At 38.5% G+C, this 44,386-nt stretch carries 33 protein-coding genes, 1 tRNA gene and 1 pseudogene; 23 read left to right on the plus strand and 12 right to left on the minus strand.

The features are described 5' to 3' along the window. A partial coding sequence (locus DO88_RS19190; RefSeq protein ID WP_332248950.1) for a group II intron maturase-specific domain-containing protein occupies positions 1 to 160 on the minus strand: 160 nt, incomplete at its 3' end. Between DO88_RS19190 and DO88_RS19220 the strand changes: the two are divergent. The 4 genes and pseudogenes from DO88_RS19220 to DO88_RS19040 form a co-directional block, all read left to right on the plus strand. Continuing rightward, positions 134 to 267, plus strand: a pseudogene (locus DO88_RS19220) (transposase); the annotation flags it as partial. The gene DO88_RS19190 and the pseudogene DO88_RS19220 sit on opposite strands and share 27 nt — an antisense overlap. A gap of 220 nt (positions 268 to 487) precedes the next feature. Continuing rightward, positions 488 to 1,177 carry an SLATT domain-containing protein gene (locus tag DO88_RS15985; protein WP_050482417.1) on the plus strand — a complete coding sequence of 230 codons (690 nt, stop codon included), beginning with the start codon at positions 488 to 490 and terminating at the stop codon, positions 1,175 to 1,177. 437 nt (positions 1,178 to 1,614) lie between these two features. Continuing rightward, a complete protein-coding gene (locus DO88_RS0118160) occupies positions 1,615 to 2,901 on the plus strand; it encodes a formylglycine-generating enzyme family protein (protein WP_232224774.1) in 1,287 nt (428 codons plus the stop codon). Continuing rightward, positions 2,902 to 3,279 (plus strand): carbohydrate-binding protein, encoded by a 378-nt coding sequence (locus tag DO88_RS19040; RefSeq protein WP_232224775.1) that lies wholly within the window; start codon positions 2,902 to 2,904, stop codon positions 3,277 to 3,279. It begins immediately after the preceding gene. A gap of 73 nt (positions 3,280 to 3,352) precedes the next feature. On the opposite strand, the gene DO88_RS15980 is transcribed toward DO88_RS19040, so the two are convergent. Together DO88_RS15980 and DO88_RS15975 are read right to left on the minus strand one after the other, a co-directional pair. Further along, positions 3,353 to 5,173 (minus strand): winged helix-turn-helix domain-containing protein, encoded by a 1,821-nt coding sequence (locus DO88_RS15980; protein WP_033038039.1) that lies wholly within the window; start codon positions 5,171 to 5,173, stop codon positions 3,353 to 3,355. A 212-nt stretch (positions 5,174 to 5,385) separates the two neighbouring features. Further along, positions 5,386 to 7,452 (minus strand): winged helix-turn-helix domain-containing protein, encoded by a 2,067-nt coding sequence (locus DO88_RS15975; RefSeq protein WP_033038041.1) that lies wholly within the window; start codon positions 7,450 to 7,452, stop codon positions 5,386 to 5,388. Between the two features lie 159 nt (positions 7,453 to 7,611). Here DO88_RS15975 and DO88_RS15970 point away from each other — a divergent pair, with 159 nt between their 5' ends. The 4 genes from DO88_RS15970 to DO88_RS15955 all read left to right on the plus strand — a co-directional run bounded on the left by DO88_RS15970 (position 7,612) and on the right by DO88_RS15955 (position 12,573). Further along, positions 7,612 to 9,042: a serine hydrolase domain-containing protein gene (locus tag DO88_RS15970; RefSeq protein ID WP_033038043.1), complete on the plus strand. Its 1,431-nt coding sequence runs from the start codon at positions 7,612 to 7,614 to the stop codon at positions 9,040 to 9,042. Between the two features lie 350 nt (positions 9,043 to 9,392). After that, on the plus strand, positions 9,393 to 10,094 hold the full coding sequence (locus DO88_RS15965; protein WP_033038045.1) for a DUF3581 domain-containing protein: 702 nt from the start codon (positions 9,393 to 9,395) through the stop codon (positions 10,092 to 10,094). 189 nt (positions 10,095 to 10,283) lie between these two features. Further along, positions 10,284 to 11,531 carry a DEAD/DEAH box helicase gene (locus DO88_RS15960; protein WP_033038047.1) on the plus strand — a complete coding sequence of 416 codons (1,248 nt, stop codon included), beginning with the start codon at positions 10,284 to 10,286 and terminating at the stop codon, positions 11,529 to 11,531. Between the two features lie 58 nt (positions 11,532 to 11,589). Beyond that, positions 11,590 to 12,573 carry a sensor domain-containing diguanylate cyclase gene (locus DO88_RS15955; protein ID WP_007377824.1) on the plus strand — a complete coding sequence of 328 codons (984 nt, stop codon included), beginning with the start codon at positions 11,590 to 11,592 and terminating at the stop codon, positions 12,571 to 12,573. 318 nt (positions 12,574 to 12,891) lie between these two features. Here DO88_RS15955 and DO88_RS15950 read toward each other — a convergent pair whose 3' ends face one another. Further along, on the minus strand, positions 12,892 to 13,848 hold the full coding sequence (locus DO88_RS15950; RefSeq protein ID WP_033038048.1) for a methylenetetrahydrofolate reductase: 957 nt from the start codon (positions 13,846 to 13,848) through the stop codon (positions 12,892 to 12,894). A 259-nt stretch (positions 13,849 to 14,107) separates the two neighbouring features. On the opposite strand from DO88_RS15950, the gene DO88_RS15945 reads away from it, so the two are divergent. From DO88_RS15945 to DO88_RS15935, 3 genes are all read left to right on the plus strand, one after another. Continuing rightward, complete coding sequence (locus DO88_RS15945; protein ID WP_033038050.1) at positions 14,108 to 16,990, plus strand: M16 family metallopeptidase; 2,883 nt, start codon at positions 14,108 to 14,110, stop codon at positions 16,988 to 16,990. 350 nt (positions 16,991 to 17,340) lie between these two features. Continuing rightward, the gene (gene cysE / locus DO88_RS15940) at positions 17,341 to 18,159 is read left to right on the plus strand and encodes a serine O-acetyltransferase (RefSeq protein WP_033038052.1); all 819 of its coding nucleotides are present in this window, start codon (positions 17,341 to 17,343) and stop codon (positions 18,157 to 18,159) included. Positions 18,160 to 18,175: 16 nt separating this feature from the next. After that, the gene (locus tag DO88_RS15935) at positions 18,176 to 18,820 is read left to right on the plus strand and encodes a hypothetical protein (protein WP_033038054.1); all 645 of its coding nucleotides are present in this window, start codon (positions 18,176 to 18,178) and stop codon (positions 18,818 to 18,820) included. 15 nt (positions 18,821 to 18,835) lie between these two features. Here DO88_RS15935 and xseA read toward each other — a convergent pair whose 3' ends face one another. Then, positions 18,836 to 20,179 (minus strand): exodeoxyribonuclease VII large subunit, encoded by a 1,344-nt coding sequence (xseA, locus tag DO88_RS15930; RefSeq protein WP_033038056.1) that lies wholly within the window; start codon positions 20,177 to 20,179, stop codon positions 18,836 to 18,838. Positions 20,180 to 20,326: 147 nt separating this feature from the next. Between xseA and guaB the strand changes: the two genes are divergently transcribed. The 5 genes from guaB (at position 20,327) to rimI (ending at position 24,760) form a co-directional block, all read left to right on the plus strand. Continuing rightward, complete coding sequence (gene guaB, locus DO88_RS15925) at positions 20,327 to 21,796, plus strand: IMP dehydrogenase (protein ID WP_033038058.1); 1,470 nt, start codon at positions 20,327 to 20,329, stop codon at positions 21,794 to 21,796. 270 nt (positions 21,797 to 22,066) lie between these two features. Then, positions 22,067 to 23,644, plus strand: a complete 1,578-nt coding sequence (guaA, locus tag DO88_RS15920; RefSeq protein ID WP_033038060.1) for a glutamine-hydrolyzing GMP synthase — start codon at positions 22,067 to 22,069, stop codon at positions 23,642 to 23,644. 154 nt (positions 23,645 to 23,798) lie between these two features. Next, positions 23,799 to 23,875 (plus strand) — tRNA-Trp (locus DO88_RS15915). Between the two features lie 65 nt (positions 23,876 to 23,940). Continuing rightward, on the plus strand, positions 23,941 to 24,306 hold the full coding sequence (locus tag DO88_RS15910) for a hypothetical protein (RefSeq protein ID WP_033038062.1): 366 nt from the start codon (positions 23,941 to 23,943) through the stop codon (positions 24,304 to 24,306). Continuing rightward, positions 24,293 to 24,760 carry a ribosomal protein S18-alanine N-acetyltransferase gene (gene rimI / locus DO88_RS15905; protein ID WP_007377815.1) on the plus strand — a complete coding sequence of 156 codons (468 nt, stop codon included), beginning with the start codon at positions 24,293 to 24,295 and terminating at the stop codon, positions 24,758 to 24,760. The genes DO88_RS15910 and rimI overlap by 14 nt, the downstream gene beginning before the upstream one ends. Positions 24,761 to 24,777: 17 nt before the next feature. Here the strand turns inward: rimI and DO88_RS15900 are convergent, their stop codons facing one another. Beyond that, positions 24,778 to 27,444, minus strand: a complete 2,667-nt coding sequence (locus tag DO88_RS15900; protein WP_007377814.1) for a hybrid sensor histidine kinase/response regulator — start codon at positions 27,442 to 27,444, stop codon at positions 24,778 to 24,780. 559 nt (positions 27,445 to 28,003) lie between these two features. On the opposite strand from DO88_RS15900, the gene prfC reads away from it, so the two are divergent. The 4 genes from prfC to DO88_RS15880 all read left to right on the plus strand — a co-directional run bounded on the left by prfC (position 28,004) and on the right by DO88_RS15880 (position 33,325). Next, on the plus strand, positions 28,004 to 29,593 hold the full coding sequence (gene prfC, locus DO88_RS15895) for a peptide chain release factor 3 (RefSeq protein WP_007377813.1): 1,590 nt from the start codon (positions 28,004 to 28,006) through the stop codon (positions 29,591 to 29,593). A 60-nt stretch (positions 29,594 to 29,653) separates the two neighbouring features. Continuing rightward, on the plus strand, positions 29,654 to 31,396 hold the full coding sequence (gene argS / locus DO88_RS15890; protein WP_007377812.1) for an arginine--tRNA ligase: 1,743 nt from the start codon (positions 29,654 to 29,656) through the stop codon (positions 31,394 to 31,396). Between the two features lie 501 nt (positions 31,397 to 31,897). Continuing rightward, complete coding sequence (pdxH, locus tag DO88_RS15885) at positions 31,898 to 32,536, plus strand: pyridoxamine 5'-phosphate oxidase (RefSeq protein ID WP_033028926.1); 639 nt, start codon at positions 31,898 to 31,900, stop codon at positions 32,534 to 32,536. A gap of 21 nt (positions 32,537 to 32,557) precedes the next feature. After that, complete coding sequence (locus tag DO88_RS15880) at positions 32,558 to 33,325, plus strand: TatD family hydrolase (RefSeq protein ID WP_033038064.1); 768 nt, start codon at positions 32,558 to 32,560, stop codon at positions 33,323 to 33,325. On the opposite strand, the gene DO88_RS15875 is transcribed toward DO88_RS15880, so the two are convergent. Continuing rightward, positions 33,292 to 33,912, minus strand: a complete 621-nt coding sequence (locus DO88_RS15875) for an AhpA/YtjB family protein (protein ID WP_008137440.1) — start codon at positions 33,910 to 33,912, stop codon at positions 33,292 to 33,294. The genes DO88_RS15880 and DO88_RS15875 overlap by 34 nt on opposite strands. A 148-nt stretch (positions 33,913 to 34,060) precedes the next feature. On the opposite strand from DO88_RS15875, the gene serB reads away from it, so the two are divergent. Further along, a complete protein-coding gene (gene serB, locus DO88_RS15870) occupies positions 34,061 to 35,089 on the plus strand; it encodes a phosphoserine phosphatase SerB (protein ID WP_008137438.1) in 1,029 nt (342 codons plus the stop codon). Between the two features lie 19 nt (positions 35,090 to 35,108). Here serB and DO88_RS15865 read toward each other — a convergent pair whose 3' ends face one another. Next, on the minus strand, positions 35,109 to 37,586 hold the full coding sequence (locus tag DO88_RS15865) for a PilZ domain-containing protein (protein ID WP_033038066.1): 2,478 nt from the start codon (positions 37,584 to 37,586) through the stop codon (positions 35,109 to 35,111). Between the two features lie 356 nt (positions 37,587 to 37,942). On the opposite strand from DO88_RS15865, the gene radA reads away from it, so the two are divergent. Next, positions 37,943 to 39,328, plus strand: a complete 1,386-nt coding sequence (gene radA / locus DO88_RS15860; RefSeq protein ID WP_008137434.1) for a DNA repair protein RadA — start codon at positions 37,943 to 37,945, stop codon at positions 39,326 to 39,328. A gap of 87 nt (positions 39,329 to 39,415) precedes the next feature. After that, a complete protein-coding gene (locus DO88_RS15855) occupies positions 39,416 to 40,348 on the plus strand; it encodes a hypothetical protein (protein ID WP_008137433.1) in 933 nt (310 codons plus the stop codon). 699 nt (positions 40,349 to 41,047) lie between these two features. On the opposite strand, the gene serA is transcribed toward DO88_RS15855, so the two are convergent. The 4 genes from serA to DO88_RS15835 are packed head-to-tail and all read right to left on the minus strand — an operon-like array spanning position 41,048 to position 44,162. Continuing rightward, entirely contained in the window at positions 41,048 to 42,277 is a 1,230-nt protein-coding gene (serA, locus tag DO88_RS15850) for a phosphoglycerate dehydrogenase (protein WP_007377804.1), read from the minus strand. Positions 42,278 to 42,286: 9 nt separating this feature from the next. After that, on the minus strand, positions 42,287 to 42,940 hold the full coding sequence (gene rpiA, locus DO88_RS15845; protein ID WP_008134524.1) for a ribose-5-phosphate isomerase RpiA: 654 nt from the start codon (positions 42,938 to 42,940) through the stop codon (positions 42,287 to 42,289). A gap of 53 nt (positions 42,941 to 42,993) precedes the next feature. After that, complete coding sequence (locus DO88_RS15840) at positions 42,994 to 43,590, minus strand: 5-formyltetrahydrofolate cyclo-ligase (RefSeq protein ID WP_033038069.1); 597 nt, start codon at positions 43,588 to 43,590, stop codon at positions 42,994 to 42,996. A 20-nt stretch (positions 43,591 to 43,610) separates the two neighbouring features. Further along, positions 43,611 to 44,162 (minus strand): hypothetical protein, encoded by a 552-nt coding sequence (locus DO88_RS15835; protein WP_007377801.1) that lies wholly within the window; start codon positions 44,160 to 44,162, stop codon positions 43,611 to 43,613. Positions 44,163 to 44,386: the final 224 nt, after the last annotated feature.

A 44,386-nucleotide genomic window follows, 5' to 3' on the forward strand; every position in this document is an offset into this window, starting at 1 on the left:
ATTTTTCGGGGGGATTACCATAGTGTCCCCAGCCACGTAAATACTGCGTGAGTTTATGAATTTGTAGGGTCATTGAGATCCCCCAGTTGCGGTTAGTGAGCTCTCTTACATTTGCTTTAAATTTCTTTAGCGGAATATTACAGTAAATAAAGGCATGAATAAATTGACCTTACGGAGCCAAGCGAAAGTGGATACCCTTAGTTTACGCTGCGGCAACTGTATTGCCTTGTTCATAATATAGAAAAGCTGCAAAACACGATGCATTAAAAAGGGGAAGCCCTTTTAAGCCAAAATAAAGCTACTGAAACACCCGTAATTCCTTCCAAAACGCCAATTAAAACAATACCAAACCAGCTTTTTATATTCTATGAAAAATACAGTAATCAATTGAACCAAAATAGGAACTCAGCTATGGTTGATTCATCAATAAAAATAAATAAAAAACGAGTTAATCTACAGGCTCGTTAGCCTTTTTCAAGGAGCAAGGATGAATTTTAAAAGTGTGGTTAAGTGGTTTTTGGGAGAAGATGGATACAAAAAGAGGGATTTAACGGCAATAGAAGAGTTAAATCGCTCTTTTATGATGGCTGCTAAATGCAGATACCTGGCTTCAGCAAGACTAAAGCACTTAGGAGAAGTCGCATCCCATACAACAACCTTATTATCTATGCTTCTAATTTTTATGCCTCTAATGCAGATTGCGGGATTAGAGTTTTCTTTTCCTACGGTTTTGATGAATGTAATTCAAGTCTTTTTGGCTGTTTCTGTTTTAGTGTTTTCTGTAATAAACACCAAAGCACGGTATAGTTTGAGAGCTGAGAAGTTAAATCAATGTGGAGATAAAATTAAAGAATTACAAAGACAGCTAAGCTTTGATCTAAATAATAATAAATCACCATGTTATCAAGACTTTCATAACCGTTATTTAGATATTGAAGTCGACTCAGAAAATCATGCTCGAGTTGATTATTGTTTTGCGCGTTTGCACCTTTCCACTATTTATAATTTGAATGGAGTTAAGAGGTTAGTTGTCATTATTAATGCGTACCTGAGAAAGTGGTTTACATTTATTGGCCCTGTTTTTATGTTTTTAATGGCTTCGTTAATAATCTTAGATATGCTAAAAATCATATCTGTTCTTAGTGATATATTGGTTCCGCTATTACCAAAAGGCTAACAACACGCCCTGAGGTGGACGGCAAGCGCTAAAGCTCACTTTCCATCGCAAATTTTAACAGCGGTGATCCCTTACTTTTCAATGCAGTTAAGTAAGTTGATTCATCGTAAAATAATTAAACTAGACACCTACTCTAACTCGTTTACGTGTAGCACTTACTCATTTAGGTATTTCTAAAAAGCAGGCTAAAAATATAGAGCGCGCATACCGCGAATACCCAAGCGTATAATATTTAATAATAACGGCTCAATAGTCTGTTTTTAAAGGTATTAAAAGCCGAACTTAGTAAAATAAGCTCGGCTTTTTTGTGTCAGGTTGTTTTGTGATTAGGGTTTGTTTATCTATATTTTTTCTATTTTTATAAGTGTTTAGGTTTTTCATAAGATTTATTTTGCTTATTTTTTCATGATGGTACTTTCATTAAGAAGGAAAGGTAAATGAAACTAAACAAACTAATAATCCCCCTATTTTTATCAGTAAATAGCGCTGTAATTTATGCTAATCAAAATGCCAGTGAGCTAATTGAGCCCATTATGGTAACTATCCCTGCTGGTAGTTTTCAAATGGGTAACACCGAAGACGAAGATGCTCAACCTATTCATAAAGTGACACTAACTGAGTTTAGTTTAGGGAAATATGAAGTAACCGTAAGAGAGTTTCGGCAGTTTGTTGAAGAAACTGATTATGAAATGCCAACCAAGTGCATTCATCAGTTAAATGGTTGGTTTAATTATGGAGAAACCAATGGTTCATGGGAGAATAACTCTCTCAATACTAGTGATTTTCAACCAGTAAATTGCACTGGTTGGCTCGCAGCCAACGCTTATACTCAGTGGCTAGCAAAAAAAACTGGCCGTCCTTATCGTTTACCGAGTGAAGCAGAGTGGGAATATGCGGCGAGGGCTGGTACAACTAGTAAGTATTACTTTGGTGACGATCTTGAACAAGCCTTAGTTTGTGAATACGAAAACACCGCCGACTTAACCGGTGAGAATATTTTACAACGGGACTCGAGTACGAGTTATGTCAATTTTTTTAATGGCAAATCGAACTGTGTTGATCACGCGGCTTATGCAAGCATCGTTGGAATGTACAAACCTAATCCTTTTGGATTGCACGATATCGTTAGTAATGTGGTTGAGTTCATTACTGATTGTTATAAAGATAATTATAAAAACGCGCACAATAATGGTCAGGCTTGGATAGATAATGATTGTAAATACAGGGTAGCACGAGGAGGTAGTTGGCATTGGAATACTTTTCCCGTAAGCCAGAGGGGCGTTGTGGGTGAGGATTTTGTAGGGGCGGTAGAGGGGTTTCGAATTGCACTAGATGGAGCTGCTCCAGCTATACCTAGCAACACTGTAAAATTTATCAAAGCGCTCAAAACAGCTCAACGCAGTGAACAATTAAGGCGTGATGCTGTTTTACCTTACCCTGCCACTGTAACAAACTTAAAACTAGATAAAGAAGCGGGTATTATTACCTTAAAGTGGGATAAAAGTTCCCAAAGTGATATTGAAAGTTATCGAATCTATAGAAATGCAGCTACTGGCGGCGTGTTTAAACTATTGGCTGCAAATATAATTGAAACTACATTTAAAGATGCCAATATAGATAACCATCAATATGAATATACTGTTGTTGCGGTAAGGCATAACCAACAAGGTGATTACAGTAATGTCGTAAAAACGCCGACATCATGGGTGCATGCACCTGGCTGAGTGGAAGCAGAATCTGCCATTAAGTTCAGTAACGCTAGCATAGGAAGAACCTCTGATATTGATGGTAAATTTAATTTAACTGGAGGGGAGGGAATTAGTGATAATGCGATAATAAACTATCAGCTTGAAGTTGCACACTCAGGAAATTATAACCTTAGCTACCGTGTAGCGGCTCCTAGAGATACAAAAGGTTTTGCAGTTGTAATCAATGGTAAGGAATTAGCAGTAGAAAAAATAACGAGTACAGGTGGTTATAAAAAATGGCAAACACAAAGAGGATCCACTTATTTTTATCTGAAACAAGGTGAAAATAAGCTGACCCTAAAATCACTTGATAAAAACTGGAAATTAAATTGGGTAAGCTTTAACCCAAATTAGTTTCTGTAAAGTATAAAATAAGAGGCCGTGGTATTGCTGTCTCTTACTATTTTAAATCCAGTTTTGGATAACATTATAAATTTAATGCTAACAGTTTTTTTTCATTATTACGTCGCCAGTAGTCAGTCCCTTTTTTATCAATATATTGAGAATAAAAATCATAATTATCTTGCATACTTTGGGAGCTACAAATTAGTAACGCCATATCTAAGCTGAGATAAAGATCACCCGCCAACTCAGCTTGCTCAAAAGTGCGCTGTGCATGAGTTGTAAATGCATCATCATTTTTCAGTGCTTGAGCTAACAATGTTTTTAAGTAGGAGTTCTTGGCATTATCCGTAGTAATACCATTAATAAGATTTTGTGCTTCTGCCAGATTATTTTGATTTATATAATATTCCATCAATTGCTGACGACTGCTTTGTGCAGCCCAAAAATCAGGTGTTAATTTAGCAAGCTCTAGTACTTGTTTTAAATGAGGCTCTTTATCTTGTGGGCTTTTAGCAAAAATAGCATAGTGATACGGTACTATAGCAAAGTGATAGTTAGGTATTTGATAATCCTTCATTTTATTTTCTGCTTGTTGTAAATAAAGGTATTTATCATCCTCTTGCTGATGCTTATGGGCTAATACAGATAGATAAGTTAAGGCGCTTAGCTCTCGTCGTTTATCTTGTGCATCAAAAGCTAATTGCACTGAATTAAGTAGGCTTTGTTTAATTGCTTGGTAATTGCCTTGGTTATGGTCTATCCAAGATTGCGTAAACCACGCGTCTGCTTGTCTGTGTAAATCATTAATACTTTGATACTGCTTAATAGCATTACTGAGCTTATATTTACTTAAATCAAATAGCTCTTTACGGATTAATACCTCACTTTGAAAGAGCAAAGCATTACCTACATGGTGTGTCTTATTTTGTGAAATAGCTATTTTTTCTAGTTTATTTGCCATCACCATCGCTTTATCAAGTTCTCCCATCATTATATAAGTATTAGCTAGATGACCAAGAATAATGAGATCATGTGGTGCTTGCTGATGAGCAATGGATAAATTTGCTTGCTTGAGTTCGAGTGTTTGGGCTTTATTAAGTAATTTTAAAATAACTGGCTGCTGTAAATGTTGTTGTAACTGATTTAAAGCGGCTTGTTGATTTACTCCAGATAATTGCCCTTGCCAATCTGCAAACGGGCCTTTTAATATAAAATCAATATATGTCAAATTATGATGTGTGCGAATAGTGCCAGATAAAATCAATGGGTGTTCTTTTGCTAAAAGCGGGTATTCAAACTCCGATGAAACCTGAAAATGTGCCGTATTTAGCTGAGGTAATTCGGTAAAGTTAAAGAGTTCAGTATCATTGAGTTTAAAGGTTTCCGTCCCTCGTTGATTGCTTATTGCTATATAAGAAATATTAATAACTGAGCTCTCATCTGTTTGAGGTTGGTCAGTACTGTTATTAATGATAGTAAATACAAGAAGGGCAATACCGGTAAGTGCAATGGTTATCCAATGGTTTCGGCTTTTTGGTTTTGATAAAGTATTTGCATGCTGCAGTGGTTTATTTTGACTGATGTTGCAGTGTGCCTCAATATCAGAATGTTTAGAATCAATTTGGAGTTGCCACTGATAACCTCGTTTTGAAAAGGTTTTAATTGCGTGGTTACCCAACAGTCTCCTTAGATTGCTAATACTTTGAAAAACAGCTTGTTCCGATACAACTTTATTTTGCCAGACATGAGATAAAATATCTTCTTTGCTAAAGACTTGATTCGAATGCTCTAGCAATAGTTTTAGTACTTTGGCTTCATTGTGTCGAATGGCTAAGTCATCACCATTTTTTTTTAGTACACAGCTTGTACTATCAAATTCAAAATTATTAAATTTATAACGCATTGTTTTTATAAAAATGGATCATTTGGTTATTTATTTCACTCATCTTAACTTATTAGCTGATAAAGAGTATAAGTTTGTTAATCATATATTAAAAATACTATGGCCCTGTATCCTGTGCAGCTAAAGGGGGCAATCCATGCTTGTCGCAAATAATTGTGAGTCCAGTGGGCGAGGGCAACACAATCCCCGATTGAGGATTGGTTGCTATGAAACTATAAACTCCCCCTCACTTTTGTGCTTTTTGAAGTAATATCTAAAACCAAAATGTCTGCCGATTTATGTTTGCTTTTGAGTAAGGTTATATTGTCACTTACTGCGGTTATTTGATCACAAAATTTCGCACAAAACTCTTCGGTTTTACTACTTAAATTTTGTACACCTAACTCGTAATCATAATAGTTTATTAATGGCTTGCCATTTTGTGTGTATTGATAATAAAAACCATTTTTTTCGGGATATATTTGAGTAAATAAATAGGGACTTTTGAGTAAAGTGTTATCTGAATCATGAGGTATAACTTGACCTTTTACAAAGCTCAGTAGTTCGTCTTTATGGTTTAAAAAGAATGTATCATGTGCTCGTTTTATTTTTAATGTCGTTCTTTCATCAGTTGTAAAATTAAACTTTACTAGTTCATCATTGTGAGTTTTTTTATCAACATACAATATAGCGTCAGATTTGTTGTACCAAGCTATAGGCTCACCAATAATCACGTTTAGCCATTTTATCGAGAATAGGTTTGACTCCAACTCAATAATAAACGGTTTGTTATTTACACTGCTCGCTATACGCTTTCCTGACCAGTGCCAAACTGGTTTGGTTAAAGCAAGTTCTTGCTTTAAATTTTCGAATAACATTCGTTCTTTGCCTGTCTCAAGATGTTTGACAAAAATCTGAGGATAGCCATTTTTTGTTGATATATAGGCTATGTGTTTTTCATCTGCTGAAAGCGCTGCAGCTTTATCAATTGTATTTGAGTTTATTATTTTTTGGGGAGGTGAAAGCTGTTTTAATTTACTCAGTAAAATGTCTTGATCTGATTTAGCTTCAATAAAGTACACTTTATCTTTAATAATTTGCGGATAAACTAAAAAGTTATAACTTTTGTAGTTAAGCGTTGTGAGGTCACCATTTAATGAGAGTTGCTTTAATTCACTGCCATTACTAAGCAATAAAGATTCACTGTTTTCAAACCAAGTTAAGAAGTACCAGTTATGATCTATTTGTCTGATTGAGACAACATCATTACTATCTAAGTTTAACAACTTTACTTCTGATAATGCTTGTTTATTAAAACCGACTAACGCTAATTGTGTTTGAGACGGAGACAAAGCAAGCTTATAAGGCTTAAAGTAGTCATTTGGTTTAAGTAGTTTTTCAGTTTGTCCTGACTCCAAATTATGCCGATATAAACTAACGTTTCGGCTATGCTCAGAACTGTTTTGATTGGCCAAATAATAAAGTTGTTGGCGCTTATCTATAAAAAATAAACTATTCCAAGTTATATCGCTACGCGAAAAAAGTAGCTCTTCACTTACTACTTTTAATTGTGCGTCGAGTAGCAAGCGATTAAATGAAATACCTTTCTCACCTTGGCATGAATACACCAAGGCATTTTTGTGAGAATCCCATGCAAGGTAGGTATATGCGTTTAAAGTATCCTTTAAGGGCCAACTTGAGCCAGTTACTAGATCTTTAATTAATATTTTTCTCTTGTTTGGTTGATTGGAATTTTGAATATACGCCATAAATCGTCCATCAGGACTGATTTGCATATAGCGCTCTTGTTCATTGCTTGCAGTTATTGGTTTTAGGTTTAACAAAGAAACCTGTTTGCTTGTATCTGATAAATTAAAAAATACGCTAATTAGGATGAAAACAGGAATGAGGAGTAAAGATAATTTTAAATACTTTATAAGGGGGCTTTTTCTTGATGATGCCTTTGCTTTTTTTTCTGGAAAGCTAACTTCGGAGTCTAGGCTGTAGCCTCGTTTAGGATGTGTTTTAATAATGCGTTTGTTGTCATCAGATAACGCTTGCCTTAACAAGGCTATATTTCTACGAACTGAGTTTGGACTGTAAATTGCCTGAGGCCAAACAATTTCAAAAAGCGTTTCAGCTGCAATAACTTTTTTGGGGTTTTGTGCCAACGCCTTCAAAAGCGCCATTACTTTTGGTTCAATTACCTGAGATTTTTCTTTATATATAATCTCACCGGTTTTGATATTAATTAAAAAATCATCAATATAAAATTTATTTGGTAGTTCGTTTACGCTCAAACCTTTCCCATCCCACTGTTATTAATAGATATATATCCCTTAAGCTTTTCTTAACGTTTTCTTAATTACTAATTCATCGCTTTCTCTTGGTAACAACAGTTAAAAAGGAATCGAAAGGTCAGCGCCATATTAATAAATAAATTACAAAAGGAATACATTATGAAGCGATATTTAGTAACACTATTATTTTTAATAACAATTATCTGCAATCAAGCGCTAGCAGCAGATAAGCTAAACTACAATAAGCTAGCTGATGAGTTTATATCTGTTTTAAACAGCAAAGATTTAAAACAGGTCGAAGATTTTATTGTAAAAAACTTTTCGCCGGATGCACTTTCTCGCTGGGATAATACAGGAAAAGATCGTTATGTTGGTTATTCGATGAACGTAGCACTTTTTCATGGGTCATTAAGCCTACTTTCAACGGAGCTTGATACTTCCAATAACCGCATACAGCACATTAGTAAAGTGTATTCAAAAAATACCGACATGCAGTACGAAATAGTTATCGATTTTAACGAAGAACAAGCCGTTACGGGCTGGTTTGTTGGAGAAAATCCCAAAAGCCTTGATATGATTTCTTTAACTGAGTCACAATTAGTTAATGAGGTAAAAAATTATAGCAATCTACTTGCTATAAATGGCATTTTTTCAGGAACAATACTGCTTGCCAAAGGTAACAAAGTTTTATTTACTAAAGCGCATGGCTTAGCCTCTCGACGCTATGACGTTAAAAATAATTTAGATACTAAATTTCAAATAGGTTCGATGAATAAGATGTTTACTAGCGTCGCTATTTTGCAACTTGTTGAAGCAGGAAAAGTATTGCTTGATGATCCGATTACTAAGTTCATTGATAAAACCCTTTTAGGTAAGGGAGACTTTGATAAAATCCAGATTCACCACTTACTAAGTCATACATCAGGTATTAGTAATATAGCTGGGTTTGACGAAATACAGCATAAAGTACGTTCACTTGAAGATATTCAACACTTATACAGCTCCATTGAAACAACGTTTAAACCAGGCTCTCAATGGCGATATAGTAATACAGGTATGTTATTACTTGGTCAGGTGATTGAATCTGTTACTAAGGAAAGTTATTTTAAATACATTGATAAAAACATCTATCAGAAAGCTAATATGCAACATAGTGGTAGTTTTGATTTGGATGTGCCTATAAAGAACACTGCGCGTAACTATTGGTTTTCAGTAGAAACTGGAGAAATTACTGAAAACTTAATGTTTCAATCAGTTAAAGGGGGTCCCGCTGGAGGTGGGTATTCGACAGTAGGCGATTTACATAAGTTCGCTTTAGCAATGCAAAATGGAACTTTAATTAGTCGTAAACTTTCCCAAGAAGCTCTTACTTCTAAGCCCGAACTTGGTGCAGAAAACTGGGGGTATGGATTTTCAGTGAGAGGCGCTGATAATAACAAAATAGTGGGTCATAATGGTGCTCATTTAGGTATGACTGCCAGACTAAATATGTATCAAGACAAAGGTTACATTTTAGTGGTATTAGGTAACTTTCAATCTTCAGCATGGCCTATTGTAGCAAAAGTAGATCAGTTGATAGAGCGTTTGTAATAAATACGTTCTAAGGAAATAAGTTGACGGGATTGGTCTTTTCTCCAGTCCCTTTTTAAATATTAGCAGGTGCCTACTTTTATATTTTTCGCACAATCGTTAGGCATTACTCGATTGACTCAGATTGGTAGCAAGGCGATTATCAAATTGATTGAATAGTAATTGAGCCCGACTTGCCTAGTTTGTGTTTATTCAAATAGGCAAAAAATCACTAAAAGTGATCTATTAAACGCAGTGCTTTAAAAGTGGAATATAGCATTGGTTGTAACTAATCTAACAGATTCGACCTCTCAGTATTTTTTTTCTGGTAGTATGGACAGGTTATAAGCAGTTTAAGCAGTGAACACACTATGTTAAGTCCTTTTTTTCAGCAGCACGCTGATTATGTTTCTATCTCTCGTGAGCAAGGTTGTCGCTTCGCTAAATGCGTTGCTGATGATTACAATCCACTTCATGACAAAGATGCCAAAAAGTTTTGCGCGCCAGGAGACTTACTTTTTTCATTGGTACTAGACCGCTACGGTATTAGTGAACAAATGGAATTTACTTTTGCCGGTATGGTTGATGAAAACACCAAACTACATTTCCCTGAGGGAGCCGATGAGTTTGATGTTACCAATGGCGAAAAAGTTATTTTAAAGGTAAAGCGCAGCGGTAAAACCAGCCAATGCCCAGCACTAACTAATAGTCTAATAAAAAATTATGTTGAGTTTTCTGGTACTACCTTTCCGCATGTAATTATCCCATTAATGGGCAAGCAAGAGGTAATGATAAACCCTGCTCGTCCGATGGTAATTTACGAATCAATGCTTATCAATCTTGATAATCTTGATATAACAGCACCAGAACTTGAGTTTGCAGAGCCTAGTTTTGAGTATGCCGGTAAGCGCGGAAAAATTACACTACGTTTTAACCTGTTAGAAAACGGCGTTAAAGTGGGCAGTGGTGAAAAGCACATGGTGGTTTCGGGTATTCGCGAATACTGCCAAGCAACAGTTGACGATTTAATCGCGTTTTACAACGAACGTAAAGCGACACTAAAGCCAGCTTAAAGCTACAGCAAATTATAAAAGGCGCTAAATACAGCTGTTATTTAGCGCCTTTTTTATTGGGTTTTTTTATTGTTTTAGCGCTAAAGCGAAAGTGAGCAATCACGATTAAATACTTTTCTGGACTGGTTAATTTACGCAGTACAGTAATATGCGTACAATAGCGCTCTTTGTTATTTTAAAGCTAAGCCTATGTCTGCCACTACGTTCTCATCACTTAATCTCGACCCGTTATTATTAACAGCGATTGAGCAAAATAATTACACTCAACCTACCGCAATTCAGATTAAAACTATTCCGCCTATTTTAGCCGGAAGTGATGTAATGGGCAGCGCGCAAACAGGTACGGGTAAAACTGCCGCCTTTGTTTTACCTTTATTGCACAAGCTTTTAAATACCCCTAAAAAAGATGAGCAAGGCCTTGCCCGGATTGTAATTTTAACGCCAACACGAGAGCTTGCTCAGCAAGTATTTGCCAGCTTTGAAAAGTACGCACAAGGCACTCATATCAATGGCGCTTTAGCCTATGGTGGCGCAAGTATTGGCCCTCAAATAAAAGCACTTAAAACAGCACAAGTTATCGTGGCCACACCAGGGCGTTTGCTTGATCATATAGTTAAAGGCAGTGTGGTACTTTCAAGTGTAGATTCGCTCGTATTTGATGAAGCAGACCGTATGCTTGATATGGGCTTTATTGATGAAATAAGACGTATATTGCGACATATTCCAGGCGATCGCCAAACTCTACTTTTTTCTGCTACGTTTGATGACAGCGTGTTTGAACTCAGTAAAAAACTACTTAAAAATCCAGAACTAATTGAAGTTGATAAGCGCAACTCAGCCGCAGTTGAAGTAGAGCAAGTTATTTACGCTGTAGATGAAGACCGCAAGCGCGAACTTGTATCGCACATGATTGGCATGAAAAACTGGCGCCAAGTGCTTATTTTTACTCGCACAAAACAAATGGCTGATCAGCTTTCTAAAGAAATGTGTAAAGACGGTTTAAAAACCGAATCAATCCATGGCGACAAATCGCAAGGCGCACGCGACCGTGCATTGCAAAACTTTAAAGAAGGTATTACGCGCGTACTTGTTGCAACCGATGTAGCTGCGCGTGGTTTAGATATTTCTACACTTAGATACGTAATTAACTTTGAACTACCTTACATTGCCGAGGATTACGTGCACCGTATTGGCCGCACAGGTCGTGCTGGTGAACAAGGACTTGCTATGTCGCTGGTAAGTCTTGATGAGCAATGGCTGCTAGAAGAAATTGAAGTACTACTCGATACGCGTTTAACGCCGCAGTGGTTAGAAGGTTACGAGCCAGATCCTAATAAAAAGCCAAAAGATAATCGTAAAAACACCAACAAGTCGCGAAAAGATCGCGATAAAAAACGCATCACAGGAAAAAGAGAGCCAAGTAGGCGTCGTAAATAATAGCTTTTCCTTTGCTTTTTTGCCTATACTGAAGCTAATAAGTAGCTGAGGTAAAGCAATGTTTGAAATTGATAAGTGGGCATTTTCTGGTATTGATGGCCAAATATCTTTGCATAAATGGCAAAAAACAATTGATCTTATCACGGGGCTATTTTCGGCCCCGTCAGGTTATATAGTTCAGGCAACAAGCAAAGGCTATCGCGTTGTTATTAGAAATAACGAAGGTGGCTCTAACTTTGAGACCAATCCTATCCTTCCTCCCCAAACACCTCTTTTTTGTAAGTACGTAGCAGAGAATAACAATACCTTATACGTTAATAATGCAAGTAATAATGATGCATGGAACACTCTACCGGAGGTTGTTGAAGATGGTGTTGAATCCTACTTAGGTTTACCAATCCATTGGCCAGAAGGCGAAGTATTTGGCACGCTATGCTTAAAAGACACTAAAAAAACAACTTATACCAATGAATATTTTGAGCTTATAGAACAACTACGCGATTTAATTGAAGACGACTTAGCGCTTATTTATAGTTATGAACAAATGCGCGAAATAGCCATGCTCGATGCGCTAACTAATATCTATAACCGCCGAGCACTTAGTTTACTCGCTCAGCAAAAGCTTAATTTAGCGCTACGCTTAGGTTTTGATGTATGTTGTTTATTTATTGATATAAACGACTTTAAAAAATTAAATGACACCTTTGGTCATGAAGTGGGTGACAAAGCCTTAATTATATTGGCAGATACGCTAAAAACCCATTTAAGAGATGCTGATATAGTCGGGCGTATCGGAGGTGATGAGTTTGTTGTGGTAATGCAAGTAAGCGATAAAAGTAAGATTGGCTACATTATGGATAAAATTTCGACTGAGTATTCAAAAGCCTTACTCAAAGAAGACGTTTGCGATTTATCGCTCAGTATTGGTTATAGCTTTACTGACAAACAAAGGCAGTCATTTGAAAAACTATTAAATGATGCAGACCAGGCAATGTATAAAAATAAACAAGCGTATAAGCTCGCTAAAAAAGCACAATTATAAAAGGAGGTTCATGCCACACAAACTTGGCTAGTTTTTTCTGCGATAGGTTTTATTTTTTCCTTAGCAATAATAAGCTTATTTGAAACGTTCCCTAGCATTAGATTTATATCTAATGAGGGAATAATTTTTGGTGTTATGTGCTCATCGATGGGGGTTGCCTTAAAAAGGCTTGAGAGTAATAACCAAAAATAGCTTTCATTGATAGCTTAAGCTGCAAATCTTTACTTGTATTTATTAATTAATTTTTCAAAGAACGGACATAAAAAAGCAAGCCATGAGGCTTGCCAAGAAGGGTGTTAATTAGCTCTTACCTAGCCTTTAAGCTATTAGCTTTTCCGCAAGGTTTAATTCCATAATGGCTTTTAATAAACGGTATAAGTTAATTGACGCGTCAATTTCTTCTTTACGGTTTGTTAAGCTTTCAATATTTAAGCCCAGCGGTACATCTAAATGCGCACAGCTTTTAAGTATTAAGTCGAGGTTTTCGCGGCAAATACGGACGGATTCGCTTAATGTATTGTCTGCATCAAGCATGCGCCATTTAGTTGCCTCTGGCACTGAGATACCCAACCATTGCATAAACTCTAAGGTTTTTTCGCCGCCGCACGGGGTAAACGTTAATATAATACGTTGAGGTGTAATACCCTGTGCTTTACACGTACGTGCGTAGCTAGTGATTAGCTCTATAGTAGCTTGTGCATCGTAAACAGCTTGCGATATAAAAAACTGACAACCTTGTGCTGTTTTTTCTATTAATCGTTCGTGCTCATTTCGTTTACTTGAATGGCGCTCGGCAATCGTAACGCCACCTAAAAAGAAATCATCTGATTGCTCAGCCATCGCTTTATACGCATCTGGCAGGCTTAGCTTTATATCGCCTATCGATGATGGGCTACCTACTAAAACAACATTTCGTAAATCGTAGTCGTTTTTAGTTTCACTTAGCCAATCTTTAAATTCGCCTACGCCACGCTGCGCCACACTTTTATAAGTAATCACATCTTGTGCAGATAAATTACGAAGTAAATGGCTGTATTCACGCGGATCAACGGTTTGTTTAAACGCAAATGGGCGGTCTTGGTTAGTTCGGCTGCTTTCGTCTTGAATGTCGTAAATTATCACGCCGTCGTATTCAATTTCGTGTAAGCGACCTAATAGCTTTTCTGCAATGGTTTTTAATTGCGCTTTATCGGTGCCAATTTTAGGCGGGGTAGTACCAATAAGATAAACACCTTGATTGGTGTCCACTATCTTCTCTTTTAGTGATAAAGCCATAATCCTCATTCCAGCTAAGTTTGTTTTGATGGATTTAATATAGCAGCCATTTAGACGTCTAGATAGATTTATTTAATGAAAGTTTTTCAACTAACATGATGTTTATTCATAGGGCTTGTTCCCATAATTTATAATTGACACAGTTGTTTACATAATAAATCCCCTTGGGGGTCTTATATTTATTGGCTTTGGGGCATAATCGAGGGTGAGTTAGTAATACATCTGACAACAAATTTGCTCAATTTAAAAAGGGACAACAATGAAATTTAAATTATTAGCAACCAACTTAGCGGTATCGCTGGCGTTAACAGGTTGCGCCATGCAACAAAACCAAAGCACGCAAACAACAGCACAACAAGAACAAGTAAATAAAGCTGATGATCGTGTTTTTTCGCAAGATTACTTAATTGAAGAACTAGAAAACGGCTTACGTGTCATGGTTGTTAAAACCGATTACCCTGATGTAGTGTCGCTGCAAATTCCGGTATCGGTTGGGTCGCGTAACGAAGTTGAAGAGGGCAAAACAGGTTTTGCTCATTTTTTTGAACACATGATGTTTAAAGGCTCACAAAAATACCCTGAAGATGTTTACTCAGACATATTAAAAAATTCAGGTGTTGATAACCGCGCTTATACAACAAACGATTACACAAATTACCATTTAAACTTTTCAAAGCAGCATCTTGATAAAGTACTTGAGCTTGAAGCTGATATTTTTCAAAACTTAACCTACACCGAAGAGCAATTTAGAACAGAAGCACAAACGGTAAAAGGTGAGTACTTAAAAAACAACGCGAGCCCAATTCGTAAATTATTAAGCGCTGTACGCGAAAAAGCGTTTGATAAGCACACGTATAAACACACCACTATGGGCTTTTTTAAAGACATAGAAGCCATGCCTGATCAAATGGCCTATGGTAAAGAATTTTTTGCTAAATTTTATAAACCTGAGTATGTGTCACTTGTCATTGTGGGCGATGTAGACCCACAAGCAACAATGGCAATGGTTAAAAAGCATTGGGGCAGCTGGAAAAAGGGTAACTATGTTGCTGACATTAAAGCAGAACCTGTTCAACAAGCACCAAAATATTTGCACCAGCAAGATGAAGCGCTACCAGGGCATTGGTTACTCGTATCGTACAAAGGCGCTGCGTGGGAGCCTGCTAAAAAAGACAGAGCGGCACTTGATTTAATCTCACAGCTTTATTTTTCTAGTAATTCAGATTTATATCAAGAGCTAGTGGTCGACAAACAAATTGCCAGCCAAATGTTTACCTATAACCCAGAGACTAAAGATCCGGGTTTATTACACGTATTTGTTAAAGTAGAAAACGCAGACGATTTAGCCACTGCACGCGATGCCATTAACCGAACTTATGCAAAAGCACGCACTGAGCTTGTTGATGAGCAAAAGCTCAGTGATTTAAAATCGAATCTTAAATACAGCTTTATTAATGGCTTAGATTCGTCGCAAGCGATTGCATCAACCCTTGCCAGCTACATGCATTTTGAGCGCGATCCTGAGGTTATAAACCAGCTGTATAAATCGGCAGATAACATCACCAGCGCAGATATTAAAGCCGTTGCTAATAAATACTTTACTGATAACGCACGTACCACATTAACAATGTCGGCACTTGATAAAGCCCCAGGTTTTGAGCAAGAAGTTGATTTAAATGCGCTTACTGCAAAGCTTGAACAAGCACCTGCGAAGCCTGCATTTAAAGTACTTGATAAAACCAATGGCTCGCCATTAATCGATGTTAACTTTTTATTCAATACCGGTGCGGCTGCCGACCCACAAGGCAAAAAAGGTGTTGCTGCGTTAACTGCGGCTATGCTTGCACAAGGTGGCTCAGAGGCGACAAGCTATAAAGATATTCAAAAAGCACTTTATCCGCTTGCGGGTAGCTTTGGCTATCAAATAGATAAAGAAATGCTGTCATTTCAAGGGCGTATTCATAAAGACAATGCAGCGCAGTGGTATACACTTGTGAGCGATCAATTATTAAATCCAGGCTTTAGAGATGACGACTTTAAACGCCTTAAAAAAGAAATGATCGATGGCATTAAGTCAGGCTTAAAAGCATCTAACGATGAAGAGCTAGGCAAAGAAGTGCTATACAGTGCGCTTTACAAAAATCACCCTTACGAAAGCTACAACTATGGTGATATTTCGGATTTAGAAGCGTTGACGCTAGATGATGTTAAAGCGTTTTATAACAGCGAGCTTACGCAATCTAAACTCACGGTTGGCTTAATTGGGGCTGTGCCTGCAAAACTTAAAGCTAAAATGATGAGCGACTTTGCAACGCTACCAAAAGGTGAGCAAAGCCGTTTAAGTATTCCTGATGCGCCAGCGCTTAAAGGTCATCATGCAACTATTGTAGAAAAGTCAGCGCAATCGACTGCGGTATCATTTGGTTTCCCTATTGATACAATAAGAAGTAGCGAAGACTGGACAACCCTTTGGCTTGTGCGTTCGTACTTTGGTGAGCACCGTAGTTCTAACAGCTTTTTATATGAGCGCATTCGTGAAACTCGCGGCATGAACTATGGCGATTACGCATACATTGAATACTTTCCACGTGGTATGTTTCAAACCAAGCCAGATGCAAACCTAGGGCGCTCAGAGCAAATATTTCAAGTGTGGTTACGCCCGCTTCGCTCTAATAACGATGCGCACTTTGCAACACGTACCGCCTTGTTTGAACTAGATAAGCTCATTAAAAATGGTATGAGCGAAGACGACTTTGAAGCAACGCGTAACTTTTTAATTAACTTTGTGCCGCAAATGGTGGCAAGTCAAAACCGCCAATTAGGTTACGCGCTTGATAGCGAATTTTACAACACAGATAGCTTTGTAAGTTACGTAACTAACAAACTTAAAACGCTAACGCTTGCTGATGTTAATCGCGTTATTAAAGAAAACTTACAAACAGACAATGTTCACTATGTATTTATTACTGGTGACGGCGCTGATATGCAAAAACGTTTAGCATCGCAGCAAACATCGCCAATGATTTACAACACGAATAAACCTGCCGAATTAGTGGCTGAAGATAAAGTGATTGCTGATTACAAATTAGCAATTCCTGCTAAAAATATTGAAGTGATGAAAGTCGATAAAGTATTTCAATAATTTAAGTGGTTTTTAAGTGTTAGAAAAAGCCTCAATGCTTAAAGTATTGGGGCTTTTTTATTATTTAATCTGAACTCTGGTTGAGAGATTTACTAACGTATTGAATCATGGTGGTATTTAAATTTATTTTCTCTAGCCAGAGGTTTTCAGTAAATTCAACGCAGTTAGCGCTGAAAATAGCTGCTCCAGATAGATTTATTATCCACAGTTCAGGTTATTTAATAATGAAACTTAATAAACGGTTATACCTAATAACCAGAACAAATAACTAAGGGGTTAACACCTTAGGCTTTAAATCCGTTAGACTTGGCAAAAGGCTCTTTTATATCAATTTAAGGCAGTGCAGTATTATGCGTCATGAAATTTGGCAACAGCTTCGTACTGAAGCAAATGAAGTCGTAACCCGTGAACCTCTTTTAGCGAGTCATGTGTATTCATGTATTTTGAATCATGAGTGTTTGGGTTCAGCATTGAGCTTTATTGTTGCTAATAAATTGGCGGACGCGGTGGTATCTGCGTTTACTATTCGTGAGTTGTTCGATCAAGCATTTGTAAAGTGCGATCGTATGCTTACTTATGTAGCTGAGGATATTAAAGCGGTAAAAGACAGAGATCCCGCAGCCGAAACTTACCTTACGGTGATATTAAACTTAAAGGGTTTTCATGCTATTCAAGCGCACCGTTTAGCAAATTGCTTATGGCAACAAAACCGTAAAGAGTTAGCGCGCTTTGTGCAAAGCCGAACATCTGAAGTGTTTGGGGTTGATATTCACCCAGCATGTAAAGTGGGTAAAGGTATTATGTTTGACCATGCAACCGGTATTGTTATTGGTGAAACAGCGGTAATAGAAGATAACGTATCAATTTTGCAATCTGTAACGCTTGGCGGCACGGGTAATGAGCAGGGGGATCGTCATCCTAAAATTAGAGCCGGTGTGTTAATAGGCGCTGGTGCTAAAGTACTTGGTAATATTGAAGTGGGCGAGGGCGCACGAATTGGTGCAGGCTCTGTTGTACTTAGCAATGTTCCAGCACACACAACCGCTGTTGGCGTACCCGCTAAAATTATTGGTCGACCGGATTGTGAGTGTCCGGCGCAAAGTATGAACCAAAACTTTTTAGCAAATCCTGAGCCTGAAAATGCTTCACATACAAGTGCAATGCTATAAAAGTAGGCGAAAATAAATGCCATATAAAAGTAACTTATTTGCAATGATACTCAGCTTTTTTGTGGGGGTAGGATTAACAAGTGGTTACTTTTTGCATTTGTATGAACCGTTTAACGATAAAACGGCTCAATTTATACATGCTAGCCAAGATGTTATTATTGAAGTAAGCGGTAATAAATCAGTTCAAAAATCACCTATAAACACTACAACTAAAGCACTTCAACAACCGCTGGAAAAAGAGTACATTACGAAAATAAGTGCGCTAAATAACGAATTGTCAGTAGCTACAAAACAGCTGAAAGTTGCTCAGCAGCAGTTAAAGCGAACTCGCTTAGAAGGCACTAATTTTGCTAAGCAGCTTGATGAAAAATTTGATAGTGAAAGTGAAAATACGCAGTGGAGCTTCGAAATAGAAACGGCACTTACTGACTTTTTAATCATCAGTGATTTAAGTAATACGGCGCAGCTAAGCTATTTAACTTGTAAACAAACTATCTGTAAATTTGAATTACTAGCCGATAAGAATAATGAACAAGGCCATGCACAGTGGCGTGAACTTAATGATAAGTTGGCAACGACACCTTGGTGGCAACAGTTTAAAATCACCTCATCAAGCTCAAACGACGAGCGAATAGAATTTATAGTGAGCACCAAAGAGTAAGTGCTCCTATTTTAGTTAAGCGTGCTTGCTCACTACTTTAGAATGTACAACACCATCAACAAGTTCGGTAATAAGTGCATCACCGGTTTTCACATCACTTACTGACTTAACCACTTTATTTTTTTCATTTTTTGTAATGCTGTAACCGCGTGCTAAAACATTTAGCGGACTTACCGAGTCTAATTTACTTGCCTGTAGTGCCAAGTTGTTATTTGCTTGCTGCAATTGATGCTGTATAGCTTGGTTTAGTCTTGCGTGTAATTGCGTGAGTATATGGTTTGCTGTAGCGAGTTTTTTGTCTGGTGATTGGCGTATTAAACGCGGTGTTAAGTTATTAAGTGTGCGTTCTTGCTCGTATAAGCGATTACGCATAGCTTGTTGCAATGCAATGCTTAGCTCATCCAAACGTTGCGTTTTTTGATTAAGCTGATTACGTGGGTGGCACAAATTAAGGCGATGCTGTAGGTGCGTGGCAAGCGCGCGTTTATCGGCAATGCCGTGCTTAAACGCGTTAGATAAACGATTAACTAATTGCGTTACTTTGTTGTGTAACTCTTGCGTATTTGGGCTTACAAGCTCAGCTGCGGCTGATGGGGTTGCTGCACGAACATCAGCCACGTAGTCGCTAATGGTAGTATCTATTTCGTGGCCTACCGCACTTACTATGGGTAATTCACTTTTAAAAATAGCGCGGGCGAGCTGTTCGTGATTAAAGCACCATAAATCTTCAAGTGATCCGCCGCCTCGTCCTAAAATAAGTACGTCTACTTCATCACGAGCATTAGCTAATTCAATTTGATTAATTAAATGTGCATGTGCTTCTTTGCCTTGCACCATCGCAGGGTAAATAATGACTTCTAATTGCGGCGCACGGCGTTTAAGTACCGTTAAAATATCTTTTATAGCAGCGCCGGTTGCTGAGGTAATAACACCAATACGATTAATATTTTGCGGTAATGGCTGCTTGTGAGCAGAGCTAAATAATCCTTCGGCGGCCAAACGCATTTTAAGCGCATCAAACTCTTGCTTTAGCTGACCTTCGCCTGCGGGCTCCATATGCTCAACAATAAGCTGGTAGTCACCGCGAGGTTCATAAAGTGATACACGCGCTTTTACTGTGACTTGTGCTCCATTTACAGGGCGGTAGCTTTGGTTGCGGTTGTTGCCGCGCCACATTGCGGCTTTAATTTGTGCTTTATCGTCTTTTAGCGAAAAATACCAATGACCGGATGCAGGGGTAATGAAATTAGAAATTTCGCCTGTTAATACTAATGAGGCAAAGCCTTGCTCAAGTAATGTGCGAATTTCTCTATTAAGGCGTGACACGGTGTAAACCGTCTGCGAAGGCTTCGAAAACATAAAAAACAACCTAAAACTATTTATGAGGCAAGTTATAAGGTAAGTTTATCATAAATATTTACGAAATATTATTTACTCATGCCAACAACGCTGTTAAAATTTGGCCGCAATTCCTTATCGTAGTTCCACATGTGAGAAGTTGCCAAAATGCTTAGAATCGCTAAAGAAGCTCTTACCTTTGATGACGTACTTTTAGTACCTGGTCATTCTACTGTTTTGCCACACACGGCAAACATTTCAACTCGCTTAACGCGTGATATCAAACTTAACTTGCCGCTTATTTCAGCATCTATGGATACTGTTACAGAAGCTCGTTTAGCTATTGCCCTTGCGCAAGAGGGTGGTCTTGGTTTTATTCATAAAAACATGACTATCGAAGAACAAGCGAAAAACGTACGTAAAGTTAAAACCTACGAAGCAGGTATTGTTTCTTACCCTGTAACGGTGACTGCCGATTTAACAATTGCTGATGCAGTTGAGCTTTCGCACGAAAAAGGTTTTTCAGGCTTTCCGGTTACCGACAGCAATAATGTACTTGTAGGCATTGTTACTAGCCGTGATATGCGTTTTGAAACTAAGCTTGAACAGCCTGTTTCTACCGTTATGACTAAAAAAGAAAAGCTTGTTACCGTTAAAGAAGGCGCAGCACGCGAAGAAATTTTAGGCTTAATGCACGAACACCGCATTGAAAAAATCCTTGTTGTTGATGATGAATTTAAACTCAAAGGCATGATCACAGTAAAAGATTACCAAAAAGCCCAAGACAAACCTGACGCATGTAAAGACGACCAAGGTCGTTTACGTGTAGGTGCTGCTGTAAGTGTTGGCGCGGGTACTGATGAGCGTATTGCTGCATTAGTTGAAGCGGGTATTGATGTTTTACTTATCGATACATCACATGGTCACTCTCAAGGTGTTATTGACCGCGTTACTAAAACGCGTAAAGAGTACCCAGACTTACAAATTATTGCGGGTAACATTGCAACAGCTGAAGGTGCGATTGCACTAGCTGATGCGGGAGCGGATGCAGTTAAAGTAGGTATCGGCCCAGGTTCTATCTGTACTACACGTATTGTTACCGGTTGTGGCGTTCCACAAATTACCGCTATTTCAGATGCTGTTGAAGGCTTAAAAGGTCGCGACATTCCTGTTATTGCTGATGGCGGCATTCGTTTTTCTGGTGATATTGTTAAAGCACTTGTTGCTGGTGCATCGTGTGTAATGGTGGGTTCTCTTCTTGCTGGTACTGAAGAAGCACCAGGTGAAGTTGAATTGTACCAAGGCCGTTATTACAAATCTTACCGTGGTATGGGCTCATTGGGCGCGATGGATCAAAAAGAAGGTTCATCAGATCGTTACTTCCAAAAATCAAACGAAGCAGACAAGTTAGTACCTGAAGGTATTGAAGGTCGCGTAGCTTACAAAGGCCCTATTGCAACGATTATTCATCAGCAAGTGGGCGGCCTACGAAGCGCTATGGGCTTAACGGGTTGTGCAACAATTGAAGAGCTAAATACAAAACCACAATTTGTACGTGTTACTTCAGCTGGTATGGGTGAGTCGCACGTTCATGATGTGCAAATCACTAAAGAAGCACCAAATTACCGCTTAGGTTAAGCAGCGTAATTAATTTAATATACTGGGCTTGCTTTGCAAGCCCTCTTTTTAGTCGTTTATATAAATACCAATTGCATTAATAAAGTGGTCAATTATTGCAACAGATAAATGGCTCAATAACGAGGCAAAAACTTCGACTTTTAGTTTCTTCTAAATAAGAAGTTTTTAACGTGGTTAGAGAGTTATTTAGCCTGCAAGAATTAGTAATGTTTAATAAAATTGGTATTCAAAACGGCATTTAGCATTAGCATCTACTTTACGAGATACTCCATGAGCAAAGATATTCACGATTCACGAATTCTCATTTTAGACTTTGGTTCACAATACACTCAACTAATCGCGCGCCGTATACGCGAAATTGGTGTTTACTGTGAACTGTGGGCATGGGATGTGACTGAAGAGCAAATCCGCGAGTTTAACCCACAAGGTATTATTCTTTCTGGTGGCCCAGAATCAACAACACTTGAAAACAGCCCGCGCGCTCCTGAGTATGTATTTAATGCAGGCGTGCCTGTACTAGGTATTTGCTACGGTATGCAAACAATGGCAGCTCAACTAGGTGGTAGTGTTCATAGCTCTGATAAAAAAGAGTTTGGTTACGCACAAGTTGAAAAAGCAGGCAACTGTGCATTGTTTGATGCAATTGAAGACCACATCACTGATGGTGGCAACGGCGTACTTGACGTTTGGATGAGCCATGGCGACAAAGTAATGGATATTCCAGCTGGTTTTACTACAACAGCTAAAACATCTACTTGCCCACATGCTGCAATGTCTAACGAAGAAAAACGTTTCTACGGCGTACAGTTTCACCCAGAAGTGACACATACACATCAAGGTCAGCGCTTATTAGAGCGTTTTGCTATTGATATTTGTGGCTGTGAAAAATTATGGACTGCTGCAAAAATTATCGATGATGCTATCGAACGAATTAAAGAAACAGTTGGCGATGACGAAGTTATTCTAGGCTTATCTGGTGGTGTTGATTCATCAGTTGTGGCTATGCTTATTCACCGTGCAATTGGCGCAAAGTTAACATGTGTATTTGTTGATAATGGGTTACTTCGTTTAAACGAAGGCCAACAAGTAATGGACATGTTTGGTAATAAATTTGGCTTAAACATTGTTAAAGTTGAAGCTGAAGAGCAGTTTTTAAATGATCTAGCGGGTAAGTCTGACCCAGAAGATAAACGTAAAGCCATTGGTCACACGTTTATTAATGTGTTTGATGAGCAAGCCAAAAAGCTTAAAAATGCAAAATGGTTAGCGCAAGGTACAATTTACCCAGATGTAATTGAATCAGCGGCATCTGCTACAGGCAAAGCGCATGTTATTAAATCTCACCACAATGTGGGCGGATTACCAGATGACATGAAAATGGGCCTTGTTGAACCATTACGTGAATTATTCAAAGATGAAGTACGTAAAATTGGCCTAGAACTAGGTTTACCGTACGACATGCTTTACCGTCATCCTTTCCCTGGACCAGGTTTAGGTGTGCGTGTACTTGGCGAAATCAAAAAAGAATACTGTGATTTATTACGCCGCGCCGATGCGATTTTCATCGAAGAGCTACACAAAGCAGAGCTTTACCATAAAGTAAGCCAAGCGTTTACTGTATTCTTACCGGTTAAATCGGTAGGGGTTATGGGCGATGCACGTAAGTACGATTGGGTTGTATCACTTCGTTGTGTGGAAACAATCGACTTTATGACAGCGCGCTGGTCACATTTACCGTATGAGTTCTTAGGTGTGGTTTCAAACCGTATCATTAACGAAATTGATGGTATTTCTCGTGTTGTTTACGATATTTCAGGTAAACCACCTGCAACTATCGAATGGGAATAATTAATTTTAGTTTTAGTCAGATAAAATAAAGTGATTAAAAACGGCGGATTAGCATGCTAATTCGCCGTTTTGTTTATTTAAAAAGCAGTTGAACTAAAAGTGTGATTTTTCTCTTTACCTTTGGCGAAACTTCTCTATAATTCGTCGTCATTGCAGGGGCGTAGTTCCAATTGGTAGAACAGCGGTCTCCAAAACCGATGGTTGGGAGTTCGAGTCTCTCCGCCCCTGCCATTTCTTCTTTACATCGTATTTATTAATTCTTATATTACCTTACTTACTAATTTCATCGAGTCGTTATGCATTCACGGTACGCAGCTGTTTTTGGTATTGAAAACCTCGAATTAAATAAACACTTTAAACCAGCCGATAAATTTCCAGCGGATAGCCCTCCTGCAGATAATCTTTTAATAGGTAGTGTTGCGGCAAGTAGTCATGCACCTGATACTGCATCAAAAAACAATGTGCTTGAGCCTATAGTGCTTTGTGAACAATTATTTGCAGATATTAAACGTGCAGCATTACCAATTGCTATTAACAGCGTTGTACAAAGCGCTGAGATGCAATTAAATGACGATCAGCTAGTACTTACAACACCACAGCTCAGCACGGCCGATAAGCGCGCTTTATGGGCTTTAATGAGTGAACACCTTGATAAACTTTAAACCAGTAGACGAAACCGCAATACCTCAATTAATGGCAATAGAAACAGCATGCCATAGCCATCCGTGGACGTTAAATACAATGAGTTCGTGTTTAGGTGGGCGCTATTTTAATGTAGCCGCGTTTGAAAATGAGACTATGGTTGGTTTTTATATTGGTGAAAAAGCAGGTCCTGATTTTACGCTTATGGATATTTGCGTAACACCAAGTTATCAAGGCAAGGGCATTGCTAAGCAGTTGTTAGCTCAGTTTATTGAATACGGTGAGCAACAAAACGCTGAAAACTTATTTTTAGAGGTACGCGAATCTAACACGCGAGCAATTGCGCTGTATGAGTACGCTGGCTTTATAGAAATGTCAGTGCGTAAAAACTACTACCCAAGCGACAACCCAGCTAAAAATGGCTTTGAAGATGCCATTTTAATGGGGATGGCATTAAGTTTAGGTTTCCAATAACAGCGAGCATGTGTTGTTTATACTTGCTTATTATTTATAGAGTTTTCAATAGCGGTAATTAAGTCGGCTATAAGATCATCGCGAACTATTTTGTTATCACTTTTTAATGAATCTTCGAGTGCGCCTGCGCTGTGATAAATATCGTCAAAGTTAAAGCACCCAGCACTTCCTTTAATACTGTGGGCAACATTTCGTAGTGCTTCCCAGTCATCAGAACGTTGATATGTTTTTACTTCATCTAAGTAAGTCGGCAAATTAGCTAAGTAGTTGTCTGCAATTTGTTGGAATTTTTCACTTTTTAATAAGTTATCCCATTTATTTTGGTTATCTTTTTCAAGGTGTAAATAACTCACTAGTACGTTTTCTAATGCGTCTTTATCAATCGGCTTACCAAGTGCTTTATCACAACCAGCCTCCAAATAAGTGCCTATATCATGGTTCATTACGTTTGCGGTTAATGCGATGATAGGGCCGTCGTACGCAGCGTGGCGTAGCATTTTAGTTGCTTCTAACCCGCCCATAACCGGCATTTGCATATCCATAATAATTAACTGATAGTCGTTAACTAGCGCCATTTCTACTGCTTGTGCGCCATTACTTGCTATATCGGGTTCTAGGCCCCACGTTTGCAGAAGTAGTTTTATTAGTAATTGATTATCAGGGTTGTCTTCAGCCACTAAAATATTGGCATCAAAGTGGTTGGTTGCAAACGATAGTAGTGGATCTCTTTCTGGCGTTAATTGGCTTTTATCTGTAAGTAATTGTAGTGCGGGTTTTCTGCCTGTTAAATGACACGACACGCTAATAGAAAACTTACTTCCTTTACCTATTTCACTTTTTAGTACTACATCACCACCGAGTAGTTGCGCCAAGTTTTTGGAAATACATAAACCAAGCCCTGTACCGCCAAATCGACGGGTAGTCGTTGCATCAGCTTGCTCAAATGGTTTAAATACACGCTTTATTTGATTTTCAGACATGCCGATGCCGGTGTCTGTGACAACAAATTCAAGCATTTTTCTTTTTTGATGAAAATGTACGCAAATAGAAACGCTGCCTTGCTCTGTAAATTTAACTGCATTATTCGCAACGTTAATTAATATTTGTTTTAAACGCGTAATATCACTGTATATGGTACGAGGCAGTGGTAATTCATAGTTTATATTTAAAGTAAGCTGTTTCTCTTTTGCTAAGGGTTCAATAATAGATTCAATATCATGTACGAGCTGTACTACATTGATAGGCGCTTGATCTACTGCAAGCTTTTCGGCCTCAATTTTAGATAAGTCCAAAATGTTATTGATTAGTTCTAGCAAGTGTTTTGAATTTCGTAAAATAGTACTGAGGTGCTGTTTATCGTTCGCTATTTTATCGTTGTGTAGTAATTGTTCTGTAAAGCCCATAATAGCAGTGAGCGGTGTACGTATTTCGTGACTCATATTTGCTAAAAAACGACTTTTAAGTTGATTCGCTTGTTCAGCTTGAGCAATCGCCAGCTCTAGTTGACTGTTCATTGCTTCAAGTGCTTTGGTACGGCTTTCTACTTTATCTTCTAAGTGATGTTTATAATCTTCCAGCTGTTGTTGGTAGTGTCTTATCTGGTTAACCATGTGATTAAAATCGTTAAATAAAATGCCTACTTCATCATTTGTATGCGCAGGTAAATTCACCGACAAATCACCATCCCCAACGCGGTGGCTTGCTGCACCTAATAACTCGATAGGGTTGAGTAGTAAGTTACGCACAACCACAAAAATTAATATAGGCAGGGTGATCACCGAAATAAGAACAATTAAGCCTGTTATTAAACTAATAGCCTTACCAGATTGATAAAGTACAGCTTTAGGAATAGTAGAAACATAATAATAACCGCCACTCATTTGTACCGCAAAAATCATGCGCTCTATTTTATCTATACTTGATAGTTCGATAGTCGACAAGGTGCCAATATCAGCTAAATCATGTATTCGGTTTAGTTCGTATTCACTAATGTATTGGCCGCGCATACTGTAATCGGAACTAAATAAAATTTTACCATCTTTGGTGAGTAGTAAATTAAGTGTATTGTTATAAGGCGCCTCTAAAATACTGGTATTGAGTATTGAAGGCTCAACATGGACAACGATAAAGCCTAACTGTTGAGGGCGTTTTAAATAGTAGTCAACACTATAAATTCGCTGAATAAAATACAAACTGGTTGTTCCGTCTGATTTTTGATCCATGAACTGTTGCTGGCTTAAATTACTTTGCAGTACTTTATTTAAAAAGGGATAGCTTTTAGGGGCTGTAGTCAGGTTGTTTGAATAATAAGCGTCGCTTTTTCCGCTTGCAGAGACTAAATTAATACTAACTATATCTGGATAGGCTTCGCTATAACTGGCAAATACATCCATTAAGGCACCTAGTTGGCGTGTATAACTGCCATTAGCTCGTACATCATTTGCTAAAAAGTCACTCAGTACGGGAGAAGTCGAGAGCAGCTTTGTAGTTGAGTGAAAAGAGTCTATATAGTTAAATACTTTTTGTTGTTGTTGCTCAACAAAACGACTCATTATTAGATCGGCTTGTTTTTGAGTGGAGTTAGTTACATTCGTGAGCGTGAAGCCCCCTAAAAATAATAGAGGCAATATAACAAGCGGCGTTATATACCATAATAATCGAATGCTTAACTTACTGGTTTTCATGACCAAACTACTTATCCTCCATGCAATTTATCAATAATATGCGTAACCGCTATATTACACAAGCCTGTAGGTGTCTTGATGGCTAATTTCTGTAACCAACCAAAGAAACTTACGTAAAATAATAAGGGGATGGGGAGGCGAGCTTTGCATTTTATTTTAGAACTCAACGGCCTTTAATAAAAAGATCAGTTAATAACTAACCATTGATTGTTTATAAGGCCAAGATCAGCGAAAATAGTCTTCAATTACGATTAACATAACGGATCGCATGTGAAGAGCCAATTTAGGGCTTTTCTGATGGTGTGTTGAGCTTTCGAGGTTGCTTTATACCAATTTTATTAAAAACATGATCATTCTAGCGTATTGAATAACTCACTAACTAGGTTAAAAAATTATTCATAGAGAACAACTCTATGTGATAATTTTCGCCTTGTTATTACACTATTTACTTATCGCTATAATAGATCACCAATTTAATGCAATTGTTATTATTTAAGCCTTGAAAGCTCAGCATACTTAAAGTGGATAATATCCGTATACAAACTAAAAGAACTTTTTAATGGCAGATCAAAATCTCCTTAGCGAAATTAATAAACGACGAACCTTTGCTATCATCTCTCACCCAGATGCTGGTAAAACAACCATCACCGAAAAAGTATTGTTATTCGGACAAGCTATTCAACGAGCTGGTACTGTAAAAGGCCGTGGTTCTAACCAGCATGCTAAGTCTGACTGGATGGAAATGGAAAAAGAGCGTGGTATATCTGTTACTACCTCTGTAATGCAGTTTCCATATAACAACGCACTTGTTAACTTACTTGATACTCCAGGGCACGAAGACTTCTCTGAAGATACTTACCGCACATTAACAGCGGTAGATTCGTGTTTAATGGTTATTGATGCAGCAAAAGGTGTAGAAGACCGTACCCGCAAGTTAATGGAAGTTACACGCCTGCGTACCACACCTATTGTTACCTTTATGAACAAATGTGATCGTGATATTCGCGACCCAATGGAAGTGCTGGACGAAGTTGAAACAGAGCTAAATATTGCCTGTGCCCCCATCACTTGGCCAATTGGCTGTGGTAAAGAGTTCAAAGGTGTTTACCACATTCATAATGACGAAGCTGTTTTATACAAAACAGGTCAGGGTCATAAAATTCAAGAAGTTCGTACCATTAAAGGTCTTGATAACCCAGAGCTTGATATTGCCATTGGTGAAGATTTAGCTGCGCAATTACGCGATGAGCTTGAGCTTGTTATTGGCGCATCAAACGAATTTGATTTAGATCTGTTTTTAGCCGGTGAGCTTTCGCCAGTTTATTACGGTACAGCACTTGGTAACTTTGGTGTTGACCACGTGTTAGATGGTTTAACTAAATGGGCGCCAACGCCATTACCACGCGAAACCGAAGACAGACTTATTGTTGCAACTGAAGAAAACTTTACTGGTTTTGTATTTAAAATTCAGGCCAACATGGATCCAAAGCACCGTGACCGTATTGCATTTATGCGTATTGTATCGGGTAAGTACAGCCAAGGCATGAAGATGAATCACGTGCGAATTGGCAAGCAAGTGAGCATTTCTGATGCGGTAACCTTTATGGCGGGCGACCGCGAGCGCGCAGCTGACGCTTACGCCGGTGACATTATTGGTTTGCATAACCACGGAACTATTCAAATTGGTGATACATTCACGCAAGGCGAAAAACTTAAATTTAGTGGTATTCCTAACTTTGCGCCTGAATTATTCCGCCGTATTCGTCTTCGCGATCCGCTTAAGCAAAAGCAATTATTAAAAGGCTTAGTACAGCTTTCTGAAGAAGGTGCTGTGCAAGTATTTAGACCGCTTATAAACAACGATTTAATTGTGGGCGCGGTAGGTGTACTTCAGTTTGATGTAGTTGTAGCGCGCTTAAAAGCCGAATATAACGTAGATGCTATTTACGAAGGTGTAAACGTAAATACAGCGCGTTGGGTAAGTAGCGATGATGTGAAAAAGTTTGAAGACTTTAAGCGCAAGTGCGAAAGTAATTTAGCACTCGATGGCGGTGATAACTTAACTTACATTGCGCCGAGCCGTGTAAATCTTAACTTATCGGTAGAGCGCTACCCTGAAGTAACGTTTAGCCATACACGCGAAAACTAGAATCGACTGACTACAGTTAACTGAAAGCCTGCTTTGGCGGGCTTACAAAGGTAAAAAAATATGAATATTCGTACTATTTTAATTGAAAAAGCCGTTGCAGCTATGGTTGGTGCAGGCTTACCTGAAGATACAAACCCAGCAGTAACGCAAAGCACACGTCCACAATTTGGTGATTACCAAATTAATGCAGCCATGGGCGCGGCTAAAAAAATGAAAAGCAACCCACGTGAGCTTGCGCAAAAAATTATAGATAACCTTGATGTAAGCGATATTGCTCAAAAGACTGAAATTGCAGGCCCAGGTTTTATTAATATTCATTTAAAGCCTGAGTTTTTAGCGCAAAGCGTACAAGCCGCTAACAGTGATGCAAAGCTTGCTGTAAATGAGCATGCTAAGCCACAAAAAGTGGTTGTTGACTATTCATCACCAAACCTTGCTAAAGAAATGCACGTAGGCCATTTACGTTCAACCATTATTGGTGACTCAATTGTGCGTGCGCTTGAATTTAGAGGCGATACGGTTGTACGTCAAAATCACATGGGTGATTGGGGCACGCAATTTGGTATGTTAATCGCGCATTTAGAAGATCAAATTAGCCAAGGTGTTGATTTAGATTCTGTAGCACTTGCTGATTTAGAAACCTTTTATCGCGATGCTAAAAAACGTTTTGACGATGAAGAAGGCTTTGCAGATAAAGCACGTGACTATGTTGTTAAACTACAAGGCGGCGATACGCACTGTGAAAAGCTTTGGAAACTATTTATAGCCACCTCAGTTAAACACTCTGAAGAAGTATACAAGCGTTTAAATGTAACGCTTACTCAAGCCGATATTATGGCTGAAAGCGCATACAACGCAGAGCTTAACGATATTATTAGCCTACTTAAAGATAAAAATATTGCCGTTGAGTCGCAAGGCGCGCAAGTGGTGTTTTTAGATGAACTTGCTAATAAAGATGGCGAGCCATCAGCGTTTATCGTACAAAAATCTGGCGGTGGTTTTTTATATGCAACAACAGATTTAGCTGCATGTGACTACCGTTCAAATAAATTAGGTGCCGATCGTATCTTAATTTTTGTAGATGCACGTCAAAATCTACACTTTAACCAAGTAGAGCTAACAGCGCGTAAAGCTGGTTTATTACGAGACGAAACAAGCTACGAGTTTTGCCCGTTTGGCACCATGATGGGCGCCGATAATAAACCATTTAAAACACGTACTGGCGGCACAGTAAAACTTGCTGATTTATTAGAAGAGTCAATTAACCGTGCAGCCGCAAAACTAGCTGAACGTGAGTCTGATTTAAGTGATAGCGATCGCAGCGAAATTGCCCGTAAAGTCGGTATTGGCGCAGTTAAATACGCCGATCTTTCTAAGCATCGCACCAGCGATTACATTTTTAACTGGGACAGCATGCTAAGCTTTGAAGGTGCAACCGCTCCTTACTTACAATATGCTTATACACGTATACGCAGTATTTTCCGTAAATCAGGCGTTGATGCAACTACATTAAATTCAGATGTTGTAATTGTTGAGCCTCAAGAAAAAGCACTAGCACTTAAGCTACTACAGCTTGAAGAAGTCCTTGATTTAATGATCAACGAAGCAACACCGCACGTACTATGTGGTTACTTATATGAGCTTGCAAGCTTATACATGACATTTTACGAAGCCTGCCCAGTACTTAAAGAAGGCGTAGAGCCAAGCGTGCGCGATAGCCGTTTAGTGCTGTGTAATTTGGTTTCTAAAACACTAGAAACGGGATTAGATTTGCTAGGCATTGAAGTTATGGAGCAAATGTAATCACCGTCGTATTTTAACCTAATACTGCGTTATCCAATCCGACTTACCCTAATCACATACAAACCGTATGCTCATAGGGATAAGTCAGGTTGGACGCCTTGTCTTAGGCTAAACTACTTAGGTGAGCCGTCTGCTGCGTGTAGTTCGCTTTGACTGCGTTGTCGTGCTTTTTTAGCCTAAGTCACATACTAAATGTATGCTCCTTGGCATAAAAAAGCACTCCGCCTTGTCAGCACTTCTACACTTGCAGATATCTGAGTTGTGTAGTTTACGTTGTAGGTTGGGTTGAGTGAAACGAAACCCAACGATACGCCTGAGACTCTATGTTTATTGCTATCGAATGCACCTGAGGCTTTGTGTTTATTGCTATAGATACACCTGAGACTCTATGTTTATTGCTATCGATACACCTGAATCTTAATATTTGTTACTGCTCAACATCTAATGTTTTAAGCTCGCTACTCTAAGCTCTTTTCTAAGGCTTTATTTAAAGGACTTGTTATGAAACTCGAAGATATCCGCCGTGAATACCTGCAAGACGCGTTAAGCGAAGATAACTTGCAAGATGACCCATTCAAGCAGTTTGAAACATGGCTTGAGCATGCGGTAGCAAGCAAACTACCCGACCCAACTGCGATGGTTGTAGCAACTGTTGATGAAACCGGTCAACCTTCACAGCGCATAGTGCTTTTAAAGCATCTGGATGATAACGGCTTTGTGTTTTTTACCAATACAGGTTCGCGTAAAGCGCAAGAGCTTAAAGGTAATAACAAAATTTCCTTGCATTTTCCGTGGCATCACATGGAACGCCAAGTTATTGTTTATGGCGAGGCTAAACCATTACCAACTTCTGCTGTGGCAAAGTACTTTTTATCTCGTCCTAAAGAAAGCCAATTAGCCGCCTGGGCATCAGCGCAAAGTCGTCCGGTGTCATCACGTAAAGTACTCATGGAAACCTTTGCCAATATGAAAAACAAGTTTGCTAAAGGTGAAATTCCACTTCCCGATTTTTGGGGCGGATATTGTGTAGTGCCCACTAAAATTGAGTTTTGGCAAGGTGGAGCGCATCGTTTGCATGACCGCTTTATATATCAGCGCCAAGCAGATAATAGCTGGCAAATTACGCGCTTAAATCCTTAATAAATAGATGAGTAAGTAACTGTGCAATTTATTGACTCTCATTGCCATCTCGATTTTAGTGAGTTTGATTCAAATCGTGAATCTCTCATAAGAGAGTGTGTAGCAAAGGGAGTTAATCAGTTTATTGTGCCAGGCATTACCCTTGCTCAATCGCATGCCCTCATAGAGCTCAAAGCAACCTATTCAAGTATAAAAATAGCGGCAGGGCTACACCCTTATTTTTTAGAGCAACATAAAGAATCGCACATAGAAGCATTATTTGAGTTTGCAACTACAAATACGCATCAGCTGGTGGCCATTGGTGAGTGTGGGCTTGATAGAAGTATTGAAAACCTATCCAAACAAACTTATTTATTTGAACAGCAAATAGAGCTATCAAACGAGCTTAACTTGCCGCTCATTGTGCATCATAGGCAAAGCCATGATTTAATTGCGCAATCGTTTAAACGTTGTAAGCCAAAAAATGGGGGAGTGATTCATGCATTTTCAGGTTCAATCCAACAAGCGCAGTACTATATCAAACAGGGCTTTAAGCTAGGAGTAGGTGGTGTTATTACCTATGAGCGCGCAGTTAAAACACGCGCCGTTATTGCTGCTATCGAGCCAGAAAATTTAGTGCTAGAAACAGATTCTCCCTCAATGCCTTTAAGCGGCTATCAAGGTGAAGTTAACACGCCATTGCATATACCCGATGTATTTAATGCATTGTGTGATTTAAAGCCACACAGTAAGAGAGAGACGCTTGCTAAGCTACTTTATGATTCTTGCTCAGATGTTTTTTGCATGTAGCGATTAACCTGCCAACGTTTTAAGCCTCGCCCTAATTGCCACGTGAAAATGCAGGCAATCACTAGCATTAAAAGCACTTGGCGACCTAAATCATGAAAATGATTATGACTGTCGGCAATTGCTGCTCGTGTTAAATACGTAACTGACACAAATCCAAGTGGACGATCATCATCACTTATCACAGGCTCTACAAAGGGGGTTTTTAATTTGCTAATACCTGGTGTTGAATCAGGAAGTTGGCCAAAAATATGATGCGATTGCCAGTTATCGCTACTGGCTATTAAAATACCTTGTTGATCGTAAATAGTTGCCGAAAGTACAAATTCATCTTTGCTTATATCGTTACAAATTGTATTTAGCTGTGGTTTGTTTTTTTCGATTAAAGGTGTTTTTACATTCAAAGCCATAAACTTAGTCAAACTTTTTGCAGTGCTATCGGCACTATCATAAAGCAGTTGGTGGCTTTGGAAACTGCTACTAACAGCAACCCAACTTAGCAACACAAAACAGGCAGCCGCAAGTAACAGGCGCACAAGCCGCTTTCTTTGAGAAGCCGATATAGGATTTTTAAGATGGTTATTTTTCATAGTCACCGTATATGCTGCTGACAGGATTTTGATTTGATGTTACAACTAGCACTATAACCTTAAACCTCACCTGATGGCGAATTTAGCGCTAATAATACCTACATCAATTAGTTTATATCAGGAAAATAAAAATAAATACGGAGATCTCATGGCGCAAACGAGCATGGCACAGTTTAATACTGAGCAATCATTATCAATGTTAACTTTAAATCAATGGTTTAGTTATCAGGATTGTATTTTTTTACCGCTTAATAATGTTCCAAATAAACAGCTGGGATTATTTAGTATCGCATTTGCAGGTGACTTTAACACAAGCCATGTGACTAGCATTATTGATTTTTTAGCTAAGCATAACCAAATAGTTACAGCTATATGTCAGTACCAACCTGATTTAGGGCTAGCCCCCGCACTGTGCTTTTATACGCAAAATGCAGAGCAAGCTATAAACCCGTTAGAGCTTCAAACGTTTTCAAGTACGCTTGATTTCCAGTTAGTGCAAGTAGCCACACCTCCTAACCTTTATGAGCCTGGTTTGTTGGTTATGGATATGGACTCAACGGCGATTACCATTGAATGTATTGATGAAATAGCGCGTTTGGCTAATGTGTATGACGAAGTAGCGTCGGTTACAGCACTCGCGATGGCAGGTAAACTCGACTTTAGCGAAAGCTTAAATCAGCGTGTCGCTAAACTGGCTGGTATTGAAAAAAGCTTAATTGAAGAGCTTAAAAATACATTACCACTCATGCCAGGTATTAAAGTACTTTGCCAAATTTTAAAACAACATAACTGGTACTTAGCTATCGCCTCTGGTGGTTTTGTACCGTTTGCAGAACGTGTACAAGCGCTTATTCATTTAGATGAAGTTCATGCTAATGTACTTGAATTTGAAGGCGATAAACTAACGGGTAAAGTACTGGGTACAATTGTCGATGCACAGCAAAAAGCGGTTGTTTTAGAGATGCTTCAGCAAAAGCTAGGACTTGAAAAAATACAAACGGTTGCTATCGGTGATGGTGCAAATGATTTAGTCATGATGGCTAAAGCGGGTCTAGGTGTTGCCGTACATGGTAAACCTAAGGTAGTTGAGCAGGCACAAGCTGCTATTTGCCAAGGATCATTACTACAGCTTTTATATATGTTGGCTATTCCGTTGGGAGAAGAGCCTACTTTTTAAATAGATTAGGTTAAACCGGTTAACGTAAGCGGTTTAACCAAATAAGTTTACGACGTCCCATTTGCTCAATTTGTTGTTGATTGAGGTCTAGGTGGCTAAGCGCTTCTTCAGTAATATCTACTACGTCACCTACGCCTGCTACAGACCATAATGCTTTTTCCAAATCTTTTGCTTTATGCATAGCGTATTGGCTTACATATTTTAATTCGTTAGATAAGTAATCGGTATCAGGACGTCCCGTACGTGATAAATATAAACGCATCACAAAAATTAGATCCGATTTAATACCTTGGCTAATTTGTTTCTCAAAGCCGCTGTAGTCTTCACCTAGAACACATTGGCTTGTAATAGCCTCTTTGATATCTCCTTTGCGGGGATCAAAATTAATAGCGATTGTAAATGCCAGAGGAGGATCTTGGCGGCTTCTATCTTTAATATGCGGCGAAATTACATTAATTATTTGCTCATCTGTCAATATACTAGATAAGTCTGTTTTATTACTCAGCAGCCCAAAGTTTTGTAAAATCACATGTAACGGGCTAGCGTATAAACCAAAACCAATGGCTCCCGTTTTAAAATGAGCAGCTTCTTTATGTAAGTATAATGGAAATTGACATACGCTTTTTGTAACCATGTTTCTAAGCGCGGTAGATAAGCCTTCTACTTTAGGTGCTTCTTCAGATACTTTAAGTTTGTCTTTGTTGTTTTCAATTAACTGAGTGAAAAAGGTAACGCCAGCATGAGGGAAGTCAGATACCCGACTTGCTTTTAAGTTAATGGTAGTAAACGATTTACCAATTGCCATTACTTCATATTTTAATTCACTAAGTTGGTGCTTTTTAGTTATTTTTTGCAAGTCAGGAAATGATAATAAAATAATGTCACCTTTTTTAAAGGTGATGGGTTGCTCGCACTCAAGTTGTAAGCCCATTACAGAAAAGTCACGCGTGTAGCCACTAAAGGTAATGTCACCTAAGGTTACTTTTGCTGCTGTTTTATATAGATAGCGCTTATGCGAACGTAAATTTACATATTCAAGTGCAACAATATCTAAATAAGGTGGTGTTTGATGTTTAGCATGACCAAAATGTTTAAGCTGATTAACAAGTGCTTTATCATAATTTAATTTTTTATACTGCTCTTGTTCTACAGCATTACCAATACTTGTTAAAACAACAATGTACTTTACATCTTTTACTAGCCCTTCAACGCGAGGCGAAGGCGGCTTATTAAGCTTTTCAATGTTTTCACCAGCACTATTGGGTAAAGAAAGTGGAATGTACGAATCGTCTGGGTGAGTAGGCATGATTTGAAGTTTAAAACATTGCCAACTTTCTTTTTGACTGCCAAAACTTAAAAATAAACTGCTCAACTCAGGCGTTTTTTCAAGTTCACTACGTGTTGCAGAATAATAGTAAATTTTACCTGAGGATACATGCGTAAAAGTATATAGATAATCTTCTTTAACGGCCGTTGTTTGCGTTAGCAATTGGGTTATACGCTGGTGATTGAGTACATTGTACAAGCAAGGGATTGCTCTTTCGTCAGTAAAATAGCGCTGAATAAAAATATTATTTTCTGTTGTTAAGCTCAAGCTTGGGTAATAGTGATCATCTTTTTTGCTTAAAAATACATATAAAGAAGTTACTCGCGGAATGTAATATTGCTCATAGCCTTTTGAAACGACAGCATCAAGAGTGTTATCAAGGTTGACTTTATAACGGCGTTTATTGCCATGAATAAAGCTCTTTAAAAAGCGATCAAATGCTTCATTATTTTCTACATAAGTACGCTTTAAACGAATGTAGTTGTATTCACGAGATATATTTTCCACAGCCACTACTTCGTATTGAATACCGTTTTTTAAGCCTAGCTCAAAGTCTTGCTCAAGCCCGACTAAACGCATTGCGATGAGTTGACCTTTCTTTAAAATATGGCGGGTAACGAGCTTTACTTTACAGCCACTAAGAGAAATGTCAGAGGTACTTGCCGCAATGTTTTTCTTGTCATCGTAGGCAATAGTGACTTTTATTGAGTAGTTCATCCGCTCTTCACGGCGACTCTCATAAGAGGCAAATTTAATGACATCGGTATCTAACGAGTCATTTAGTTCTGGTAATTCAGCCTTTTCTATAGCCTTTTTTTGTAACACACGATGATTATTCTCAGTATTCATTACTGCTTCGTAAACGGCTAACGTGTACTCACCATGTTGTTCTAAAGCTTTTTCAAAAACCTCAATGGCAGTATCATCCATAAAGTGCTGTTTGCCATTGTGCTCATAGGGCTTTACATGTCCGGTAACTAAACCGCGTAAATCAACAAATCGGGCAACAGGCTGAGATAAGCGTGACATCTCCATTTTCATCAAAAATTGTTCAGGCTTTGTAAGCTCTGCCGTTTTTGATTTGAAAATCATGTCAAACTTGGTGTTACCTAAATATTGTTTTAGCTCATTCACGAGGTCTTCGTGTTTGAGCATTATGTCATCAGCCATTTATAAAACCATCACCGTCTAATTGAAAAAGTAGGTATACTGTTGAGTCTATTTATTAAAAAAAATAAACGTTAAACCATTCTATGTTATTAATATAGGTACGGTTATTTGAGTAACTACAGTTTAGCTCTTGTTATTATGTGTTAAATGCCATTTTGTTGGCAAGTTACTTTAAATTATTTCAAAGCAAAAAGTATGCCCTAAATTACAGGGAATAAAAACAGAATTGTATTTAATGATTGTGATACTAGGTTTTTCACAGGTAAAAATCGTTGCTGAGAAAAAGCGTGGAATGGCAAGATAATCATTTAATAGTAAGCATTTTAAAAATTAAAGAATAGTAGGTAAGGTTATTAATGGCAAAAGCGGCAAAAGTAGAGTTTGTTTGTACTGAATGTGGTATGAACTACCAACGTTGGCAAGGTCAATGCCGCTGCGGTGCATGGAACACATTAGCAGAATTTAAACCTTCAGCAGGGCACAGTAAAAAAGCGGCAGTGCGAGCAAGTGTAGGCGGTTATGCTGGTGGTATTGGTGGCGGCTCTAAAAAAATTAATGACATTACTACAACAGAGGCTGAAAAACAGCTAACTGAAATCGGCGAACTTGATCGTGTGCTAAGCGGTGGTGTCACAACTGGGTCGGTTAATATAATCTCTGGCGACCCTGGCGCTGGTAAAACTACATTGCTGTCTGATTTAGTGGCTAGGATGTCACAGCGTATGCCATCACTTTACTGTACGGCAGAGGAGTCTTTATCACAGTTTAAAAACAGGGTTAACCGTTTAAAGTTAAACTACAACCCGGACGAGCTTTATTTACTTTCAGAAACAAGCGTTGAAACAATTATTGATGAGCTTGAGAAGAATAAAATTAAGTTTGCTGTAATCGACTCTATTCAAGCTGTTGTAACCGATACCGCTAATGGTAGCCCAGGCTCGCCTTCGCAAGTAAAGAGTGCCGCACAAGCATTGACTCAATATTGTAAGCAAAATGATGTCACCATGTTCATTATTGCTCATGTAAATAAGAATAACGAAATAGCTGGCCCGCAGACCTTGGTGCATATAGTGGATGCGCTTTTACATATTGACACCAACGATGGGCAAATTCGTACTTTGCGAGCCAATAAAAATCGCTTTGGTGATATTGATACTGTGGGCATTTTTAAAATGTGCGAACGCGGTATGTTAAGTGTTGATAACCCAAGCGAAATATTTTTATCGGGTTCAACCACCGATTCACCTGGGTCTACAATTACTTGTATTCGTAAAGGAAATCGTAATTTATTACTCGAAATTCAATGTTTAACCACCGAAACTGAGGCGGAATTTCCGCAGCGTGTTTGCGTTGGTTTAAATATGAATCGTATAAAAATGCTGACCGGTATATTGCGCAAGCACACTAAAACTAAAATATTTCACGATACGTTTTTTAATATAGTAGGTGGTTTAAGAATTGATGAATCAGAAACCTGTATTGATTTGGCGTTAGTTACCGCATTACTTAGTAGTTTAAATGAATTTGTTGTACCTCGTACCACGTGTATTATGGGGGAACTTAGCTTGAACGGCGATGTACGTCCAATTGATAGTGGTGTACCGCGCGTTAAAGAAGCAGCACAACATGGTTTTACTGAAATATTTATTCCATTTCGTAATTATCATAAATCCATGGAAGGGTTGGGTGCTAAAATTACCCCAGTAAAAACAGTGCATGAGTTACTTAGTTTAATTAACTAGCCAGCAAAAACGCTTAACCGGTAATGTTCATCAGTGTTACTCTTGAGTTAAGACCATTTTATATTAAGAATTAAATAAGGAGATAACATGAAAAAATTAGTTATAGTTGCGGCTATTGTTGCAGCAGGTGTTGGTGGTGTAAGTTATGCAAATTATGTAGCAACACAAGAAGTGCGTGCAGAAGTAGATAAGCAACTTGCTTTAGTAAGTGAGCAAACGGGCGCTATATTTAAATATGCTGGTTTATCAGCAAGTGTTATTTCAAAAAGCGTAGAAATAACAAATATGGAAGTAATAAGCCCTGAGGGTGACAATGTTGCTAAGATTCAAAGTATTGAAATAACGGGTTACGATCCGGATAATATTTCGCCTCATACATCTTTTGATGTAAAAAGCTTCCAGTTTGATAAAGACTTTGCCGCAAAATTACCAGCAGATACGAACGAAATGTTAGCATCGGCAAGTTATGACTTACACTCATCGCTTGATTACGACGAACAGTCGGGCAACAGTGATGTGGTTGTTAAATTAGATGCAAAAGATATTGTTAGTTTTAATATGGATATGGGCTTAGCTAATTCAAAAGCATTAATGGATGCGTCATTGGCTATTAGTAAGGCGCAACAAGAAGCCGGTAATCAACCTCTGACTTACGAGCAAGAGTTACAGCAGCAAACACTTGTTATGCAAGCAATGAGCAAACTGGAGCCGCGCAATGTTAGTTTTGCCTTAAATAATCAAGGTAAGCTAAAAGATTTATTATCAAGTGAGCTTGAAAAGCAAGGTATGACGTTAGAGAAAATGGAACTTATGCTACAGCAGCAGTTACAACAAGCTCCCGTAACGCAAGACATAGCTGAGGCTTTAACTAGCTTTGCTAAAGGTTTGAATTCATTTAGCGTATCTGCAAAATTACCTGAAGGTAAAACCATGATGGAAGTTAATCAACACATTATGATGCTAGTAGGGCAACCTGAAGAGCTCGTTAAGTTTATTAATTTAGAAGTAAAAGGTGATTAATAATCGCGTTGAGCTGTCAGTGAAGCGAAAAGGTGTTGATAGTTCAATTTAAATGATTTAAGCGTGAGTTTTACTCGCGCTTTTTTGTGCCTTGAGGTTTTTATTTTAAACGGTGTTATTTAATATATTTAGATATGTAAAGCGAGGTATAAAACCTCACCTACAACAGCACAAACACCGAACCTGTAGGTGCGAATTTATTTCGCGCTTGTGCAATATCGCTTTAATGTTTAAAAAGCGAGGTGTAAAACCTCACCTACAAAATTATATATACCCAAGCAGTAGGTGCGAATTTATTTCGCGTTTGTGCATTATCGCTTAAATGTTTAAACAGCGAGGTATAAAACCTCACCTACAAATTATATACACTCAAACAGTAGGTGCGATTTTACATCGCGCACATGTAACGTGTTTTTAATATGTAAAAGCGAGGTATAAAACCTCACCTACAAATTATATACACTCAAACAGTAGGTGCGATTTTACATCGCGCACATGTAGCGCGTGTTTTTAATATGCAAAAGCGAGGTATAAAACCTCACCTACAAAATTATATATATATCCAAGCGGTAGGTGCGATTTTACATCGCGCACATGTAACTTATGAGAAATACACAGCTTATAAAAAAACACCGCGCTTAAATTAAGTGCGGTGTTTTTATAAAACTGTAGTTATTGCTCAAAGAGCCAATCTCATTATTAATGAAGAATACGTGCTCTAATTGTACCCTCAACAGCGCTTAGCTCTTTAAGTGCAACTTCAGAGTGATCAGTATCTACATCAATAACAACATAACCAATTGCTGAATCTGTTTGCAGATATTGCGCGGCAATATTAATACCGTGCTGTGCAAACGCTTGGTTAATTTGCGTTAGTACGCCAGGGCGATTGTGGTGCACGTGTAATAAACGGCTACGATTAGCAAGCTCTGGTAGCGATACCTCGGGGAAGTTAACCGCAGTAATGGTTGAGCCGTTATCTGAGTATTTAGCCAGTTTACCTGCTACTTCAATGCCAATATTCTCTTGTGCTTCTTGTGTCGAACCACCAATGTGTGGTGTTAAAATAACATTGTCGAATTGACGCAGTGGAGATACAAATTCTTCATCGTTAGATTTAGGCTCAGTAGGGAACACATCGATTGCTGCACCACTTAGCTTTTTCTCGGTAAGCGCTTCTGCAAGTGCATCAATATCAACAACAGTTCCGCGAGAAGCGTTGATCAAAATAGATCCCTGCTTCATAACAGCAAGTTCAGCTGTGCCGATTAGGTTTTTAGTTTGCGGCGTTTCTGGTACGTGTAAGCTAATAATATCAGAGCGTTGTAATAGCTGAGTTAGGTTATGAACTTGTTTTGCATTACCCAGTGATAACTTATCTTCGATATCGTAAAACTCCACGTTCATACCTATGTTTTCAGCCATAATACCCAGCTGAGTACCAATGTGACCGTAGCCAATAATACCTAATGTTTTACCACGTGCTTCAAACGAACCATTTGCTGTTTTTAACCAGCCACCACGATGAGCTGCTGCATTACGCTCTGGAATACCACGTAGTAAAAGCAGAATTTCGCCAAGTACAAGTTCAGCAACAGAACGAGTGTTAGAAAACGGTGCGTTAAATACAGCAATACCACGTTCGCGTGCGCTGTCTAGGTCAACTTGGTTTGTGCCAATACAAAAACAACCAACTGCAACGAGCTTTTCAGCGGCATCTAATACCGCTTCGCTTATATGAGTGCGAGAACGAAGGCCTACAAAGTGTACATCTTTAATGCGTTCTTTTAGTTCGTCCTCAGGTAAGGATGTTTTAACGTAATCGATGTTGCTGTAACCGTTACGTTTTAGCGTTTCAACAGCGCTTTGGTGAACACCTTCAAGCAAGAGAATTTTAATTTTGTCTTTTGCTAACGATACCTTACTCATAACCTCATCCTATTTAATTTGAGGCCCATTTTTAGTGCCGATAATCACTTTATCAGCACCACGCATCGCAAATAGGCCGTTGGTAACTACGCCAACAATTGAATTTATTTGTGTTTCAAGTTGTTTGGCATTGGTAATTTTTAAGTTAAATACATCTAATATAACGTTACCATTATCGGTAACTACACCTTGACGGTAAACAGGGTCACCACCAAGTTTTAATAATTCTCGTGCAACGTAGCTGCGCGCCATAGGGATAACTTCTACCGGAAGCGGAAAGTCGCCCAATGTATCGACCAGCTTTGTGTCATCAACAATACACACAAACTGTTTTGCAACTGCCGCTACTATTTTTTCGCGAGTAAGGGCTGCACCGCCACCTTTAATCATTTCGTTTTGAGCGTTAATTTCATCAGCGCCATCAACGTAGACATCCAAAACATCAATGTTATTGAGCTCAAATACTTCAATACCTAATTCTTTTAAACGAACGGTAGAGGCTTCAGAGCTTGATACAGCACCTACAATAGTGTCTTTTACTGAGCCAAGTGCATCAATAAAATGGTTAACCGTTGAGCCTGTACCCACGCCTACTATGGTGTCTTTTTTTACAAACTCGAGTGCAGCCCAGGCAGCTGCTTTTTTTAATTCATCTTGTGTCATTAATGTGTGCTCATCTATATCAAAAGTATGCTGCTAGTATACAAGTTAACGTGTTACCAGCAGTAGGTTTTATCTGGAGTGATAATAGTTTTAAGTGGTACATCCCACGACTCAATGGGTAAAACGTCTACTTTTTGACATTCATGTGCTAAGCCAATAAGTTGCGGTTTTTGCCAATTTTGTTCGTGTAAACGCGCCAGTGTTCTATCATAAAACCCGCCTCCCATTCCTAGGCGATTACCTTGTTTATCAAATGCAACTAACGGCATAAGGAGGTAATCAAGCGCCGGTAATGGGCATATTTGAGAGCAGTTGAGCTTAGGTTCAAAGATACCATAGCGGTTTGCCCTCATGGGTGAGTTTTTTTCATAGCGCTGAAAGAGTAAATTAGTCCCATTGAAGGGGTGGATTACTGGGAGGTAAATGTGGTGATTTAGATTCCATAACTCTTTAATTAACAGTGAGGTATTTAGTTCTCCATCATTACTTAAGTAGATTGCTATATGCTCTGTTTTATTCGTTTTTTTACTTTTTAAATGTTGAATAAAATTCATATATAGCGATTGCGCCGCTAAATTTTGTTGATTTTTTGACAAGTTATTACGTATTTCACGGATAGATTTTCTTATCTGCGCACGGTTATTATTCATTTGATGCTTTCACTATGCAATTATAAAGAAAATAAGCTAGGAAATGCCAAATATACAGCCAATATAATAAGTAACGTCACGGCTGTTGCTATTAAAGAATATAAAAGCACATTACTGCGTTTTTTAGGTGTGCTTACTAACTCTTCATCAAGCAATAAATCGTCGTCTTGCCAATCGTCATCCTCATCTATTTCAGGGTTTTTTGATTGCTCTTCTGGTAAGCGTTGTTCAAGTTCTTCGAGTTTTTCTTCAAGGCGAATTAAGCTACTGGTGATGTAATCAAGGGCATCAAAAATACGTTCATCACGTTGACTGCTTTGAGGCTGCTCAGTTGAGGTATTAGCTGCATTTGAAACTGCCTGCAACTTACTTTTAATGCCCAAACTAGCTAATAGTTTGGCTTGTTTTAGTGCTTTGTCTTTATGGCTCGGTGCAAACAGTGGCTTTCCTTTAAAAAAAAGAGCTACTTTTTCTTCTGAGGTTTTTAGTTTATCTGCAAGGTTGATAGATGCAGCGTTACTGTCTATTCCATCAGCAAGTCCAGCAAATATAACGCGAAAATTGTCGGCCATTTAAGTACCCCTAAAGCTTTTTAATAAAAAGAGTATAAACCGAACTCCTTTATAAAGGCATCCATATGTAAAATTAAATTATTTTAACTTATGAGCTACTTTCTGTGCGATCACAAAATAAAGTCTGTGGATTAGGGCTTGTTGGCCTTTCAGGATTAAAATTTGTTCAATCTAGGGGCTGTTTAATCGCGGCGTGAGGTTTGTAACCTAGTGGGCTCGGTAAC

The organism is Pseudoalteromonas sp. S3431 (assembly GCF_000690035.1).
Classification (GTDB): Bacteria; Pseudomonadota; Gammaproteobacteria; order Enterobacterales; family Alteromonadaceae; genus Pseudoalteromonas; species Pseudoalteromonas fuliginea.

Excerpts from the sequence above, each read along its gene's own strand:
- DO88_RS15985 (WP_050482417.1), top strand. The coding sequence starts at position 488 with ATGAATTTTAAAAGTGTGGTTAAGTGGTTTTTGGGAGAAGATGGATAC.
- DO88_RS0118160 (WP_232224774.1), top strand. The coding sequence starts at position 1,615 with ATGAAACTAAACAAACTAATAATCCCCCTATTTTTATCAGTAAATAGC.
- DO88_RS15980 (WP_033038039.1), bottom strand. The coding sequence starts at position 5,173 with ATGCGTTATAAATTTAATAATTTTGAATTTGATAGTACAAGCTGTGTA.
- DO88_RS15970 (WP_033038043.1), top strand. The coding sequence starts at position 7,612 with ATGAAGCGATATTTAGTAACACTATTATTTTTAATAACAATTATCTGC.
- DO88_RS15965 (WP_033038045.1), top strand. The coding sequence starts at position 9,393 with ATGTTAAGTCCTTTTTTTCAGCAGCACGCTGATTATGTTTCTATCTCT.
- DO88_RS15960 (WP_033038047.1), top strand. The coding sequence starts at position 10,284 with ATGTCTGCCACTACGTTCTCATCACTTAATCTCGACCCGTTATTATTA.
- DO88_RS15955 (WP_007377824.1), top strand. The coding sequence starts at position 11,590 with ATGTTTGAAATTGATAAGTGGGCATTTTCTGGTATTGATGGCCAAATA.
- DO88_RS15950 (WP_033038048.1), bottom strand. The coding sequence starts at position 13,848 with ATGGCTTTATCACTAAAAGAGAAGATAGTGGACACCAATCAAGGTGTT.
- DO88_RS15945 (WP_033038050.1), top strand. The coding sequence starts at position 14,108 with ATGAAATTTAAATTATTAGCAACCAACTTAGCGGTATCGCTGGCGTTA.
- cysE (WP_033038052.1), top strand. The coding sequence starts at position 17,341 with ATGCGTCATGAAATTTGGCAACAGCTTCGTACTGAAGCAAATGAAGTC.
- DO88_RS15935 (WP_033038054.1), top strand. The coding sequence starts at position 18,176 with ATGCCATATAAAAGTAACTTATTTGCAATGATACTCAGCTTTTTTGTG.
- xseA (WP_033038056.1), bottom strand. The coding sequence starts at position 20,179 with ATGTTTTCGAAGCCTTCGCAGACGGTTTACACCGTGTCACGCCTTAAT.
- guaB (WP_033038058.1), top strand. The coding sequence starts at position 20,327 with ATGCTTAGAATCGCTAAAGAAGCTCTTACCTTTGATGACGTACTTTTA.
- guaA (WP_033038060.1), top strand. The coding sequence starts at position 22,067 with ATGAGCAAAGATATTCACGATTCACGAATTCTCATTTTAGACTTTGGT.
- DO88_RS15910 (WP_033038062.1), top strand. The coding sequence starts at position 23,941 with ATGCATTCACGGTACGCAGCTGTTTTTGGTATTGAAAACCTCGAATTA.
- DO88_RS15900 (WP_007377814.1), bottom strand. The coding sequence starts at position 27,444 with ATGAAAACCAGTAAGTTAAGCATTCGATTATTATGGTATATAACGCCG.
- prfC (WP_007377813.1), top strand. The coding sequence starts at position 28,004 with ATGGCAGATCAAAATCTCCTTAGCGAAATTAATAAACGACGAACCTTT.
- argS (WP_007377812.1), top strand. The coding sequence starts at position 29,654 with ATGAATATTCGTACTATTTTAATTGAAAAAGCCGTTGCAGCTATGGTT.
- pdxH (WP_033028926.1), top strand. The coding sequence starts at position 31,898 with ATGAAACTCGAAGATATCCGCCGTGAATACCTGCAAGACGCGTTAAGC.
- DO88_RS15875 (WP_008137440.1), bottom strand. The coding sequence starts at position 33,912 with ATGAAAAATAACCATCTTAAAAATCCTATATCGGCTTCTCAAAGAAAG.
- serB (WP_008137438.1), top strand. The coding sequence starts at position 34,061 with ATGGCGCAAACGAGCATGGCACAGTTTAATACTGAGCAATCATTATCA.
- DO88_RS15865 (WP_033038066.1), bottom strand. The coding sequence starts at position 37,586 with ATGGCTGATGACATAATGCTCAAACACGAAGACCTCGTGAATGAGCTA.
- radA (WP_008137434.1), top strand. The coding sequence starts at position 37,943 with ATGGCAAAAGCGGCAAAAGTAGAGTTTGTTTGTACTGAATGTGGTATG.
- DO88_RS15855 (WP_008137433.1), top strand. The coding sequence starts at position 39,416 with ATGAAAAAATTAGTTATAGTTGCGGCTATTGTTGCAGCAGGTGTTGGT.
- serA (WP_007377804.1), bottom strand. The coding sequence starts at position 42,277 with ATGAGTAAGGTATCGTTAGCAAAAGACAAAATTAAAATTCTCTTGCTT.
- rpiA (WP_008134524.1), bottom strand. The coding sequence starts at position 42,940 with ATGACACAAGATGAATTAAAAAAAGCAGCTGCCTGGGCTGCACTCGAG.
- DO88_RS15840 (WP_033038069.1), bottom strand. The coding sequence starts at position 43,590 with ATGAATAATAACCGTGCGCAGATAAGAAAATCTATCCGTGAAATACGT.
- DO88_RS15835 (WP_007377801.1), bottom strand. The coding sequence starts at position 44,162 with ATGGCCGACAATTTTCGCGTTATATTTGCTGGACTTGCTGATGGAATA.